43 protein-coding genes, 3 pseudogenes and 1 riboswitch (1 of these 47 only partly in view) are annotated in these 57,671 nt (G+C 56.8%); of the genes and pseudogenes, 23 read left to right on the forward strand and 23 right to left on the reverse strand.

The window, feature by feature from the left end; all coding sequences use genetic code 11:
• Positions 1-314: 314 nt before the first annotated feature.
• Complete coding sequence (locus tag THISIDRAFT_RS09615; RefSeq protein WP_006788822.1) at positions 315-2,264, forward strand: methyl-accepting chemotaxis protein; 1,950 nt, start codon at positions 315-317, stop codon at positions 2,262-2,264.
• A 77-nt stretch (positions 2,265-2,341) separates the two neighbouring features.
• Here the strand turns inward: THISIDRAFT_RS09615 and THISIDRAFT_RS09620 are convergent, their stop codons facing one another.
• On the reverse strand, positions 2,342-3,082 hold the full coding sequence (locus THISIDRAFT_RS09620) for a group II intron maturase-specific domain-containing protein (protein WP_221913993.1): 741 nt from the start codon (positions 3,080-3,082) through the stop codon (positions 2,342-2,344).
• Here THISIDRAFT_RS09620 and THISIDRAFT_RS09625 point away from each other — a divergent pair.
• Positions 3,041-3,979, forward strand: a complete 939-nt coding sequence (locus THISIDRAFT_RS09625) for a transposase (RefSeq protein ID WP_221913994.1) — start codon at positions 3,041-3,043, stop codon at positions 3,977-3,979. The two genes, THISIDRAFT_RS09620 and THISIDRAFT_RS09625, sit on opposite strands and share 42 nt — an antisense overlap.
• Positions 3,980-4,478: 499 nt before the next feature.
• Here THISIDRAFT_RS09625 and THISIDRAFT_RS09630 read toward each other — a convergent pair.
• Positions 4,479-4,649, reverse strand: a pseudogene (locus tag THISIDRAFT_RS09630) (transposase); the annotation flags it as partial.
• A 362-nt stretch (positions 4,650-5,011) separates the two neighbouring features.
• Here THISIDRAFT_RS09630 and THISIDRAFT_RS09635 point away from each other — a divergent pair.
• The 7 genes from THISIDRAFT_RS09635 to ispG all read left to right on the forward strand — a co-directional run bounded on the left by THISIDRAFT_RS09635 (position 5,012) and on the right by ispG (position 13,235).
• Positions 5,012-5,764, forward strand: coding sequence for an HAD-IA family hydrolase (locus THISIDRAFT_RS09635; RefSeq protein WP_336245414.1), 753 nt, complete (start codon positions 5,012-5,014; stop codon positions 5,762-5,764).
• Positions 5,765-5,952: 188 nt separating this feature from the next.
• Complete coding sequence (locus tag THISIDRAFT_RS09640; protein WP_006788312.1) at positions 5,953-7,203, forward strand: IS701 family transposase; 1,251 nt, start codon at positions 5,953-5,955, stop codon at positions 7,201-7,203.
• A 113-nt stretch (positions 7,204-7,316) separates the two neighbouring features.
• Positions 7,317-8,483 carry a cation diffusion facilitator family transporter gene (locus tag THISIDRAFT_RS09645; protein WP_006788313.1) on the forward strand — a complete coding sequence of 389 codons (1,167 nt, stop codon included), beginning with the start codon at positions 7,317-7,319 and terminating at the stop codon, positions 8,481-8,483.
• 305 nt (positions 8,484-8,788) lie between these two features.
• The gene (gene glnA / locus THISIDRAFT_RS09650) at positions 8,789-10,201 is read left to right on the forward strand and encodes a glutamate--ammonia ligase (protein WP_006788314.1); all 1,413 of its coding nucleotides are present in this window, start codon (positions 8,789-8,791) and stop codon (positions 10,199-10,201) included.
• 311 nt (positions 10,202-10,512) lie between these two features.
• A complete protein-coding gene (locus tag THISIDRAFT_RS09655) occupies positions 10,513-10,932 on the forward strand; it encodes a BLUF domain-containing protein (protein ID WP_006788315.1) in 420 nt (139 codons plus the stop codon).
• Positions 10,925-11,992 carry an agmatine deiminase family protein gene (locus THISIDRAFT_RS09660; protein WP_006788316.1) on the forward strand — a complete coding sequence of 356 codons (1,068 nt, stop codon included), beginning with the start codon at positions 10,925-10,927 and terminating at the stop codon, positions 11,990-11,992. The genes THISIDRAFT_RS09655 and THISIDRAFT_RS09660 overlap by 8 nt, the downstream gene beginning before the upstream one ends.
• Before the next feature lie 19 nt (positions 11,993-12,011).
• Positions 12,012-13,235 (forward strand): flavodoxin-dependent (E)-4-hydroxy-3-methylbut-2-enyl-diphosphate synthase, encoded by a 1,224-nt coding sequence (gene ispG / locus THISIDRAFT_RS09665; protein WP_006788317.1) that lies wholly within the window; start codon positions 12,012-12,014, stop codon positions 13,233-13,235.
• Between the two features lie 182 nt (positions 13,236-13,417).
• On the opposite strand, the gene THISIDRAFT_RS09670 is transcribed toward ispG, so the two are convergent.
• The gene (locus THISIDRAFT_RS09670; RefSeq protein WP_006788318.1) at positions 13,418-14,890 is read right to left on the reverse strand and encodes a RimK family protein; all 1,473 of its coding nucleotides are present in this window, start codon (positions 14,888-14,890) and stop codon (positions 13,418-13,420) included.
• A 398-nt stretch (positions 14,891-15,288) separates the two neighbouring features.
• Positions 15,289-15,505: riboswitch (cobalamin riboswitch) on the forward strand.
• A gap of 118 nt (positions 15,506-15,623) precedes the next feature.
• Between THISIDRAFT_RS09670 and btuB the strand changes: the two genes are divergently transcribed.
• From btuB to THISIDRAFT_RS15470, 4 genes and pseudogenes are all read left to right on the forward strand, one after another.
• Positions 15,624-17,450 (forward strand): TonB-dependent vitamin B12 receptor, encoded by a 1,827-nt coding sequence (gene btuB / locus THISIDRAFT_RS09675; protein WP_006788320.1) that lies wholly within the window; start codon positions 15,624-15,626, stop codon positions 17,448-17,450.
• Between the two features lie 10 nt (positions 17,451-17,460).
• On the forward strand, positions 17,461-18,243 hold the full coding sequence (locus THISIDRAFT_RS09680) for an adenosylcobinamide-GDP ribazoletransferase (RefSeq protein WP_006788321.1): 783 nt from the start codon (positions 17,461-17,463) through the stop codon (positions 18,241-18,243).
• A 49-nt stretch (positions 18,244-18,292) separates the two neighbouring features.
• Entirely contained in the window at positions 18,293-19,249 is a 957-nt protein-coding gene (locus THISIDRAFT_RS09685) for a FecCD family ABC transporter permease (RefSeq protein ID WP_040852973.1), read from the forward strand.
• Positions 19,250-19,260: 11 nt separating this feature from the next.
• Positions 19,261-19,758, forward strand: a pseudogene (locus THISIDRAFT_RS15470) (ABC transporter ATP-binding protein); the annotation flags it as partial.
• Positions 19,759-20,129: 371 nt separating this feature from the next.
• On the opposite strand, the gene THISIDRAFT_RS09695 reads toward THISIDRAFT_RS15470, so the two are convergent.
• From THISIDRAFT_RS09695 to purB, 7 genes are all read right to left on the reverse strand, one after another.
• Positions 20,130-22,901 carry a response regulator gene (locus tag THISIDRAFT_RS09695; RefSeq protein ID WP_159098536.1) on the reverse strand — a complete coding sequence of 924 codons (2,772 nt, stop codon included), beginning with the start codon at positions 22,899-22,901 and terminating at the stop codon, positions 20,130-20,132.
• Positions 22,902-23,222: 321 nt separating this feature from the next.
• Positions 23,223-26,351 carry an efflux RND transporter permease subunit gene (locus THISIDRAFT_RS09700; RefSeq protein ID WP_006788325.1) on the reverse strand — a complete coding sequence of 1,043 codons (3,129 nt, stop codon included), beginning with the start codon at positions 26,349-26,351 and terminating at the stop codon, positions 23,223-23,225.
• Positions 26,352-26,422: 71 nt separating this feature from the next.
• Positions 26,423-27,724, reverse strand: coding sequence for an ISNCY family transposase (locus THISIDRAFT_RS09705; protein WP_006786022.1), 1,302 nt, complete (start codon positions 27,722-27,724; stop codon positions 26,423-26,425).
• Between the two features lie 192 nt (positions 27,725-27,916).
• Positions 27,917-28,537, reverse strand: coding sequence for a DUF4124 domain-containing protein (locus THISIDRAFT_RS09710; protein WP_006788753.1), 621 nt, complete (start codon positions 28,535-28,537; stop codon positions 27,917-27,919).
• A gap of 60 nt (positions 28,538-28,597) precedes the next feature.
• Entirely contained in the window at positions 28,598-29,722 is a 1,125-nt protein-coding gene (locus THISIDRAFT_RS09715; RefSeq protein ID WP_006788752.1) for a hypothetical protein, read from the reverse strand.
• A 129-nt stretch (positions 29,723-29,851) separates the two neighbouring features.
• Complete coding sequence (locus tag THISIDRAFT_RS09720) at positions 29,852-31,012, reverse strand: trypsin-like peptidase domain-containing protein (protein WP_006788751.1); 1,161 nt, start codon at positions 31,010-31,012, stop codon at positions 29,852-29,854.
• Between the two features lie 122 nt (positions 31,013-31,134).
• The gene (gene purB, locus THISIDRAFT_RS09725; protein WP_006788750.1) at positions 31,135-32,508 is read right to left on the reverse strand and encodes an adenylosuccinate lyase; all 1,374 of its coding nucleotides are present in this window, start codon (positions 32,506-32,508) and stop codon (positions 31,135-31,137) included.
• A 353-nt stretch (positions 32,509-32,861) separates the two neighbouring features.
• Between purB and THISIDRAFT_RS09730 the strand changes: the two genes are divergently transcribed.
• A complete protein-coding gene (locus tag THISIDRAFT_RS09730; protein ID WP_006788749.1) occupies positions 32,862-33,401 on the forward strand; it encodes a hypothetical protein in 540 nt (179 codons plus the stop codon).
• 45 nt (positions 33,402-33,446) lie between these two features.
• Positions 33,447-34,248 (forward strand): IS5 family transposase gene (locus THISIDRAFT_RS09735; RefSeq protein WP_246585369.1). Its coding sequence is split into 2 segments (ribosomal slippage): positions 33,447-33,476 and positions 33,478-34,248, totalling 801 coding nucleotides; the frame shifts between segments, so codons are not numbered across the junction.
• A 202-nt stretch (positions 34,249-34,450) separates the two neighbouring features.
• On the opposite strand, the gene THISIDRAFT_RS09740 is transcribed toward THISIDRAFT_RS09735, so the two are convergent.
• The 4 genes from THISIDRAFT_RS09740 to THISIDRAFT_RS09755 form a co-directional block, all read right to left on the reverse strand.
• Positions 34,451-36,472: a site-specific recombinase gene (locus THISIDRAFT_RS09740; RefSeq protein ID WP_006787837.1), complete on the reverse strand. Its 2,022-nt coding sequence runs from the start codon at positions 36,470-36,472 to the stop codon at positions 34,451-34,453.
• Between the two features lie 144 nt (positions 36,473-36,616).
• Positions 36,617-37,618, reverse strand: a complete 1,002-nt coding sequence (locus THISIDRAFT_RS09745) for a GGDEF domain-containing protein (protein ID WP_006787838.1) — start codon at positions 37,616-37,618, stop codon at positions 36,617-36,619.
• 86 nt (positions 37,619-37,704) lie between these two features.
• Positions 37,705-39,102 (reverse strand): NADH-quinone oxidoreductase subunit N, encoded by a 1,398-nt coding sequence (locus THISIDRAFT_RS09750; RefSeq protein WP_006787839.1) that lies wholly within the window; start codon positions 39,100-39,102, stop codon positions 37,705-37,707.
• Positions 39,102-40,643, reverse strand: a complete 1,542-nt coding sequence (locus tag THISIDRAFT_RS09755) for a complex I subunit 4 family protein (RefSeq protein ID WP_006787840.1) — start codon at positions 40,641-40,643, stop codon at positions 39,102-39,104. The genes THISIDRAFT_RS09750 and THISIDRAFT_RS09755 overlap by 1 nt, the downstream gene beginning before the upstream one ends.
• A 209-nt stretch (positions 40,644-40,852) precedes the next feature.
• Here THISIDRAFT_RS09755 and THISIDRAFT_RS09760 point away from each other — a divergent pair.
• Both THISIDRAFT_RS09760 and THISIDRAFT_RS09765 read left to right on the forward strand, forming a co-directional pair.
• Positions 40,853-41,056 (forward strand): annotated as a pseudogene (locus THISIDRAFT_RS09760) (IS5/IS1182 family transposase); the annotation flags it as partial.
• 183 nt (positions 41,057-41,239) lie between these two features.
• Entirely contained in the window at positions 41,240-41,479 is a 240-nt protein-coding gene (locus THISIDRAFT_RS09765) for a PP0621 family protein (RefSeq protein ID WP_006787842.1), read from the forward strand.
• Here the strand turns inward: THISIDRAFT_RS09765 and dtd are convergent.
• Positions 41,470-41,928, reverse strand: a complete 459-nt coding sequence (dtd, locus tag THISIDRAFT_RS09770) for a D-aminoacyl-tRNA deacylase (RefSeq protein ID WP_006787843.1) — start codon at positions 41,926-41,928, stop codon at positions 41,470-41,472. The two genes, THISIDRAFT_RS09765 and dtd, sit on opposite strands and share 10 nt — an antisense overlap.
• The gene (locus tag THISIDRAFT_RS09775) at positions 41,925-42,854 is read right to left on the reverse strand and encodes a PP-loop family protein (RefSeq protein WP_006787844.1); all 930 of its coding nucleotides are present in this window, start codon (positions 42,852-42,854) and stop codon (positions 41,925-41,927) included. Before THISIDRAFT_RS09775 ends, dtd begins: the two co-directional genes overlap by 4 nt.
• Before the next feature lie 266 nt (positions 42,855-43,120).
• On the opposite strand from THISIDRAFT_RS09775, the gene THISIDRAFT_RS09780 reads away from it, so the two are divergent.
• The 3 genes from THISIDRAFT_RS09780 (at position 43,121) to THISIDRAFT_RS09790 (ending at position 48,240) form a co-directional block, all read left to right on the forward strand.
• A complete protein-coding gene (locus THISIDRAFT_RS09780; protein ID WP_006787845.1) occupies positions 43,121-44,350 on the forward strand; it encodes an HDOD domain-containing protein in 1,230 nt (409 codons plus the stop codon).
• Positions 44,343-45,584 carry an HDOD domain-containing protein gene (locus tag THISIDRAFT_RS09785; RefSeq protein ID WP_006787846.1) on the forward strand — a complete coding sequence of 414 codons (1,242 nt, stop codon included), beginning with the start codon at positions 44,343-44,345 and terminating at the stop codon, positions 45,582-45,584. Before THISIDRAFT_RS09780 ends, THISIDRAFT_RS09785 begins: the two co-directional genes overlap by 8 nt.
• Before the next feature lie 70 nt (positions 45,585-45,654).
• The gene (locus tag THISIDRAFT_RS09790; protein WP_006787847.1) at positions 45,655-48,240 is read left to right on the forward strand and encodes a circularly permuted type 2 ATP-grasp protein; all 2,586 of its coding nucleotides are present in this window, start codon (positions 45,655-45,657) and stop codon (positions 48,238-48,240) included.
• Positions 48,241-48,274: 34 nt separating this feature from the next.
• On the opposite strand, the gene THISIDRAFT_RS09795 is transcribed toward THISIDRAFT_RS09790, so the two are convergent.
• Together THISIDRAFT_RS09795 and THISIDRAFT_RS09800 are read right to left on the reverse strand one after the other, a co-directional pair.
• Positions 48,275-48,997, reverse strand: coding sequence for a response regulator (locus tag THISIDRAFT_RS09795; RefSeq protein WP_006787848.1), 723 nt, complete (start codon positions 48,995-48,997; stop codon positions 48,275-48,277).
• A 95-nt stretch (positions 48,998-49,092) separates the two neighbouring features.
• A complete protein-coding gene (locus tag THISIDRAFT_RS09800) occupies positions 49,093-49,569 on the reverse strand; it encodes a CYTH domain-containing protein (RefSeq protein WP_040852611.1) in 477 nt (158 codons plus the stop codon).
• Positions 49,570-49,842: 273 nt separating this feature from the next.
• Here THISIDRAFT_RS09800 and THISIDRAFT_RS09805 point away from each other — a divergent pair, with 273 nt between their 5' ends.
• A complete protein-coding gene (locus tag THISIDRAFT_RS09805) occupies positions 49,843-50,526 on the forward strand; it encodes a hypothetical protein (RefSeq protein WP_006787850.1) in 684 nt (227 codons plus the stop codon).
• Positions 50,527-50,676: 150 nt separating this feature from the next.
• Here the strand turns inward: THISIDRAFT_RS09805 and THISIDRAFT_RS09810 are convergent, their stop codons facing one another.
• The 5 genes from THISIDRAFT_RS09810 to ribF form a co-directional block, all read right to left on the reverse strand.
• On the reverse strand, positions 50,677-51,189 hold the full coding sequence (locus tag THISIDRAFT_RS09810; RefSeq protein WP_006787851.1) for a C40 family peptidase: 513 nt from the start codon (positions 51,187-51,189) through the stop codon (positions 50,677-50,679).
• Positions 51,190-51,195: 6 nt separating this feature from the next.
• Positions 51,196-52,254 (reverse strand): nickel/cobalt transporter, encoded by a 1,059-nt coding sequence (locus THISIDRAFT_RS09815; RefSeq protein WP_040852598.1) that lies wholly within the window; start codon positions 52,252-52,254, stop codon positions 51,196-51,198.
• On the reverse strand, positions 52,254-52,883 hold the full coding sequence (locus THISIDRAFT_RS09820) for a DUF1007 family protein (RefSeq protein ID WP_159098526.1): 630 nt from the start codon (positions 52,881-52,883) through the stop codon (positions 52,254-52,256). The genes THISIDRAFT_RS09815 and THISIDRAFT_RS09820 overlap by 1 nt, the downstream gene beginning before the upstream one ends.
• A gap of 74 nt (positions 52,884-52,957) precedes the next feature.
• Positions 52,958-53,518, reverse strand: a complete 561-nt coding sequence (locus tag THISIDRAFT_RS09825; protein WP_006787854.1) for an LbetaH domain-containing protein — start codon at positions 53,516-53,518, stop codon at positions 52,958-52,960.
• A 115-nt stretch (positions 53,519-53,633) separates the two neighbouring features.
• Entirely contained in the window at positions 53,634-54,596 is a 963-nt protein-coding gene (gene ribF, locus THISIDRAFT_RS09830) for a bifunctional riboflavin kinase/FAD synthetase (RefSeq protein WP_006787855.1), read from the reverse strand.
• Between the two features lie 253 nt (positions 54,597-54,849).
• Here ribF and fnr point away from each other — a divergent pair, with 253 nt between their 5' ends.
• Positions 54,850-55,644: a fumarate/nitrate reduction transcriptional regulator Fnr gene (gene fnr / locus THISIDRAFT_RS09835; RefSeq protein WP_006787856.1), complete on the forward strand. Its 795-nt coding sequence runs from the start codon at positions 54,850-54,852 to the stop codon at positions 55,642-55,644.
• Positions 55,645-55,713: 69 nt separating this feature from the next.
• On the forward strand, positions 55,714-57,671 hold the 5' portion of the coding sequence (locus THISIDRAFT_RS09840) for a Tex family protein (protein WP_006787857.1). It continues 223 nt past the right edge of the window; only the first 1,958 of its 2,181 coding nucleotides appear in the window; it begins with the start codon at positions 55,714-55,716; the stop codon falls past the right edge of the window.

Consider the following 57,671-nt stretch of genomic DNA (forward strand, 5'->3'; position numbering starts at 1 on the left):
CCAGCCCGCGCCGGAGTGCGAGTACGACCAGCGGGTGTCCTGGTAAAGCAGCTCCCTTGGGCTGCTAGCCCCGCCGTTGCCCGCTTTCCACAACCCAACCCATCGCCCACCGGAAAAACCGTCTCGCCACCCCTTGGCGGGCCGATTTCGGCTGTTTTCGGCCGGATCGGCTGCCGACGCGGCTCCGTCGGGGCTTCCGTCGGGACTTGACAGGCTCACGGATCGAAGGGATATTGCGGTGAAGGCGGTTAGATTTCCTATCCTTTTCCTTATCCTTCCTTAATCATGCAAAGCCATCACAAAAGGCACTTACCATGCTTAAAACGCTGACATTAAGAAATCGACTGATCCTGAACCTAAGCCTGACCGGCATCGTTTTTTTACTGATCAGTCTTGGGTATGTTGCCTATTTGCGCGAAGGACTGGTCACTCAGGCGATTGCTGAGCGCTCTGAAGCTCTGAACAGCGTATTTCAAGAGCGGCTCCAGGCAAAACAAGAGTTTGGGCTTGGGCTTGCAATGACCCTTGCGGGCAGCCCTCTCTACCAAAGCGCACTGCTGGATGGGGATCGCGAGTTGGCCTTCCGGCGTGCGAATGAATTGGGTGAGCGCTTTTATTCCGACCTGCAGGCTGGCACCGTGAACATGCACATTCATACCGCCGATGGCCGCACCTGGTTACGCAGCTGGTCTCGTGACTTCTTTGATGATGACATTACTTTCAGGCCCACAGTCACTCGCATGATGAGCGAGCGCAGACCCTTTTCTGATGCAACTGAGGTCGGTCGCTCTGGTTTAACCATTCGCGCGCTGGCACCCATGTTCAGGGATCGCCAGTACATTGGAGCTCTAGAGGTCGCCATGGGGTTTGATGGAATTCGACAAGGGTTTGAAGCAGACGGCCGCCGCTATGTGTTTCTTTTACCTGCCGATATCATTGATGTGGCACCCGGCGTAGCAAATAACACAAAAATCGGAGACTTTTTGGTTGCCAATGATCGCTGGTTTGGACAGGCAGAACTGGCCTTTGCTCGCAGCCTTGATCAAACCCGCATGATGGCTGACGGGTTCATCCTCAATGACCAGTGGTTTGCTTCAATTCAAGAAGTCAGAGATGACGCCGGTCGCCTGATTGGCGTTCATGTCTTCGGCGAACCGCCTGAGACCGTGCTGGCCAGTGTCCGTCAGATGACCCAGTTTATTGGCTTGCTGATCGGCTTACTGGTATTACTGGTTGTCGGTATGGGCATTGTTTTGGCGCTGATGGTACAGAAAAATATTGTGAGCCTGATTAGTCGCAATGTTGAGCAGCTGAATAAAAACAAAAATGATCTGACCCTGCTGCTTGATACAGGCAAAAACCAGGATGAATTATTTGCGCTTTTTTCTGCTTTCAATGATTACACCAACACGCTTAAACAGATTTTAGGTGAGGTGTCCCTGACTGCATCGGATTTGAAGGCAGCAACCACAGACCTGGTTCGCCAGGGCGAAGCCAGTCAGCGCATGGCCGTACAGCAAACAGAAGAGGTGAGTCAGGTCGCCTCTGCCAGTGCAGAAATGTCGGCTTCAGCCACTCAGGTGGCCGCACAAGCCGACTCGACTCAAGAAGCCGCCAATCAGGCTACGGCCCAAACGCATGAAGGTGTGCAGGTAGTGGGTGACACAGTCAGCGCCATTGATCAGCTGGCTAGCGAAATGGGCGAACTCCTGACAATCCTATCCCGCTTAGAGCAAGGCAGTGAAAAAATCGGTGATGTGATCAACACCATCGACACCATTGCAGAACAAACCAACCTGCTCGCATTGAATGCAGCGATCGAAGCAGCCAGAGCTGGTGAGCATGGCCGTGGCTTTGCCGTAGTCGCCGATGAAGTACGCCAACTGGCGAGTAGAACGCAAGGTGCCACTGGTGAAATACAAACCATCATTCACAGTGTTCAGGATGCAGCAGCGGACGTTTCAAAAGCAATTGAACGTGGTGCAGAAAAGGCAAACCACTGCGCCACTCAAGCTCAGCAAGCGGGTGCCGCTCTCAATGGAATTGATGCCAGTGTCAGTCAGGTCAACGAATGGGGGGCACAAATCGCGACAGCTGCCAGCGAACAAAGCCAGGTCGCAGAAGGGATCAGCTCCAGCCTTGCGCGTATCAATGATTTAGTTGCTGAGTCTTTGGATGAAATGCAAAAGAGCCAAGAGGTCACTAACAGGCTTGCTGAACGAGCCGACTCACTTAGCCAACTGATCAGCCGTTTTAAGATCTGAAAACGATCGAGTAGGAGGGGGAGTTACCTCCCCCGTCCTCTCACACCACCGGGCGTACGGTTCCGTACCACGGCGGTTCATAAAGTTCCTTTGAGCTGATGGTAACTATCCATCAACGATATCAATCCCAGTTTATCAAACAACTTCTTCGGCAACGCCTGATTTAAGTGTGACGCGCCTGCATTCCACCAAGCACCTCGGCCGTTGGTTGCGCTCAACCATGCTCTCTTTTCGTCCAGCCCCAGACGCATCAGCATTTTCATCCTTGTATTAGGACGTTTCCACTGTCTCCACAGTATTTTGCGAAGGTGTCGTCTGATCCAGCCGTCCAGTTCTTCAAAGACCTTCTTTACATCAGCATGGCGAAAATAATTCAGCCAGCCCCTGATTTTAGGTGCTAGTACTTGAACGGTTCGCTGGATGCTCCAGCCTTTGGCTGGACGCATCACTGCCTTGATGTTGCCTTTGAATCTTTGTACGGATTTCGTGGCCGGTTTCAGGCGAGGGTTGATTTTACGAGGGCAAACTGTATAACCCAGAAACGTTCGTTTCCACGGCCTGTCAACAGCGCTTTTCTCACGGTTAACCTTCAGCTTTAAGCGTTGCTCAAGGAAGATTGTGATTGAGGTTAGCACTCTTTCCCCTGCCTTTTGGCTTTTGACGTAGATGTTGCAGTCATCGGCATAGCGACAGAAGCTGTGCCCCCTTCGCGTTAACTCCTGATCCAGTTCGTCCAGCAGGATGTTGGACAGCAGCCCCAGGCACGCACCGGGGCCGTGGCCTACATCCACCGGTTCGGTTCCGCGCTGAATGAGCACACGCACTTCCATGTCGTCGTGATCGACGGCGTGTTCGAGCCCGACCCGGAGCGGGGTGTCCGGTTCATCGCGGCAGAGGCCATCGACGCCGACGCCGTGCGGGTCGTGCAAACGCAGGTGCGCCGCCGCATCCTGCGGGCATTCGTGCGCCGTGGGCGGATCGATACCCAGACCCGCAAAGAGATGGAAGCGTGGGACCACGGCGGCGGGTTCTCGCTGGATGCGAGCGTGCGCATCGAGGCCGACGACCGAAAGGGCCTGGAGCGTCTGCTGCGCTACTGCGCTCGTCCTCCCTTCGCCGCCGACCCGCTGGAGGAACTCGACCCGCAGCGGCTGATCTATCGCTTGCCCAAACCGGGTCCGGACGGGCGCACCCAGACCATCCTCTCGCCGCTGGAGCTGATCGGCCGCATCGCCGCACTGGTTCCGCCGCCCCGGCAGCATCGCCATCGGTACTATGGCGTACTCGCCCCAAACTCACCGCTGCGCCCCGCCGTCACCGCTCTGGCACCCGAGGCTGTAGTCCCGGCGCCGACATCCCACCGGGCGGTGAAAACTGCAGCGGAGGATCTGCCCGCGACCCTCTGGCGGTCTCCCGCCCGCTACCTCTGGGTGATGCTGCTGGCGCGTATCTACGAGGCGTTTCCGTTGACCTGCCCGCAGTGCGGCGCCCAGATGCGCATCATCGCCTTCATCACCGAGGCGGTGGACGTTCGGGCCATCCTGGAGCACATCGGCGAACCCGCCACTCCGCCCCGTATCGCCCAGGCGCGGGGTCCGCCGGAGTGGCACGAGGATGCCACGGAGCATGCCATCGCTGCTGAGGCAGGTTCCGCAGGTGATCCCTACGCCCAGCCCGCGCCGGAGTGCGAGTACGACCAGCGGGTGTCCTGGTAAAGCAGCCCAGCTGGGCTGCCAGCCCTGCCGTTGCCCGATTTCCGGAAACACACCTATCGCCCACCGGGAAATCTGTCTCGCCACCCCTCGGCAGACCGATTTCGGCTGTTTTCGGCCGGATCGGCTGCCGACGCGGCTCAGACGGGGCTTTCGTCGGGACTTGACAGGCTCCCGGATCGAAGGGTACATTGCGGTGAAGGCGGTTGGATCTCCTATCCTTTGGCAACTTCGGCAACAGACAGGTTCGAGGGAGGAAGTAACTTACTCAGAATCTGCTGTTTACGCTCTTCGCTGTAACGCGCCATGATCAAACCTTTGGCCCCAACTGGTTAAATTTTGATGATGACAACTATCCTGCCAGAGGGGGCTCGGCTAGTTTCAGGGCTTCCGCTTTAAATTCAGCGGTGTGAGTCTTGCGGGTCTTTTTGGTTGTAATATTCACCTCGTTAAGTCATTTTACTCACTTAGCTTGGTGTCCAAAAGTATTGGATCAGATCACTTTCAATCTGGCCATCATGGACGCATCCATGCCACAGAATTTGGCTCGCCACTTGTAGAAGGTAGCCGAACTCATGCCATGCTCACGACACAGCTCTGGAACGGGTGCACCGGCTTCGGCTTGCTTTAAGATTGCCAAGATTTGGCTGTCGCAAAATTTTGATGTTTTCATGCAGAATCTCCTGCGTTTATGTTACGAGAAAATTCTACTTTTGACGTCAGTTATTTTTAGGGTGTAATACCAAGATGGTGGCCAGTGGCAACAAGACCGTGCGTTTTTGTTTTTAGTTGGCAAAAGCTGGAAAGGTCGGAGGTAGAAAAGGTATGATTATGCACGTCGAGGGTCTTAGATTTTGTTTGTGTAGTGACTTAAATTTTCTAGGAACCCTCACACCTTTTCTAGACGCTCATTATTTTTTCTACACCCTCGAATGCGAAGAGCCAAAAAAATGCACAATGTAGATTCATATTATAATTTAAAAAAAAAGAATAGATGCCAAGATACTTGCGAAAAAACTTTGTGATTATGATGTAATTTCTTTCGATGTATTTGACACTTTAATTTTACGTCCTTTTTTTAGCCCAAGAGTCTTGTTTTCCATTATGGAACAAAGGCTAGGGATATATAAATTTGCCAAAATTAGAGTTGACTCTGAAAATGAAATTAGAAAATTAAAACAAGGAAATGAGAATCACGACAACATTACACTATCTGAAATTTATAACTTAGTACAAAATAAAACTAATTTAAATGCAAAAGAAACTGAAACTTTAGAATACCAACTAGAGCTAAATTATTGTTTTGCAAACCCATACTTCCAAGAAGTAATATCTATTTTGAAAAATAACAATAAAAAAATGATAGTTATTTCAGATATGTATTTATCTAAAGAGCAAATTAGTGGCATCCTAAAAACAGCAGGCTATGAATTTTTCGAAGATATATTTGTTTCTTCTGAACATAATAAGTCAAAGAAAAATGGAAATATATACGAATCAGTCAACGAAAAGTTTCAAAATAAAAAAATTATTCATATTGGAGACAACTTTTTATCTGATATTGAAAATGCAAGAAAATTCGGCCTAGATGCATATTACTACCCAAATATTAATGAAATTTCTAGCAAGACACGAATTTCAGGCATGTCATACATTACTGGTAGAGTTTATTCAGCAGTCATTAATAATCATTTATATAATGGCCCTGAAAATTATAGCGACCCATACAAACTTGGTTTTATTTATGGTGGAATTTACATACTAAAGTTTCCTAATTCCAGTATATAAATATACAATCAATTGCTTATACGCGCCCGCAAATATTAGCTTATCATTAAGCTATAATATACTAATTTAATGTCTTGATGCAAAAATAATTCATAATAAACAACAAAATAGAGTGAATGCGGATAACTTTTGAGCTATAATCATAAGCACTAACCCAATGATTAATAGCATAAAAGGATCCGCATCCAATGACTATCCTACAGCGACTTGGTCATCAAATCCAGCACCTTTTTCCAGCAAACGAACACGGCCAGGAAAGAGCCCACTGGTTCCTTCTGACACTGCAGTCTATCCTGATCCCCATCACTGCATCTAGGACATCTAACCTGCTCCGTACCATCGCCACTGTATTCGGGTGCGTGATCCCTCAAAGCCGGTTTTACACGTTTATGGCTTCGAGCAAACTTCCATGGGACCGGATCTGGACTCTGCTATGGAAAGCCATTCCTGATCCCCTGACTGATGGGCGCTTACTCCTGGCACTGGATGATTCCCTCAACCCAAAGACGGGCAAAAAGATCTTTGCTTGCGAACGCACCTTCGATCATGCGGCAAAAACTAACCAAGCCCAATACCCCTGGGCTCAAACCTTGGTCACCATCGGTCTACTCCGGATCATCCACGACCGCTGGGCCTGTCTGCCCCTCGCTTTCGCATTCTATATGCGAGCCATCACGGTCAAACAGGAGAAACGCACGGTACAAGGCAAATCGCCGACCTTTGCCACCAAATTCGAACAAGCCGTTGACCATATTAAGCGCATAGCCACTGTGTTTGTCGAATGCCCCGTGCTTGTCATCGCCGATAGCTGGTTTGGCAACAATGGTTTATGGCAACCTTTGCGCTCAGCTTTAGGGTCACGAGCGCAAATCCTGAGTCGTTTGCGGGTCAACAATATTCTTCATGATCTGCCGCCACCTCATTCCCCCGGCTCTCCGGGACGCCCTCGCAAGTACGGCGAGCGCATCGGCAGTGTGACCATTCAGGCAATCTACCGCAAGAAGGACGCTAAAACCTATACCGTGCATCTCTACGGCAAACACCGTGAGGTTCAAGCAGCCAGCCAGGTTGTGGTGCTACGCTCGTTACACACTCGAGTGCGTGTCGTTTGGATCTATCGAAAAACTCAATGGCTCGCCTTGTTCACCACGGATCTTGATCTGACCATTCCCCAGATCATTGAATACTATGGCGCTCGCTGGAAGATCGAAGCCGGCTTTCGCGAAATCAAGCAAGAGATCGGTAGCGCTCAGACCCAGACTCGCAACCCCGATGCTGTCAATAATCACTTGCATTTTTGCATGATTGCCACCACCATCACCTGGATTTATGGTGCCTCTCGCCTCAAGGCACCGCCGCGACGTTATGCGACCAACCAGCGCACTGAATATGCATTCGCTGACGTACGTCGGGCCCTCGCCCATGAATTTTCAGACTAGGGTTTTGGGGCAGTTTGCCCAGAATCCAACAAATCCAGGGAAAATCCTCTGATCGCAACTCTCCTGGACTTGGTTGCATGAGAAAAATAGGAAACTTCAGTTAAAAAAGAATAATGAAACCGCATACTGCAACGCTTGAACAAAATGCCTTGGAGCCGCGCTATCGTGAGATGCGGCGCGTGACGCTGGTGGGGGTGGCCACGAATCTGAGCCTGTCGGCCACGCAGATTGTCGGCGGGGTATTGAGCCAGTCTCAGGCCTTGATGGCTGATGGGCTGCATACCCTCTCGGATCTGTTTAGCGATATGGTGGTCTTGCTGGCGGCCCGTCATGCCAATATGGAGGCCGATGAAAATCATCCCTATGGGCACGGGCGCATTGAGACCCTGGGCACGGTGATTGTCGGGCTGGCCTTGATGGGCGCGGGGCTGGGGATTGGGCTTGATGCCGGGCTGCGTTTGTTCAATCCGGAGACCTTGCTGGCACCGGCGCCCATTGCGTTGTTTATCGCCTGCCTGGGGATTGTGGCCAAAGAGGGGCTGTATCATTACACCATGCGAGAGGCCAAACGGCTTAATTCCAATATGCTCAAGGCCAATGCCTGGCATCATCGCTCGGATGTGATTTCCTCGCTGGTGGTGCTGGTGGGTATCGGCGGTACGCTGGCGGGTTTGCCCTATCTGGATGCGGTGGCGGCGGTGTTTGTGGCGGCATTGATTGGCGTGATGGGTGGGCGGTTGATCTGGGGCAGTGTCAGCGAGTTGATTGATACCGCGCTGCAGCCTGAAACGGTTGAGCAGATGCGCCGCCATATTCTGGCGGTTGAGGGTGTCAAGGGTCTGCACCAGTTGCGCACCCGCCGCTCGGGCGGTTCGGTATTTGCGGATGTACACCTGCAAATCCCGGCGCGCATCAGTGTCTCTGAGGGTCATTTGATTGCGGATCGGGTGCTGGTCACTTTGCGCAAGGCTTACCCGGAACTGAGCGATATCACGGTACATATTGACCCGGAGGATGATCAACGCGACACCCCGTGCCGCTCGCTGCCCTTGCGCAGTGAGTTAATCCGCCAGCTGCGTACCCACTGGGCGCAGATTCCCCAAAGCGAAAAACTCGAAAACGTGATTTTGCACTATCTGGGCGGACGGGTGCATCTGGAGCTCTATCTGCCATTGAGCTGTATCAGCGAGATTGCCGAGGCCAAAGCCTTGGCTCAACAGCTCAGCGAGGCCAGTAAGCAGGTGCCAGAGATTGATGCGGTGACGGTGTTTTTTCGCTAAGGCTTGCACCATGATTGTGCAATAGCCGTGGATATGATCAAGGGCAGTGCAACACGCGCTATCCTTCCCCGCGATGGCTTGGGAGGCAACATCCCGCTACAGGTGGCGAAAATAGCCGTATCCGCGATATGCCGCGCCATCGCTGCAGCGGTTTAATGTAGGCTGGCACGCTTAGTGCTAATTCTGTCCCAGAACGTTGATGCTGCTCTGGCCTTGCGGCCTGATCATTGACCCACAAGGCTTGAGCAGATATTGATTTGGTATAACGTTTGTGTCTAACCATCCCTTGAAGGAGCCTCTCCATCATGTCGTCCCCAGCAGATATTTTGAAACAGATTGAAGAACATGGCGTTAAGTTTGTGGATTATCGCTTTACCGATAGCCGTGGCAAGGAGCAGCATGTCACCGTGCCGGCCAGCACCCTGGATGATGAAGTCTTTGAAAACGGCAAGATGTTTGATGGTTCAAGTATCGCAGGCTGGAAGGGCATCAACGAGTCCGATATGATCCTGATGCCGGATGCCAAGAGTGCGGTGATGGACCCCTTCTATGAAGAATTGACGATGGTGTTGCGCTGCAACGTGGTTGAGCCTAGCACCATGCAAGGCTACGACCGTTGTCCGCGCTCCCTGGCGGAACGCGCCGAGGCCTACATGAAATCCACCGGGATTGCGGATTCCTGCCTGTTTGGCCCGGAAAACGAATTCTTTGTCTTTGATGATGTGAAATGGGGCAGCTCCATCGGCAGCGCCTTTTACAAGGTTGATTCCGATGAGGCCTCCTGGAACTCAGAAAAGGTCTTTGAAACCGGCAACATCGGCCATCGCCCCACCGTCAAGGGCGGCTACTTCCCCGTGCCGCCGGTCGATTCCCTGCAGGATCTGCGCTCGGCCATGTGTCTGGTGTTAAACGAGATGGGATTGGTGACCGAGGTGCATCACCATGAAGTCGCCACCGCCGGTCAATGCGAAATCGGCGTGGGTGCAGCCTCGCTGACCCGCAAGGCCGACGAGGTACAAATCCTTAAATATGTGATCCAGAACGTCGCCCACAGCTACGGCAAGACCGCGACCTTCATGCCCAAGCCGCTGGTTGGTGATAACGGCAACGGTATGCATGTGCATCAATCGCTGGCCAAAAATGGCCAGAATCTGTTCAGCGGTGACAAATACGGCGGGCTTTCCGACGCCGCGCTGTATTACATCGGCGGCATCATCAAACATGCCCGCGCCCTGAATGCCTTCACCAACCCCTCCACCAACAGCTACAAGCGCCTGGTGCCGGGGTTTGAAGCCCCGGTGATGCTGGCTTATTCCGCCCGCAACCGCTCGGCCTCGATCCGCATTCCTTTTGTCTTCAGCCCCAAGGCACGCCGCATTGAGGTGCGTTTCCCGGATTCCACCGCCAACCCTTACCTGGCCTTTGCTGCCATGCTGATGGCTGGCCTTGACGGGATTCAAAACAAGATCCACCCCGGTGAGGCGATGGACAAAAACCTCTATGACCTGCCGCCGGAAGAAGAGAAAAACATCCCGCAGGTCTGCCACGGTCTGGATCAGGCATTAAATGCCCTGAATCAGGATCGCGCCTTCTTGACCGCCGGTGGCGTGTTCTCTGACGAAATGATCGACGCCTACATTGACCTGAAAATGGAAGATGTACAGCGCCTGCGCATGACCACCCATCCGGTGGAATTTGATATGTACTACAGCCTCTAAGGCGTCTCCTTGCAGGGTGGCGGCGCGGATTTACCGCCACCCTGTTTTCTACCTCCGCCTGCTCCTCAGACCTGTCCCAGCCCCGCTGCAACACCGCTTAAACATCGCGCCAGAGCACAGCTATCCCGGTGCCGTGTCATCTTATGCACCCCACGCTAAAGCCGGGGGTTTATCACATCAATTTGGTGCTTTTCAGGCATTTGCTATAGTATTGGCGAAAATGGCTAAAAGCCGACTGTGCGCCGTGCGTGGCTTATCTGCATGGGCCACGGTCAATCATCCTGACTCTCCACACACCTCTGGGATAACTGATGATTTATCAGCTTGTTTATGTCAGTGAATACACAGGCGACTCGCCTGAGAGCGATTTGCACGACATTCTGGCGGCATCTCGGCGTTTTAATCCACAACACGGCATCACTGGATTGTTGCTATTTGTGGGCGGCAGCTTCATCCAGGTCTTGGAGGGTGACGACGAGGCCAAGGTGCGGGCGCTGTATGAACGTATTGCGCTGGATCCGCGTCATGCCCGCCTGGATGTTTTGCTCGATTACACGCTCCCCAAGCGGCTTTTTCCTGACTGGAGCATGGCGTGGATGCCAATTTCTGAGACGGAGTTTTGCGCCCTGGCACATATTCAGCGCTGTGATTTTGCAACGCTGTCACAGCTGGATAACAATATTGTCAGTAATATATTGCTCAATTTTGCAGAGGCAAAGCTGGATGGCTGAGCGTGTCTTACCCGCCGAATGGGCCCCGCAAACAGCGGTGCTGTTGACCTGGCCTCATGAGGATTCTGACTGGGCCTTTATTTTGCCGCAGGCCGAGACCACCTTTACCGCCATTGTGCAGGCTATTACCACCCAGCAAACGGCGCTGGTGGTCTGTCAACACGCGGCGCATCGTGCCCGCCTGGCCGAGCAGCTCGCTCAGGCGGGTGTGCCTGCCGAGCGCCTGCAGCTGGTGATGGCCCCGGCAGAAGATACCTGGGCGCGGGATCATGGTCCACTCACCGTGCTGGATCAAGGCCAGCCGCTGCTTTTGGATTTTATTTTCAATGGCTGGGGCAATAAATATCCCGCGCTTAAGGATAATCTGATCACCCAGCGCCTGCATGCCCAAGGGGTGTTTGCCGATACCCGGCTGGAATCCATCCCGCTGGTTTTGGAAGGTGGCTCGCTGGAATCCGATGGCCTGGGTACGCTATTAACCACGGAATCATGCCTGTTATCGCCGGAGCGCAATCCGGCATACGGACGCGAGCAGATTGAGGCGGCCCTGCAGCAGCATCTGGGCGCACAGCGGGTGTTATGGTTACGTCACGGGCATCTGCACGGGGATGATACCGACGGGCATATTGATACCCTGGCGCGCTTTTGTACGCCTGACACCATTGCCTATGTCTGCTGTGAAGACCCCGAGGATCCCCATTATGATGACCTGCAGGCCATGCAGGCCGAGCTTGGTGCCTTGCGTCAGGCCAATGGGCAGGCGTATCGGCTGATTGCATTGCCGCTGCCGCGTGCGCAGTACAACGCCGAGGGTAAACGCCTGCCGGCCACCCATGCCAATTTTTTGATCATCAACGGGGCTGTCCTGGTGCCGACCTACAATGACCCCACGGATGCCATCGCCTGCCAACGCCTGGCTGAGGTTTTTCCCGGACGCCAGATCATCGGCATTGACTGCCGTGCCTTGATTGAACAATACGGTAGTTTGCATTGTGTCACCATGCAGCTGCCCGCCCCGTTGCCGCTGTCTCAGGCGGACCGGCCTTCCTCCATGACTTAAATAACAGAATATTCCCGTGATGACTTCTTTGCTTGTTTCTCGCCGTGCCTGCGTGAGTGTGCAGGTCGGTTCCGTGCATATCGGCGGCCAGGCCCCGGTCGCCGTACAGTCCATGACCAACACCGACACCGCCGATATTGCGGGCACCGTACAACAGGTGGTTGAGCTGGCGCAGGCCGGTTCTGAACTGGTGCGCCTGACCGTCAATAACGAAGAATCCGCCGCCGCCATTCCGCATATCCGCGAACGGCTGGATGCGCTGAATATTGCCGTGCCGCTGGTCGGGGATTTTCATTTCAACGGCCATAAACTGCTCACCCAAAGCCCGGCCTGTGCCGAGGCGCTGGCCAAGCTGCGCATCAATCCGGGCAATGTCGGCAAGGGTGCCAAGCGCGATACCCAGTTTGCGCAGATGATTGAACTGGCCTGCACTTACCAAAAACCGGTGCGCATCGGCGTTAACTGGGGCAGCCTGGATCAGGAATTACTCAGCCAGATGATGGATGACAACGCCTCCGCTGCCCAGCCGTTGAGCACCGAGGCGCTGATGCAAGAGGCCATGATTCAGTCTGCGCTTAGCAGTGCCACGCGGGCCGAGGCGCTTGGTCTGCGCCATGACCAGATCATTTTGTCCTGCAAGGTCAGCGGAGTACAGCCGCTCATTGCGGTCTATCGCGAACTGGCCCGGCGCTGCGACTACCCCTTGCATCTGGGGCTGACCGAGGCGGGCATGGGCATCAAAGGCACGGTGGCCTCTGCGGCTGCCCTGGCGATTTTATTGCAGGAAGGCATCGGCGATACCATCCGCGTTTCCCTCACCCCGGAACCGGGCGCCAGCCGTACCCAAGAGGTCATGGTGGCCCAGGAAATCCTGCAAAGCCTCGGCCTGCGCTCCTTTGCCCCTTCCGTCATTGCCTGCCCCGGCTGCGGGCGCACCTCCAGCGACATCTTCCAGCACCTGGCCCGCGATATCCAGGACTATATCCGCCAGCGGATGCCCGAATGGCGGGCGCGCTATCCGGGGGTTGAAAATATGTCGGTCGCCGTCATGGGCTGTGTGGTCAACGGCCCCGGTGAAAGCAAACACGCCGACATTGGCATCTCCCTGCCCGGCAATGGCGAAAGCCCCGCCGCCCCGGTCTATGAAGACGGCGAACGCAAAACCACACTCAAAGGTGAGCAGATCTCCCAGGAATTTCAGGCCCTCGTGGAAGATTACGTCAGCCGCCGCTATGGCCAGTAAATCCTGACTTATCAATAGGCGTTACGCAGTTAGCGTCTAGCGGATTGATGTTGCCAGTATATTCTTCGCGGCTTCGCGTGAGATCAGCCCTTTAGGGGCGGCTGCGCCAAAGTTTTCAGTGTTGAGTCTTTAATGCGTCACGCGAAGCCGCGAAGGGCGCAAAGAAGGCGCCGCTACGAGGTTTAACGGCGTTTCAGGTGGTCAAGGCGGCGGACAAAATCACTCAGGATGCGTCGGTACAATTCTTCCTTGAGAATGCTGTCTTCCACCCCGGCATCGAGGTTGGGATTGTCGTTGACCTCAATCACGACAATCCCCTTGGGGGTTTGTTTAAGATCCACGCCATACAGGCCATCGCCGATGAGGTTCGCGGCGCGCAAGGCGGTTTTCACCACCACCGGGGGCACATCTTCAATCGCGAAGGTTTTGAATCCCCCCTGACGATCATCCCCTTTGGCCTGATGGTTGACGATTTGCCAGTGCTGCTTGGACATCAGGTATTGGCAGGCGTACAAGGGCTGTTTATTGAGAATCCCCACCCGCCAGTCAAATTCGGTATAGACAAATTCCTGGGCCAGAATCAGATCAGATTCCTTAAACAGGCGTTTGGCGATATCCAGCAGTTCCTGGCGGTTTTCTGCCTTGAAAACCCCGCGTGAGAATGAGCCGTCCGGAATCTTGAGCACCACCGGATAGCCGATCCATTCCTCGGCATTGAGCAGATTGTCTTTGCTCAGGACCAGGGTCTTGGGCGTGGGGATCTTGTGTGAGGCCAGCAATTCCGCCAGATACACCTTGTTGGTGCATTTGAGGATGGAATCCGGATCATCAATGACCACCATCCCCTCGCTGACAGCCTTGCGGGCAAAACGATAGGTGTAATGATCAATGCGGGTGGTCTCGCGGATCAGCAGCGCATCGTATTCTGCCAGGCGTCCAAAATCGCGCCGGTCGATCAGATCCACCTCAATACCCAGCGCTCGCCCGGCCTTGACAAACTGATTGAGCGCGCCTTTATTGGACGGGGGCAAGTCCTCTTGCGGATTATGCAAAATCGCCAGATCGTAGCGGTAATTGCGGGCGCCACGCGGCTTGCGCCAAGGGCGTTTGAGATAAACCTCAAGGGCCTGGAAAAAATCGTTTTCCTGTTCCGGGGTCAGGGCATTAAGCGACAGCGGCTTGAGGGCGTTAATGCGCCATTGGTCGCCGCGCTTGAACTCCACCTTAAACAGGGGTGCCCGAAAGGACGCAAATAACTGCTGGGCGATTTCCTGCATTTCTTTGGGCGCACATTGCCCAAAAAACACCGTCATTTCCAGCATGGTCGGTTGCAGACCCGCCTTCTTGCGCCCCAGGATTTTGGCAACCTTGCGGTCAATGTCCTCGGTATCCAGGCTATAAATAGACTTGCGCGACAAATCCTGCAGGGTGCGCACACTGGGGATGACTTTATGGCTGCGCGCCTCGGCCAGCAGCGAGCAATAATACCCCTCGCTGAGGTAGCGCATACTGCGACACAGGTTAATCACGCGTAGCATGGTGTGGCTGGAGTATTCAGGCTGCGTCAGATAATCGCGGGCCACCACCACCGGATAACGTGGGAAATGTGGTTTCCAGTCTTCAGCTTGCTCAATGAGCAGAATATGATCAGACAATGCGGCTGTTCCTAAATTTTTTGCGCGTACATAAAAGTTAATGAATATGTGCGCTGCACGGCGACACGGTGTGACCGTGACTCCTGCGGCTATGGTGTCTTTTGTTTGTCGTGCTTATTGAGGTCAGGCGCGCAACGCCGTCGTTACAGCGTGCGCTCCCCTTTATGCTTGCTCATGATCGATGCGAATGTTTCATAAGTATAGCCCAAGCGCTGCGTGATCGCGGATCAGTGTGCATTGTTCAGCAGCACGCCCAAATGCAAACCCAAACAACCCGTTTTTAAAGTCGCGCAGGCATTGCGGTGAGCCTGTTTGAATGTCTTTCGGCACTGCCCTTTCATGGCGCGATGGCCCTGTTCGCAGCGGGCCTTCGCTTGCACCTGTCTGATGAATCCTCTACCATTGCGCGGCCTTTTGGTGCCTTGGGGTGCATTTTTTGCCTCCGAGGTAAACGGGAAGCCGGTATGCATAGCATGCTCAAGCCGGCGCTGCCCCCGCAACGGTAGGCGAGTTAACGCAAGGCAATAGACCACTGTGCATCCGCATGGGAAGGTGTCTTGACGGGGAATGATTCCGCTCGCAAGCCCGGAGACCGGCCAAAGGTCACAACCCGATATTGCGGCGGGCGATGCGGCGGTATGGTCATGTTTTTCCACGCCTATCCCTCCTTTCCCCCCTGCAAGCCATTCTTAAATTTTAGATCCGTGCGGGCGGCACGGAGGATAGCTTAATCATGCCTGGCGTATTTTTACTTCTCCCCTTGGTGGTGTTTCTCCCTGCGGCGCTGTATGCGCAAACCCCGGCACTGGATACTGTTGTGGTAACGGCCAGCCGGGTGGCGCAAACCACCGATGAAACCCTGGCCTCGGTAACTGTCATTACCCGTGAAGACATTGAACGCTGGCAGGCGCCATCCGTTCCCGATATTTTGCGCCGTCAACCCGGTTTGCAGGTTCACAGCGCTGGCGGACGTGGCAAAAGCACCTCGGTGTTCATGCGCGGCACCAATTCCGACCATGTGCTGGTGCTGATTGATGGTATCAAGGTGGGCTCGGCGACGCTGGGCACCACAGCCTTGCAGGATCTCCCGGTTGAAGCTATTGAGCGCATTGAGATTGTGCGCGGGCCGCGTTCCAGTCTGTATGGCTCGGAGGCCCTGGGCGGGGTGATTCAGATTTTTACCCGTAAAGGCGGCGGCGCCTTGCGCCCGTATGTCAGTCTGGGTGGGGGCAGTTATCGCACCGTGGAAGGGGCTGCGGGCTTAAGCGGCGGCGGGGATCAGGGCTGGTTTAATCTGGGTGTCAACGGCGTTGATACGCAAGGCTTTGATGCCTGTCGCGGCGAGGCCGCCACGGCCTTTGCCGGATGCTTTGCCGATGAGCCGGATCGGGATGGTTATACCCAGCTTTCCGGTTCGCTGCGCGCAGGCTACCACGTCTCGGATGCACTCTCGCTGGAGGCTTTCAGTCTGGTGACCCGCTCGGAGAATGAATTTGATGGCAGTTTTCAGAATGAGTCTGCAGACCGCCAGCAGATTTATGGCACGGTGGTGCGCTATGCGCCATTGAGTCTGTGGCAGATGACCCTGAGCCTCGGACACAGCCTGGATGCCTCAAAAAATTTCAAGGACGGGGTGTTTTCCAGCCGCTTTGAAACCCGCCGCGACACCCTTTCCTGGCAAAACGATCTGGAAGTAGGCAGTGCCACGCTGCTGACGCTGGGCGCCGATTATCTCAATGACCGGATTAGCGGCTCCACCGAGTATGCCCACACTTCCCGCGATAATCTCGGCCTGTTTGCCCAATATCTGGGCTACTGGGAGCGCGTGGATCTGCAAGTAGCGCTGCGCCATGATGATAACCAGCAATTTGGACATGAAAATACCGGTAGCCTGGCGCTGGGCTATGCACTCACTGACACGCTGCGAGCGATCGGCTCCTATGGCACGGCCTTCAAGGCCCCCAGTTTTAATGCCCTGTATTTTCCCGGCTATGGTAATCCCGATCTTAAACCGGAAAGCTCGCGTACCCTGGAGGCCGGGCTTCGTGGCCCCTTGGCCGGAGGGCAGTGGTCGGTGAGTCTGTATGAGAGCCGCATTGATGATCTGATTGCCCATGATGCCGCACGCAGTTTGCCCGCCAATATTCACGAAGCGGTGATTCGCGGTGCCGAGCTGGATTGGCAGGGGACGCTGGAGGCCTGGCAGGTCTACGCCGGGGTGAGTCTGCTTGATCCACAAAATCGCGCCCAGCCGCATCGTGGCAATTTACTGCCGCGCCGTGCCGAGCACAGCCTGAACATGGACGTGGAGCGCGCCTATGGGCCGTATCTTCTGGGTGCGAGTGTGCTGGCCCAAGGGCGGCGCTTTGATGATGTCGCCAACAGTCGCCGCCTGGATGCCTTTGTCACGATGGATCTGCGCGCTGAATACCGGATCAGCCCCGATCTGCGCCTGCAACTGCGGCTGGAAAACCTCTTTGATGAAGACTACGAAACCGCCAGCTTTTATAACCAGCCCGGACGCAGCGCCTACCTGAGTCTGCGTTATCAGCCGCAGTAGGGTGCCTGCGGTGAGGTGGTTACGCCATCAGCTGGAGCTGTTTTTCACAGCGCTGGGCTTTTTTACCCGCATTCCGGTGCCGCGCTGGGTTCCCTGGTCAATGGCGCGGCTCAATCAGTCCACCCGCTATTTTGCCCTGATCGGCTGGGTGGTGGGGGCGGTGGGGGCTCTGAGCTATCTTGTGGCGGCGTGGCTGTTGCCGGTCAGTGTGGCGGTGGTGCTGTCGATGCTGCTGACCATCTATCTGACCGGTGCCTTTCATGAAGACGGGCTGGCCGATAGCTGCGACGGGCTGGGCGGTGGTCAGGATCGGGCGCACGCGCTGCAGATCATGAAGGATTCGCGCATCGGCACTTATGGCACGGTGGCGCTGGTGCTGGCGCTGTTACTCAAGGCGCTGATGCTGATAGCCCTGGCTGAATATGATCACTGGCTGCCCGCGCTGGCGCTGTTAGTCGCCCATCCGCTGTCGCGGCTGGCTGCCAGCACGCTGATTTACCGGCTGGATTATGTACGCGAAGACACGCAGGCCAAAGCCAAACCGGTTGCCGAACAGCTCAGCACACGCGGGCTGCTGATCGCTGTGGTGTCGGGCCTGTTACCGTTGGCCCTGCTGCCGCTACCCAGTGCGCTGGCGGTGTTGCTGATGACCCTGCTGCTCACCATCTATGCGGGCTATTATCTCCACCGCCGTCTGGGGGGTTATACCGGGGATTGCCTTGGGGCAACCCAGCAAGTCACCGAACTGGGCTGCTATCTGGCCTTATTGGTGGCGGTGAAGCTCAGCATATGAATGCCGCCTGCCAGCCGTGGATAGCCCCGTGAGTGCCTCCTTAGCGCGCATGTTGCTGATCTTGCTGCCCGTTTCCGTGCTGGCCATGCTTCTGGCCCTGACTCAGGGCAGTATCCAGATTCCGTTGAAAGACATCTGGGCCGTGATGCGCGGTCAGGGCGAGCCGCTGTATGCCCTGCTTTTGCTGGATCTGCGTCTGCCCCGAGTGCTCAACGCCTTTGCCACCGGCGGCCTGCTGGCGGTGGCCGGGGCCTTGATGCAAGTCCTGCTGCGTAATCCCTTGGCTGATCCTTATGTGCTGGGGCTTTCCGGGGGTGCGGCGGTTGGCGCTTTACTGGCCATGCTGGCCGGGCTGGGGGCGGCGCTGATCTCCGGGGCCGCCTTTGCCGGAGCCTTGATCTCGACCCTGCTGGTATTTGGCCTGGCCCACGGCACCGGCAGCTGGGTACCTACCCGGCTGTTATTGACCGGCGTGGTGGTGGCGGCGGGCTGGGGCGCCTTGATCAGTTTTTTGCTGGCGGTCAGCCCCTCGCATGAACTGCCGGGGATGCTGTATTGGCTGATGGGGGATTTATCCTATGCCGGGCATCCGCTGTTGCCGTGGTCTGCGCTGGTGGTAGCGATGCTGCTGACCTTTCCTCTGGGGCGTACCCTCAATGTGCTGGCGCGTGGCCCATTACAGGCCGCCGCCCTGGGGGTCTCCGTGCGGCGCATGGAAATGCTGGTCTATGTGCTGGCGGCGTTTATCACCGCCATTGCCGTGCTCACTGCTGGCAGTATCGGCTTTGTCGGGCTGATTGTCCCGCATATTCTGCGCCTGATCTTTGGCTTTGATCAGCGCATCCTGTTACCCGCCAGCGCGCTGGCCGGCGGGATTCTTCTGGTCTTGGCCGATACCCTGGCGCGCACCCTGATTGCCCCGGAGCAGTTACCCGTCGGGGTGATTACCGCCCTGCTCGGGGTGCCGACCTTTCTTTATCTACTCTATCGGAGTCGGCAGCGATGAGCCTGCTCTATATGGACCAGCTGGTGCTGGATATTCCTGGGCGTGAGTTCCTGCAGCCCTTGCACTGTCAGATTGAGCCCGGTCAGTGCTGGGGCATTCTCGGCCCCAATGGCTGTGGCAAAACCACCCTGCTGCATACCCTTGCCGGTCTGCGTCCGCCGCGTAGCGGACAGATTCTGCTGGAACAGATCCCGATAGACCAGATCCCCAGACGCCGACTGGCGCAGCAAATGGGCATGGTCTTTCAACAGCAGCACGATGAATTCCCCGCCACCGTCCTGGAGACCGCCTTGATTGGCCGCCATCCCTACCTGCGCTTTTGGGAGATGGAATCGGGCGAGGATCATCAAAAGGCCTGGCAGGCACTGGGACGCATGCAACTTGCCGAATTAGCGCAACGTCCGGTGCAAACCCTCTCCGGGGGCGAACGCCAGCGCCTTGCCCTGTGTACTGTGCTGGCACAAGCGCCTCGCCTGCTGTTGCTGGATGAGCCGACCAATCATCTCGATCTGCATCATCAAATCGACGTACTCAGCCTGATCCGCCATGACATCGGAAGCCAGCGTGCCGCCCTCATGAGCCTGCATGATATCAACCTCGCCGCCCGCTTCTGCACCCACCTGCTGCTGTTATTCAAAGACGGCCACGCCGTCTGGGGGGGGCGTGAACACATGCTGCAAACACAACTCTTGGAACGACTCTACCAGCAACGCCTGATCAGCACCCATCTGCAAGGCCAGACCATCTTCATCCCCGACCCTGACAGCAACGCCAGCGTGCATCGCTATTTGCCTGAAAGCATTGAGCGATCTTCGTCGTTCAAGCAAACCGCCTAAACGTCCGTGACTACCCGGCGTTCCTGGCGCGGGTCGTCGCCTTCTCAGACAGGCTCCCCCGCAGGGACAGGGCGTAGATCGTCCAGCCATCGCGTTAATACCGTCGTCAACTGCGCCAAAGACAGCGGTTTACTGACATAATCATTCATTCCGGCGGCAAGGCAGGCCTCTTTATCGCTTGGCATGGCGTGGGCGGTCATTGCAATGATCGGGATGCGCGGATCAAAGGCATCGCCTGACGCGGCACGGATGCGCTGCGTGGCGGTGATGCCATCCATGACCGGCATCTGCACATCCATCAGGATCAGATCATAGTCCGCCTGGCTCAGGTGATCCAAGGCCGCCTGCCCATGATTGACTGCCGTGGCCTGCAGACCGAGTTTGCGCAACATCCCCAAGGCGACTTGCTGATTAACCACATTATCCTCAACCAAAAGAATGCGCACCTGGGCGTGTGCAAAATTCACCGCGTGCGATGACTGGACGGGTTGCACTGTATGCGGGGTGATCATGCGGTGTTGATCGAAGGAAGGCGCAAACAGTTGTTGCAATACGTGCAAAAGCGCCGTTTGACGGATGGGCTTGGGCAGGCAGGCATGAAAACCGGCCTGTTGATAGCGCTGCGGGTCTTCGGCACGCACGACGCTGGGCAAAATAACCCGCAACAGCCCCTGCATCTGCGGATCGGCAGATAAGGTGCGCCCCAGGGTTTCACCATCCATCACCGGCATCTGCAGATTAATCAACACCGCCTGATACGGCTCATGTTCCTCCTTGTGAGCCTGATACAGCAGACGCAGGGCCTCAACCCCATCAGCGGCACCCGCTGCCCGCATCCCCCATTGACCCAGGCGCTGCGTCAACAGCGTGCGCTGCGTGGCGTTATCATCCACGACCAGGATGCGCCGCTGTTGCAAATTCTCGGTGGCATGCGCCGCGTGCGGACGTGGTACGTCGATATTAAGCGTCAAGGGAACGCTAAACCAGAATACCGATCCCTGGCCTTCCTGACTTTGCACCCCAATGGTGCCGCCCATCAGCTCAACCAATTGCTTGCAAATCGCCAGCCCCAGACCGGTACCGCCATAACGGCGGGTGGTCGAGGCATCCACCTGGGAGAATTTTTCAAAAAGCAGCGGCACCTTGTCAGCGGCAATGCCAATGCCGGTATCACAGACCTCAAAGCGTAGGCGGGCCGTTGCGGCACGTTTTTCGAGTAATTGCACACGCACTACCACCTCGCCGCGTTCGGAAAACTTGATCGCATTGCCGACCAGATTGTTGAGAATTTGCCGCAGACGCCCCGGATCACCGCTAAGCGCCAGCGACAACACATCATCATCCAGCACGCACAACAGTTCGAGGTTTTTTTCGTAGGCACGCACGGCCTGAGCACTGATCACCTCATCGACCAGCGTTGCTATATCCAGCTCAAGGTGTTCCAGATCGAGTTTGCCGGCCTCAACCTTGGAAAAGTCCAGAATATCGTTTAACAGGCCCAGCAGCGACTCGGCACTTTTTTTCACCGTATCGGCGTAGTGGCGCTGCGTGGCATCCAGGGCGGTATCCAGCAACAAGGTGGTCATGCCGATGACGCCGTTCATCGGGGTACGGATTTCATGGCTCATATTGGCCAAAAATTCACTCTTGGCGGCATTGGCGCGCTCGGCTTGCAAGGTCAGATCTTCTGCCTGCTTGATCGCCGCCTGCAGGCGCCGGTTGGCATCGCGCAGGGCCAGTTCTGCGTGTTTGCGGCGGGTGATGTCGGTGGTATGGGCATCCATGCGCAGGATGTGCCCCTGCCGGTCGCGGATCAAGCGGTATTCATCCAAAAGCCAGGCGGTGCTGCCATCGGCGCGCACAATCCGGTATTCTCCCTCGACCGCATCGTTTGCCGCCAAGGTGTCCAGCATCCGCGCAATCAAGGCACGATCCTCGGGGTGGATCAGGCGTTGGCGCAATTGCGGGTCCTGCTCAAACTGGGCCTGTGGATAGCCATAGATGCGCTGTGCTGAGGGGGTAATGAACATCGTATCTTGCTGCGGCCAGGTCGCCGACCAGACCACACCGCTCATATTGTCCAAAATGCTGGCCAGCTTGTTTTCGCTATCATGCAGGCGCCGATAGCCCCGCGTAAGCACCTCATACATCACGAGAATAAAGATCACCCCCAACAAAGCAATCGCGGCATGAGAAAAGGCCAGCGGACGCCAGGGAATGGGGAGCACCTCGGGCAAGATGACACTAATGCCGCCGCGAATATCACCCTCCTCATAGCCCTGCTTGGCATGACAGGTCAGGCAGGGTTTTTCCGTGACTAATGGCGCCATGTAGCGAAAGCCCTGCTGCTGCCCGACGGTGGTAAACTCACCGTGCTCCTTGACACCCTGCTCAAAAGCCTGCAAAGCCTCAGCCTCCCACGGTTGCGGGGTGTTTTGCGGGCGAATGGGGTTTAGGCTAGTAATGCGAAAACGCACGCTGTTGGTATGCTCGGCCAGTTCCGAGAGCTGGCGGGTCATGTAGGCAGGATTGACCTTGGTCAGGGTCAAATGCTCATGGATGAACAAATCCCGGTCATCAATTTCCGTCAGATAGGGATTAGGCTGGGTATGCTCAGAAACTGGCGCATAAATCCCGGCATGCATCGCATTCCATCGGCGCATCAACACCACCTGCTCAAAAAACGCCTTGGCCGTTGCAAAAGCCACCTCCGTGCGCGCCAGATTCGCCTGATGAAGATTCCAGCCCAGAGACAGGCCCACCATCAACAGCCAAAACAACACCGCAAGCACGGTGCCCATCTTAAAAAGATACAAAGGGGGATCTTGTTGCATACCAAAAAATACACGGTCCTTGGGCCACTAGGCAGCCGCATCTCATCAAAACCCAGACCATAGCAACACCTTGCGGCGTCCGTGGCACGCAATGCCAAGCTTGCCAAGCTGGCTATCTTGCCGGTATTGATCCAGGACACCAATCAGGGAGGGAATACAAGCGCGCAGACACGCATCTTGCGCTGATCGGATCAAGGCTAACACTGCCCGCTGCACGGGGCAAGCGAAGCAAAGAAAATGGCTTTACATTGAATACGATATGGGCTTTGCGATAGTCCTTAATGGGCGGCGTCGCGGCAAAGATTAGGGCGCCTCCGTCTGCAGCCTGGCATTTCCGGTGGCCTGCCAGCGGCGGATGGCGCGTTCATAGATGGCCAGCAGGGCAGGGATGACGACGAGGACCAGGACCGTGGCCACGCCCAGGCCAAAGACGATGGAGATGGCCATGGGAATGAGGAATTGGGCCTGTACGGAGCGCTCAAACAGCAAGGGAATCAGGCCGGCAATGGTGGTAAAAGAGGTCAGTAACACGGCGCGCAGGCGCTGGCAGGCGGCTTCGACAATGGCCAGTTCCATGGCCTTGCCTTCCTCCAGCAGGGATTGATAAAAACTCACCAGGATGATGGCGTTGTTGACCACAATGCCGGTGAGGCCAAACAGCCCAAACAAAGACAGCAAGGTCAGATTAACGCCCAGCAGCCAGTGTCCCACCAAGGCCCCGAGAATCCCGAAGGGGATAATCGCCATGACAATCAGCGGCCAGCCGTATGAGCCAAACACCCAGGCCAGCACGATGTAAATCATGGCCAGCGCAAACAGCAAGCCCATGCGCATATCGGCCAGGGTTTCGGCCTGATCCGCCGCCCGCCCCTCAAATGACCAGCGAATCCCATAGCGCTCGACCAGTTCCGGCAAGATGGTAGTGCGCAGTTGTTCGCGCACCTGTCCGGCATTGTTGAGGTGTCGATCGACCTCTGCCGAGATCTGCACCGCAAGATGGCCGTTGGCGCGGCGCAAGGTTTCAAAGCCCTGGCGAGGACTGAGGGTGGCTACGCTATCCAGCGGGACATGGCGCCCATCCGGGAGAATAATGGCCAGACGCTCCAGAGTTGCGGCGCGGTGGCGTTCCTCTGCAGGCAGACGAACCCGCACCTCCAACTCATCCAGACCTTCCTGATAAATCTGCACCAGATAGCCATCAAAGGCGGCGCGCAGTTGCCGTCCCAGTGATTCGGTGGTCAGGCCCAAGGCCAGCCCTTCGGGCTTGAGTCTATAGATCAACTGTTCGCGCCCAAAGGGCATGTTGTCTTCGATGCCATAGACGCCGGGGTAATCGCTCATGCTTTCGGCCAGTTCCAGAGCGGCGTTTTTCAGGGCGACGGGATCATCGCCCACCAGGCGAATATCCAGATCGCGCCCTGGTGGCCCCGCCATACGCTCGGCAATGGTGAAGGTTTCAATCCCCGGCGGCAGGTTGATGCGCTGCTGCCAATGCTGAATCACCTCGCGGTTGCGCACGCTGCGCTGATCTGGTGAAACCAGCTCCACCGCAATGGCACCGAATTGATCCCCGTTGGCGACCACCGCCCCGCCGCCTTGCGCCATGCCGCGCCCCAGATAAACCACGACATTACGGATGACGGCTTCTCCCAGTTCAGCCTCAGTGGCATAGAGCTGAGTTTCAACTTCGCGCAGGAATTGCTCAACCCGCTGCGGCGGGGTTCCGGCCACAAAGCTGGCCCCGGCATTGATCACCGTGCCTTCCGGGGCGGGAAAGAAGCTAAAGCCGATGCGCCCACCAAATAACAGACCCAGGGCGATGATAAAGGCCGCCAGTGCTACGCTGAGGGTCAATCCGGCGTGTTGGGTGGCCGCCGAGACCAGACGGCGAAAATGCTGATCACGCACCTGCTCAAAGCGGGCATCAAAGCGGGCGCGCCAGGAGCCGGGCGGTGCGGGCGTGATCCGGCTCATGCTGTTTTTCAGATGCGTGGGCAGGATCAGGAAGGTGATGATCACCGTGGCCATGATCACACAGACCACCACCAGCGGAATATCAAACAGGATATTGCCCATGATGCCACCGATCAGCATCAGGGGCAAAAAGGCGGCGACGGTGGTGAGCGAGGCGGCAATCACCGGCCCCAGCATCCGGCGCGCCCCGTATTCCGCCGCTTGTGATGGGGTCATGCCCTGCTGATACTTGGTGTAGGCATGTTCACTGACCACAATGGCGTTATCCACGATGATCCCCAGCGACATGATAAAGCCAAACAGCGAGATCATATTGATGCTGCCGCCGAAGATATACAGCGCCAGAAAGGCACTGGTAAAGGCCACGGGAATACCGATAGCTACGCGCAGCGCCAGATGTCCATTTAAAAATAAAAACAATATCCCCAAGACTAGCACCAGTCCGCCTACACCGTTTTTGAGCAACAGCAAAATGCGCTCCAATAACGGCTCAGAGGTCCGATCATAAAAATGCAGCTGCACCCCTTCGGGCAGTTGCGGCGTGATGTCCTCAATCCACTGCTCCAGAATCCTGGCCGATTGCAGGGCATCGGTTTTCTCGGCACGTTGCAGGCGCATCTCCACGGCAGGCATTCCCTGATAACGCACCCGGATCTGATTATCGCGGGGCTGGCGGTTGATCTGCGCCACATCCATCAGACGAATCAGACCCTGGGTGTCACTGCGCAAGGGAAAGGCCGCAAAATCATCCAGCGCGCGCCCCTGTTCCAGGCTGCGCAGTTGGCGGGCGGTGTCATCGCGTCCCACCATCCCGGCGGGCAGATCCTGACTCAAGGCGCGCAGTCGCTGGCCAACGGCATCAATGCTCATGCCCAGATCCAGAAGCTGCGCCAGCGGAATCTCGATGGCAATTTCCTCATCCGGCAGGCCGTTAAAATCAATACGGGCAATCCCGCGATCCAGAAGCTGGCGCTCAAAATCACGCACCACTGCGCGCAGTTCACGCAGATCCGTAGGCCCGGTCACCAACATGCTGGAAATCGGCTCATAACGAATGATGCGCGTAATCACCGGGGTTTGTGCCGAGTCGGGCAGATTGCGCTGCTGGCTGACCCGATCCTTGACCTGATCCAGGGCCAGGGTCATATCCGTACCCGCACGAAATTCCAGCGTGAGCGAGGCGATCCCCAACGCCGAGGTCGCCGTCAGATTGCGCAGATTGTCCACCGTGCGCAATTCCTGCTCCAGCGGGATGATGATGCCGCTTTCCACATCCTCCGCACTGGCCCCCGTCCACACCACCTGCACCGAGACAAAATCCAGGGCAAAATGCGGAAAAAACTGGGTATTGAGTTTTAACAAGGCCCAACTGCCGGATAACAGCATCAACGCCATCAGCAGATTAGCCGCCAGCCGATGACGTAAAAACAAACGGATCAAACCACGCGAATGCGCCATAAATTTTGTCAACCCAATTCAGAAAAGTCCCCTTTTGTGCAAAGCAGAAGTGTCCCCCGTAGAATGCGTGGTTATGGTGTTTGGGCTGGTGCCGGAGTGATGTTGCCCCGACCTCTCCAAGGGTGGTCCGGCGCCGGTTTGTAGGTTGGCTTGGCGGTCTGTTTTGCCTTGGCCTGGTCGACGCTGTGGTGGACACTTTTTTCATCATCCAGCGGTGTGGGCGGTTCGCCCTCAGCCAACAGACGGTAAGGCATGATGTGCCCCTGGTGCAGGAGGGTGATGGTGCCGTCGAAGGCCTCGCAGACGGTGAGGGTGGCACCCCGCAGGCGGTAGCCCTTGCCCTGTCCCTGAAGCTGATATTCCCGGTTCTTGAACTGGAAGCAAAGGTTCTTGGAGAGCTTACGGGTATGGTGCAGGCAAAGGATGAGGGCCTGCTCCTCGGGGCTGTGCAGCACCGGTCGGTGGGCATCCTGGGGGCTTTGTGGCTCGACGGCGAAGCGGGCGTTGAAGTCGGCCATGAAGGTGGGGAGGAAGGCGTTGGCGGCGTCGATGTCCGAGATCTCACGCAGGCGCAGCTCCTTGACCAAACGGTCTTGCAGGGTCTGGTTGGCCCGCTCCACCCGCCCCTTGGCCTGAGGCGTGTTGGCATGAATGGCGGCGATGTCGAGGGTCTTGAGGGCGCGGGAAAACTGGGTCAGCTCCCCGTCGTGCTCAGGATGATTGACACGGAAGATGCTGTGTTTGTCTGAGTAGAGGGCCACCGGACGTCCGTGCTGATCCAGGTATTGCTGTAGGGTCTCCATGTAGGCCTGGGTGGTCTCGGCGGGCACGAAGCGCAGGGCCATCAGGCGCCCTGTGGCGTCGTCGATGAACACAATCAGGGTACAGCGCGGGCCGCGCACCTCAAACCAGTCATGGGGCGAGCCGTCGATTTGAATGAGCTCCCCCAGGCAGGGGCGGCGTGGACGGCGCTGATGAATGCGGGCTTGCTTGCGTTGCTTGGGCTGCCATAGCCCATCGGCCACCATCCACTGGCGCAGGGTCTCGACCGAGAGATGATGACCATGGCGCTCGGCCAGCTTTTCGCAGGCCAGGGTGGGGCCAAAGTCGGTGTAGTGCGTCTTGACCAAGGCGAGCACCTCCTGGCGTACTGTCTCGGCAATGGCGTTATTGGGACGTCGGCCACGGTGGCCACTGCGTAGCCCTGTCGCCCCATGCTCACGATAGCGGCGAACCAGGCGCTTGACCTGGCGCACGCTCAACCCCAGGCGCTGGGCCGCCTCGGCCTGCCGCAGATGCTTGTTCGCCACCGCCTGAATCATCTCTAGTCGGTCAATTTCTTTGTGACTCATCGTAATGTGCTCCTTCGTCATGCGTGCCCCTCCCGCTTAAATATAAAGGGGACATTTTAGAATTGGACGAAGGGGACATTACTGCTTTGGGCTAACAAATGCGCCATAAATTTTATGCTTCCTGATGGGTATTCTTATAGAGCCGCACCACGGTGCTTGAAGGCGTCGAGCCTGGGAACGCAGAGCTAAAGCTCCGCACTTGTGAGAAGGAGTTTAGGGACGCTGCGCCCGCAGTTCGCGAAAACGTTGCAGGTCGGCGTCAAATTGTGCCTGGATATTATCGCGTTCGCGGGCACGGCTGTTGCGATACTGCTCATGTTCAGCAATTTGACGCTGCAAGGATGTCCCTTCCTCGCGCCAGTCATCGGGCACCTGTTGACCGCTGTTTTCATAGGCTTCAATGCGGCGTTTGTGCTGTGCCCATTGCGCATGCAGTGAGCTGAGTTTTTCATCGGTGATCTGGATGTTGGTTTCGACAATACTTAAGCGGTCGGCGCGGGCTATTTCGATATCGCGCTCGGTGTCAAACATTTTGAGCAAGATGGCATCCTGGCGGCGTTGTTCGACACGTTCCTGTTCACGACGGCGTTGCTCTTCGGTGATGCGCCGTTCGTGGCGAATTTCCTCCGGCGTCTTGGCGCGTTCAATGCTTTGTCTGATTATGCCCTGTTGATCCAATAAATGGCGCTCATAGCCCACAGCATCCGGCGGGGGGGTATCTGCATAATGGGTGCGTCCCTGGGCATCCACCCAGCGGTGCATCTGCGCGGATACGCTGGTGTGCAAATCAGACACTAACAACAGTGCCAAGCCGATATATATTGAGCATTTCATTTTATATCCGCTCCTCAGGCAGATGTATCACCGTGTACAGCCAGGCCATTTGAGGTGACTTTATGGCTCACCCATCACGCGAGCGGGGACAAAATCACGCGATGGGGTGGCCTGCGTGATCTCAAACAGATGGGCAAAGCCCCGGCGTAATTCGGCAAAGCTTGCGCGTAGTGCATCATCATATTGCATTTGCAAGCGCGCATGTAACTGGGCAAGCTCGGTCGTCAAGGCTGCGCTGATATCGGCCTCCAGGGCCTCGCGCCCAAAAAATTCCTGGGCCTCCAGGACGGCGGCATCCACTGCAACCCAGGTGCCAAGCCCGACGACCACACCCCCGACGGCGGCACAGGCCGGCGCCAGTGGCGCGGCAATGATGGTGCTACCACAGAGTAAAGCACCGCCGGTAGCCCCGGTTCCGGCACCCGCCATAGCGCTGCCAGCGGCTTTGACCCCGGCCTTGCCCGCCGCCCCGGCCAGCAAGCTGACCATGCCTTTACCGGCAACTCCGGCAGCCACCGCAGCGACACTCTGGCGGGCAATATCGTCGGTATTGAGATTCACATACGAGGCAATCTGCTGAGCCAGGCGATCCCCATCGCTTAAGACCGCCTGCATCGCCTGATCTGGTTCGCCCTCCTTATTGAGGCTGATCTGCTGGCTTTGCACTAAACGGGTGATCAAACGATCGGCGGCACGAAAGGTGTCTTGCACTTCTTCCAGCAACAGAGCCTCAGTTTCATGCCCCAACTGCGCCACTTGCTGCTGTAGCGCTGCCGGTTCGAGGACATGGCGGATCATCTGTTGGGCGATCAAGTCCGGCAAATCGCCAAAGGCCGCATGAAAAAAGCGCAGATACTCCCCGCGCAGCGAATAGTACCAATCCGCAAACTGCGGCACATAAGCGAGACTGTGCGCTAACAACTGCGCATGACGCGCCTCCAGCGTGGCCTCTAAACGCGCTTGAGCTTGTTGTTCACGCACGTCGATCAAGGCCAAAGTGCGCTCATACAGCGCGGGCATGGCCAACTCACGCGACATGGTGCGCTCGCCTTTGAGCGTGATCTGCAACATCTCCGACCACATCGTCGGCTGCTCCAGCGACTGCTCCAACTTCACGGAAGCCCACTGACTCGCCCCGCGAATCGCCGCAAATACAACCAGTAATACCGCCGAGATCAACACCACAAAAAAGCTGATCCAGAAGATGCGCCGGACAAGGGATATTGACGGCCGGGCGGGTGAATGAAGGTGAGGTGTCGGCGTGTCCACAAAAAGAGCAAAAAACAAATTGGTGTTGTTGTGTGAGTGCTGCTGTCAACGCCCCGGCGTGGGGCGTTGACCAACCTTGGCATGGGCCAGAAACGGTTTACCGGCGCGTACCCCTTTGACAAACAAGGTTTCACCGGGTTGCCGGCGCGCAATAAAATTCAAGGCATCCTGGGCATCGTTGACCGGATCGCCGTCCATTTCGGTGATCACATCCCCCGGTTGAATGCCCGCCTTGGCCGCTGGGCTGCCGCGCAAGACACTGCCAATGAGTACCCCGCGTGGGCTGTTTAAGCCCAGCGATTCGGCACGCTGCGGGCTGATGTCTTGCACCTCAATCCCCAACCAGCCACGAATGACCTCGCCCTGTTCAAGAATCTGCGTCATCACATCACGCGCCAGATCTACCGGAATGGCAAAGCCTATGCCCTGCGAGCCGCCGGACCGGGTGAAAATGGCGGTATTGATGCCCACCAGTTCGCCGTAGGCATTGACCAGGGCGCCCCCGGAATTGCCCGGATTGATCGCTGCATCGGTTTGAATGAAATCCTCATAGGTATTGATGCCCAGCCGCGAGCGGCCGGTGGCACTGACAATGCCCAGGGTGACGGTTTGACCCACGCCGTAGGGATTGCCGATGGCCAGCACCACATCCCCCACGCGCAGATTCGCTGAACCGCCGATAACAATGCTTTGCAGGGCCGGGATGGTGTCGCGAATCTGCAAAACGGCCAGATCGGTATCCGGATCGGTGCCAACCACGCGCAGATTGACGCTGCGGCCATCATTTAGGCGGGCCTCGATTTCATCGGCATCTTGTACGACATGATTATTGGTGAGCACATAGCCCTGCGGGCTGATGATCACGCCCGAGCCCAGATTGGTGCGCGGCGGTGGCTCTTGCGGGTTTTCAAGGGAAGGCACGCCGAAAAAGTGGCGGAAAAAGGGCTCATCCAGAAAAGGATGTACGCGCGCGGTTGCATTTTTGCGCGTGTGAATATTCACCACCGCTGGCGCAGCTTTGGAGACCGCATCGGCATAAGACACCGGGCCTTGACTGCGCTCGGTCAAACCCACCCGGTCGCTTTGCCAGACCTCGACCACCTGGCGCGGGGTATACAGCAATTCAGGGAAAAACAGGGTAACCAGCATCGCAGCCGCGATGCCTACCGCTATGACTTGAATAAAGAAACGAGACGCAGTGACCATAAGATAAAGATACCATGATCAAGGTCGAGTTGCTGCTGTTTGTCGGCGAAAACCAGGCCCGCTGCCGGGATGCGCGGGCTGCCGTTCAACTGCCACGACAGCCCGCCATATGGCCTGAGCGCTTAGTCTTTAAGCGCCTGAGTCAGGGCCACGGCATCACCGATATAGCTGGCGGGGGTGAGTGCCTGCAAGCGCGCTTTTTCCGCCTCGGGAATGGGCAATTGCTGGATAAATACCTGCAAGCGCGCAGCATCCACCCGCTGTCCTCGGGTCAGCTCCTTGAGCTGTTCATAGGGATTGGCGATACCATAACGCCGCATCACCGTTTGAATCGGCTCGGCCAGCACCTCCCAGTTGGCATTCAAATCATCCTGCAGGCGCTGCGTATCCACCTCCAGCTTACTCAGGCCCTTTTGCGCTGACTGATAGGCAATCATCGACCACGCAAAGCCCAGACCGATATTGCGCAGCACGGTGGAATCGGTCAGATCACGCTGAAAGCGCGATTGCGGCAACTTGCTTGCCAGATGCTCAAACAGGGCATTGGCCAGCCCCAGATTGCCCTCCGCATTCTCAAAATCAATGGGGTTCACCTTATGCGGCATAGTCGAAGATCCAATCTCACCGGCAACCACCTTCTGCGTGAAATAGCCCAGCGAGATATAGCCCCAAAGATCGCGGCAACTATCAAGCACAATGGTATTAAAGCGCAGCAGTGCATGAAACAGCTCGGCCATGCTGTCGTGCGGCTCAATCTGAATGGTATAAGGATTAAAGCCCAGCCCCAGACCCTCCACAAAGTGCTGGGCAAAGGCCGGCCAGTCCAACTGCGGATAAGCCGCCAGATGCGCATTATAATTACCCACCGCGCCGTTGATTTTGCCCAGCAAGAAAATCCTGGCCACCTGCGCCCGCTGACGCTCCAGACGCTTGAAAATATTCGCCAACTCCTTGCCCAGCGTGGTTGGGGAGGCAGGTTGGCCGTGGGTGCGCGACAACATCGGCACCTCGGCATAGCGCAGCGCCAGCGTCTTGATATCCGCCATCAGGCCATCCATCAGCGGCAGCAACACCTGATCACGCCCATCGCGCAGCATCAAGGCATAGGCCAGATTATTGATGTCCTCAGAGGTGCAGGCGAAATGCAAAAACTCGCTGACCGCCGCTAATTCCGCATGACCCGCGATACGCTCCTTGAGAAAATACTCCACCGCCTTGACATCATGATTCGTCGTCGCCTCAATGGCCTTGATGCGCTGCGCATCCGCCTCACTGAAATCGGCAACGATGCCATCCAGCGTGGTTTGCGCCGCCACACTCAGCGCGCTGACTTCCTTGATCTGCGGCTCAGCAGCCAACGCCTTAAGCCACTCCACCTCAACCAGCACACGGTAGCGCATCAGGCCATATTCACTAAACATCGGGCGTAAAGCCGCCGTCTTACTGGCATAACGTCCATCAATAGGACTTACAGCCGTCAAGGCAGAAAGATTCATCAGGCACATATTCCTCTAGCAAACGAGTCGGGATTCAACCCGCAAAAAGTCCCAAATGATACCCCGACAACCGCCGCGTGTCCCTGTTATTTTTAGCCATTTATTGCCCCTCACCGTCACGTCACGGCGACTATAAAGCTCGTATATCGCACCCCGTCGATGCGACCCATGATGGCCACACCGCATTCAAAATAAAACGATTGCCTGCCATTTTATTTTCAATTATGTTCCCCTTTTCAGGAAGATATTTGCTCATGCAATATCGCCCGACATACCCCAAATGAAAGTGGTCACCTTGCTGGCGGCGTATTCCCCACGAGCCTTAAACGCTCAGGTTTATCACGGAGAAACGGATGAACCCTATTCGCTTGTGTATCGGTCGTGTGTGGTTTGCGATACTGCTGGTCTTTTCGCTGCCGTTGCCACTTTTCGCCGCCCCTACCACGCCACCCCACCCCGCAACCCCCACTGCCGACACACCCGCGTTTAGCACCCCTTCTGCCCACATCGAACACATCACCCAGGCGCTGCATGGCGCGGAGCCTTTAAGCCAAATCCGTTTATTATTACAGCGTGGCGAGGCCTGGCGGACATTGTGGATGCACCACAATGCCCATGCCGATTTCAGCCAGGCACGCGCCTTAGCCCACACGCTCAGTCCCGCTGAGCTGCTGCTGGAAATCACCGCCCTGCATGGCATGGCCGCCATTGAGCTGCTGATGCAACAGTCTGAACAGGCTCAGACACATCTACAGATGGCCTTGGCCCTGCTTCAGGCACCCTTGCCGCAAGACCATCCTGCAGCCAGCGCCCTGGCGGTGAAGCTCATGACCCATCTGGGCAATGCCCTCGCCGCCCAGGCGCGCCATACTGAGAGGCTGTTTGGAAATTAATCGCGTAATGGCTTAACCTACGATTTTTTCTAGGAAGTGGCCCACATGCCCCAGAAATGCAGCAAGAAGATTCGCAAAAAAACGCTACCCGAGTCACCTCAGCGACGGCGCCTGGAAGGCGATCAAGCCGCTGTTGCCGGGCGCCCCGGTCGGGCGCCCTCGTAAGCTCAGCATGCGCCAAGTCATCAATGCGATCATCTATGTCCTGCAGACGGGCTGCCAGTGGCGTCAGCTGCCGCGCGACTTTCCTGCCTGGTCGGCAGTGTACTATGACTTCAATCGCTGGCGGCGCGATGGAACCTGGCAGCGTCTTCATGACAGGCTACGCGCTCGGCTACGGCAACGCCACGGGCGTCACAAGCATCCAAGCGCCGGGTGTCTGGACAGCCAAAGCGTCAAGACCACGGCGATCCCTGGTGAGCGCGGCTATGACGCCGGCAAGAAGATCAAGGGCCGCAAACGCCATCTTCTGGTCGATACCCTGGGGCTGGTGCTGGCCGTCGTTGTCACCGCCGCCAGCGTGCAAGACCGTGATGGGGCGCGCCAACTCCTGTGCCATCTCCCCGGTCATTGCAAAAAGCTGCGCAAAATCTGGGTTGACGGCGGCTACCGTGGACGCCTGGTTGACTGGGTTGCCCAGCGCTTTCGTTTCGTCTTGACGGGGGTCTTGCGTCCCAAGGAGCGCCGAGGGTTTGTTTTGTTGCCGCGACGCTGGGTTGTTGAGCGGACCTTTGGCTGGCTGAACCACTCACGCCGTCTGAGCAAGGACTACGAGCGCTTGATGTCGAGCAGCGAAGCCTGGATTTATCTCGCAATGAGTCGACTGATGGCTAACCGCTTGGCTTGAGGCGGTAGTTTCCAAACAGCTTCTAAGACCCCGGAGAGCCGCAATCCTTAATTCAGACCTCAGCAATTCCCGCTTACCACTTAACCCAATGAATACAAAATATATTTTCTCGATTTTTTCGTAATTTTTAGAATTTGATGTCTTTAAAATCAGTAATTTAATTCAGCCAAGACCGAGAATCGCTGTCCAGATCTGACGTTATTTAAGCTGCTTTGTCGGTGTCCTTGGCTGGCGGGGTGGCTGGGGGAAAGATCAGGCCCGTAGGGTGTTGTTTGAGCTGTTGTCCGTAGGCCCATAGCAGGCGGCTGAGTTTGCCCACGCGCACTCCGCGTGCTTTAAGGGCGACATAAAAGGCCAGGGCGAAGCTGACCCAGAGGTTGACCGCGCCAATTAGCAGCACAAAGACAAAATATTGCAAAAACTCAACAGCACCGGGGGTGTAGACCGATACCACATAGCCTAGATTGGCCGATGAAAAGGCAATGTGACGAATATCCAGCGGCAGGCCGAGCCACAGCCCCAGCAGGCCAGTGGTGCCCAGCAAGACACCGAACAAAAAATTACCCGCCAAGGCGCCGTAATTATCCTTAAGATAGTCGGCCATGCCGTGACGCAGGCGCTTGGGGAGGATTTTTTTAAGGTGCGGATTTGCGCGCAGCCGTTCAGCGAGATTGAGATACGCACAGCGATTATCAAAAAAGCCGGCAATCAGTCCCGCCACAAACAGCCAGACCCCGGCAATCGCAGCATGAAACAGCGCAAGCCCTGCCAAGGGCGTGAGTTCATGCAGGTGATAACTGACCGCATCCGCGCTCAGGATGCCTTCCCCAAACACAGACAGATAGGCCCAGCCAACCAGAAAGGCCACCGGCAGGGCCAGCAATACATTTCCCAACACAGCGGCAAACTGCGAACGCCCGACCTGAATCAGCAACTGCGCCAGCTTGGCCTCATTGGCCGTGCCTTTTTCACTGGCTTCAATCGCGGCAGCAAAGTGGGCGGCTGTCATGGCGGGTTGTTTGGTGGCCACGGTGCAATGCAGGATATGTATGAGCACAAAGCCCAGGCCATAGTTAAGACTGACCCACAGGGTTTCCATGCCGATGCTCAAGCCAAGCCCCATGATGTAGATTTTGATGAGGGCCATGAAGGCGATGATGAAACCGGCCCCGGCGGCCGCGCCAAACATCTGCGCATATTCGCGCCGGGTGCTGGTGATGTAATGTTCCCCGGTCTGGCTGGCTTGTTCGGTAACGCTGCGCGACAGCAAGGTGAGGTTGTCCTGCCATAAGGCCGACAGGCTGTGGCGTTGCGTATTTTGTTTTAATAACGCCTTAAACAGGGCAACGGCGCGACTGCGCTGGCGATGGATGTCGCCGGGTTCCAGAATGTCCAGCAGCTGATAAATGCGCTGCAGGGTTTGATCCAGACGGTGTAAAAGATGTGTCAAGGAAAGGCTGCTGCCCTTATCCACCGCCACGGCCCGCCGCCGAAAGCGGGCAATCTGTTCACGGCATTGATCAAGCAAAACCCGGGCGTGTTTATCGTCATAAAATTCCTCCTGCGGGTTTCGCATCCAGGCCGCATACTGCCGGGCAAAGGCCGATAATTCACGCTGCTGCGCCACAAAGGGAGAGTCGCGCTCGGCAATGCTGGGGTCAAGCCGCAATAGTTCCGGCTCAAGCTCTTCAGCGGCGACCCACAGCGAGAGCATCTCGGTGGCATATAACAACTCATCTAACGCCTTGTAGCGCAGTGGCTGCTCTGCGCCTGCAAACAGCCCCAGGGCTGTCAATAAGCGCAACCAGGCATCGTCAGGCAAGGCATTGACCCAGAGCGGGTCGTGCGGATGACGAAAGATGATCGACAGCGCATCCTTGAGCTGCTGACGGTCCCACGGTCTGGGATTGATACGCTCATACAGCCGGTGCGCAAATTCTCTAAAAAATCCATGCCGCGAAAACAATCCCGTGTCAGTGTACACGGTCAAATGACGTGCCTTGAGCAGCCCCTCGCGCAAGCGCTGCGCCAAAGCCTCACGCAGCTCGGGGCGTTCATCCAGGGCCACCATCAAGGCTTCAATCTTTTGAATCACCGGAGCAATCTGGGTGGGCTTGTGCGGCCTGAGCCAGTCGATGAACTGGCGCAGAATCTCTACCGCATCCAGGGTGTCATCGTGTGCAAAGGTCGCTAAAACAGCGGGTAAATCAGCAGAATGATTCATTGATCGATCGGTTCTCTCTGGATTTTTGCTTGAGCCATAAACGTCAGCGCCTTGCTGTTCGTCCTAATGCGCGAAGAGCGCCCCAAACACGCCAGCATGAAGCAGTATGTTTATGGTACTTGGAAATCATCAAGCAAACACACCTCAGAGCAGCGTCACGCGATTGCGTCCGCTTTGTTTGGATTGGTACAGCGCGCGATCAGCGCGGGCGATGATGGCGTCTGCGGTGTCATCTGGGATATAGAGGGTGACACCAAAGCTGGCGGTGGCGTGCTTGATCTCACCGAAGCGGTGATTGGCGATTTTCTGCCGCAAGTCCTCAGCTAACCGGCGGGCGTTATCGGCATCGGTGTCCTGACACAACAAGATGAATTCTTCGCCACCCCAGCGACCGAAGATATCCGATTGACGTATCCGTTGGGCAACGAGATTGGTAAATTCTTGCAGCACGCGATCACCCGTCAGATGACCAAAACCATCATTGACACGCTTAAAGTGATCAATATCAAACAAAATCAGCGCGAAGCGGGATTGATACCGTGCAGCGCGATGCAATTCATGCTCAAGCACCTCATCGATTTTTGAACGGTTGGCGATGCCGGTCAATTTGTCGGTAGTAGCCAGATAGGTAATCTTTTGCATCGCCGTCTGCAGTTCCTGGGTGCGTTGTTCGACCAGTCGTTGCAATACCTGATTGCGCGCTTCAAGTTCCTTGATGGGGTAGGATTCGTCGGCGCCATGGGCGGTCGATGGAAAGGACAGGTGCACATATTCAATCAGCCAGCGTGTGCCGTGTTTGGCAAAAACCAGTGAAATACGCAGATGATTGAGCGTAAGCGCCTGGTCTGCGATGGTTGTGCGCAAGCTCAGCGCGCAGGTAACGATACCGACAGATGCGGAGATAACCGCAATATGAGATGCGCGGATTTGGTACTCGATCGGGTTGGGTGCCTGCTCGAAATCCCGGGCATAGATGCGGCGAAAATCATCTTCTTTACATGCAAACTCATCTAATCCCGTCCCCACCCCCTGCACGGATGGGCTGAGAAAAGAACACGCCCGCACGTGGTCGCGTTGCAAGAAATGGGTATCGAAATACTCAGCGGTCGTCTCCCATAATTGCTGTTCAATGGTTTTGTCGGTCATCAGAGTGGCACGTTCCTTAGTTCCAGTTCATCCGCCTTGAGTAACTGATACATGAGCGCTGCCAAGTGCCTCCCTGATGTATCGAGTTAAATATTTAGCCAGCTCATGACAAAACCTGGGAGGAGCATGACGCAGATCAGGGCCGTCAGGCTGAGTGCGGCGGCGAGCTGCTGTGTGGGGTAGGCACGGCGCAAGGGGGGGGCTTGCGGGTCGTGCGGGTGCATAAACAGGTATTGAATGACGCGCAGGTAAAAATACAGCCCCAGGTAGCTTAGGCCCAGGCCAAGGACGGCGTACAACACCCAGCCTTGGGCGATGAGTTGCTGGAAGATGTAAAACTTGGCCACAAAGCCGGGCAGTGGCGGTAATCCGGCGAGCGAGAGCATGGCTACGCCGATGAGTACCGCCGCCCAGGGGCGTTGATAAAACAGCCCCTGCAGGGCGTCCAGGCGGTCAAGCAGCGGGCCGTCTTTACGTTGCGGCAGGCAGGCAAAGGCGAGCACGGTGGCAATGCCATAGACCAGCAGGTAAAAGGCGATGACCCCGTACCACTGTTCTCCGACGGCCAGTAAGACCAGTAGCAGATAGCCGGCATGGGCGATGGAGGAATAGGCAATGATGCGCTTGAAACTGGTCTGACGCATGGCGGTGAGGTTGCCCCAGGCCATGGATAACAGCGCCAGCAGCACGATCAGCGACACCCACTGGCCAGGCAGGGCGTATTGGTCAAACAGGCGCACGATGAAGAAAAACAGCGCGGCCTTGATCACGGTGGCCATGTAAGCCGTGAGCGGGGCGCTGGCCGCTTCATAGGCATCCGGTGCCCAGGTGTGAAAAGGAACCAGGGCGGCCTTGAGCAACAGGCCGAGCAAGACCAGCAGTGCCGCCGTCTGGGCGGGCAGGCTGTCCATGTTTAGCGCCTGTGTAAAGGCGCTTAATGAGAGGCTGCCGGTGGTGCCCAACAGCCAGGCAATGCCCAGCAGCAGGCTGGCGGTGCCGACACTGCCCAAAATCAGATATTTCAGCGCGGCTTGGGCACGATGCACATGGGTTGAGCCGTAGACAATCAGGGCATACAGCGGCAATGACATCAGTTCCAGGCTGATAAACAGCATGATCAGGCTGTCTGCCGATAGCAGCAGGCTGGCACCGTATAAAGACGACAGTAATAAAGCGGCCAGGCGATAATCCAGCCCCTGCCCGCGCAGACTGAGAATCACGGGCAGGCTGAGCCCCAGCAGGATCGCTTTGGCGATGAGGGCCGCTGGATCAACGCTAAATTCCCCGGCAAAGGGGGTGGCGCTATAGCCTTGCAGCGCCAGCCACAGGCTCACCCCCAAAGCCAGACCGACCGTGCCCAGGGTCAACAGCAGCGGCTCACGGCGCTGCCGGGTGAGCATTTCCAGAATCAATAACAGCAACAGACCGGCCAGCAGGATATGTTCTACCAACATGCCGGTGAGCATGGGATGGAGCTGCGTCATCACAGGCCCTCCTGTGCAGGGGTCGGTTCAAGCAGCAGACGTTGATAGTCCAGCGCCGCCTGTTCGGTTTTGTGTAAAAAGGGTTTGGGGTAAATGCCTAAGGTGAAAATGGCGAGCACCAGCGTGGCGAGAATCATGCGCTCGCGGCGGCTGAGATCGGCCGGTTGTCCGCCGGGGGCCTGGGCGGGCCCAAAGAGTAAACGACGCACCAGACGCAGCATATATAAGGCGCCCAGAATCACCCCCAGCACCGCAAGGCTTGCCAGAATCAGCGCATAGTGGCTTTCACCCTGGACAAAGGCAGGCCAGGCGCCATAAAAAGCCCCCAGTAACACCAGAAACTCTCCGGTAAAGCCGCTGGTGGTGGGCAGGCCGACCGAGGCCAAAGCCAGCAGCATGAAAAACAGGGCATAGACGGGCATCCACTTGGCCAGACCGCCGAAAACCGCCAGCTCGCGGTGATGCGTGCGCTCATAAAGCATCCCTACCATGAAAAATAGCCCCGCTGAAATCAGGCCGTGGCTAACCATCTGCATGATCGCCCCCTGAATCCCCAGCAGTTCGTAGCTGAGCAGACCGAGCATCACATAACCCATGTGGCTGATGGAGGAATAGGCGACGATTTTTTTGATGTCATCTTGCACCCAGGCCAGCAAGGCACCGTAAATAATGCTGGCCACTGCCAGGCTCATCAATACCGGCGTAAAAAGCTTTGCCGCCTCCGGCAGCATGGGCAGGCCGAGTTTCAAAAAGCCATAGGCGCCCATTTTCAGCAACACCCCGGCCAGCATCACCGAGCCCGGCGAGGGGGCCTCAACGTGCGCATCGGGTAACCAGGTATGCAGGGGAATGGAGGGAATCTTGATCAAAAAGGCCAGGGTAAAGGCCAGTAACAGCAGCGTTTGCACCGGCAAGGCCAATTCCAGGGCATACAGATCGCTAAAGGCAAAAGAAGGCGCGCCCTGGGCCGCGTGGGCCGCCAACCCCAGATAGATCACAGCGACCAGCATAAAGATACTGCCAAAGGCGGTATAAAGGACAAATTTCACCGTCGCATAAATCCGCCGCTCACCGCCCCAGATGCCGATGATTAAAAACATCGGAATCAGCATCGCCTCCCAGAACAGATAAAACAAAAACAGATTCTGCGCCAGAAAGGTGCCCAGCATCGCAAATTGCAACACCAGCAGCATGGCATAAAACAGCTTCACGCTGTGCGTAATGGTACGCACCGCCCCGGCAACCACCAAAGGGCCAAGCAGCGCGGTCAACAGCACCAGCAACAGATTCAGCCCATCCAGGCCAATGTGATACGCCACGCCCCACGCTGCAATCCAGGGAATCTGCGTGGCAAACTGCAGGCCGCTGACCCCGCTTTCAAAGCGTACAAACAGCCAGATCACCAGCAAAAGCTGCACCAGCATGACCGCAAAGGCCAGGGTATACACCGGCGCATCACGCTCACGCGGTAACAAAGGGATCAACAGTGCCCCAACAACGGGCAGCCATAACACAAGATTCAAGACAACAGCTTCAGACACGGTGCGTGACCTTTCTTAAATATTGGAAAATCCTGTCGGCGGGTTCTTACCTGCCTGCAGCGACGCACGCGGCGCAGGCAGGTCAGCGGTGGTGCGCACAACATAACACAGACGCACAGGCAAGACGATACTGCCCGCACAGGTGCCGGAACGCCGGGCAACAGCCCGGCCCTGGGAGTGCGGAGCACGCTGCACTTATTCTGCTTACGGCGGACTGCACACAGGCCGCAACCTTGATCGAAGGCGTGAATGCTGAACACCTGCTGGCCGAGCGTGGCGATGACAGCGATGCCATTCAGCGCATCATTCTCCCGCGCAAGCACCGCCCGTTGTCTCGAGCCTATGATGCCCAGCTTTACCGTCACCAGCATTGGGTTGAGAATGCCTTCTTGCATCTTAAAAAAGCAGGCGGGGGTTGCCACCCGCTTTGCTTTGATGTTGCGGGGATTTGTTGATTGTGGGCCATGCTCAGGGCATTTTGTCGGGTGCGTCCAGCGTGTCAGGGGTGTATGCTGGTGTAATATTGCGGTTATTTAACCCCCAGCCGGGCGTGAGCCGGGCTGCCGATGCCCGCAAAAACTCAATGTGAGGTTCGTATGCGTATCTTGTTACTGGTTGTGGCCATTGTTCTGGTTTTTTTGATTGTGCGCACCCTGCTGCTCACGCCGCCGCGCTCCCGTCCGCCGCTGCCCAAAGATGAACAGCCCCACAGGGCTGTGGCGCAAGACATGGTGCGCTGTCACCGCTGTGGTTTGCATATCCCGGTACAGGAGGCGATGGTGCGGGCGGATCGCTATTATTGCTCCGCAGAGCATTGCGAGCGGGATCAGCCTTGAGTGTCGCGGGCCTGGACCTGAAGCCAGAAGGTGACCGGGCCGTCGTTGATCAGATGAACCTGCATATCTGCACCAAATACCCCGCTGACAACCGGCTGATGCTGTGCCTGGGCGGTGTGCAGGAGGTGGGTAAACAGGGCCTGGCCCTGTTCGGACGGGGCTGCCGGGGTAAAGCTTGGGCGATGGCCTTTGCGGGTATCGGCGGCAAGGGTAAATTGCGGCACCAGCATCAGCCCGGCGTTAAGATCATGCAGGCTCAGATTCATGCGCTCCTGGGCATCGGCAAACAGTCTATAGGCCAGGATGCGCTGCGCCAGACGTTCAGCCTGCTGAGCCGTGTCGGTACGCTCAACCCCGATCAGGGCCACCACCCCGCGTTCAATCGCGCAATGGGTCTGTCCGGCAATGCACAGCTGCGCCTGGCTTACACGTTGCAGCAAGGCAATCATTCAGGCTGTTCCGCCACTGCGGTGACGTCCGCTAAACCGGCAGACATCAGCGGGCGCAAGGTAGTCAGCAGGGTGCGAAACAGCCGGGGGTTTTGCTGCTCTTCCTGGGCCAACAGGGTTTTCATGTGCTGGCGCTGGGTGGGTTTGGCAAAACAGGCCGGGCAGTTTTCATAAATCACCGGCAAGCCGACCGCCTGCGCAAAGGCCGCTGTCTGGCGTTCGCGCACATAAACGAGTGGGCGGATCACGCGCAGATCCCCGGCATCAATCTGATAATGGGCCTTCATGGTTTGCAGGCGTCCGCCGTGAAAGGCGCTCATCATAAAGCTTTCGGCCAGATCATCCAGATGTTGACCCAGGGCTAAGACCTGATAGCCGTGCTCGCGGGCGGTGCGATACATCAGACCACGACGCATGCGCGAGCAAAAGGCACAAAAGGAGTCATTGTCCATGTGTTTATGCGCCAATTCGACAATCGGCTCGCGCACATAGTGATAGCGAATCCCCAAGGATTCCACATAGGGAACCAATACTGAGGGATCAAAGCCCTCGGCCTGCGGATCAATGGTGACCACGCCCAGTTCAAAATGAATCGGGGCACGCTGACGCAAATCGCGCAGAATGTGCAGCAGGCTCAGCGAGTCCTTACCGCCGGACAGTCCCAGCAGGATACGATCACCGGCACGGATCATGGCAAAATCGCCAATCGCCTGACCCGCCAGGCGGCGCAAGGAGCGCGGAGAAAGGGGCTGTGTTTTGGGGCTCAAGGTCGTTAACGCACAATCTTTGATAAAGTCGCTGATTCTACGCCAAACGGGCCCAAAGATAAAAAGACCCCGGCCAGGGCGGCCGGGGTAGAGCCTTCCTGGCGACCTTAGGTGATAGACCATGTTGCTGCACAGGCGACTGCAGCATGGCAAATCCACGCTATATGATTCCACAAAACTTATGCGGTTACACCCCGCTTTGGAGTCATAAACCAGGGTATTTGCACGCAAATTGTGTAGGAAAATTCTTACATGGACTGATCCGGTTAAAGTGAATGCGATTCATTCTCAAAAATCCATCTCATGGCCTCTGGAGGCGAGCTTTTAAGCCTTGGGCTTGGTGCGACTGCGCGCCAAACTTACGCAGGCCGGGCAAAAAGATGTAAAATTTCAGCGATCCCTCAAGAAATTAGGTTTTAGGAACCATGCCTGTTGAACATATTGATGCGCTGATTCATGCCAATCTCTCACCGTTAGTGGAAATCAGTGAGCCGAAGCGGCGCAGACTGCTTGAGGTGGCCGCGCATGTAGACGCCTTGGTCCCCGGTGATAAGCTTGATGCCAGTGATTGGAAGGAGTGGTTTTTATATCTGATCGAAGGACGGGTGGCCTTGGTGTCTCGCGGTGTGGCTGAAAATATCAAAAGCGCCGAGCCGCGTGCCTTGACGCCGCTGTTTGGCGAACGTCTGGCGGGCGAGTTTGTGGTGGCGGAAAGCCCGTGCAAGGTGCTTAAAGTGGATCGCCGGGCCTGCAATGCCTTGTTAAATCAGGAGCGCACCGCAGGCTTTAAGGTGCAGGATGTGGAGGCAAATATTGAGGAAACCAGTGTCTTTGAAGAGGTGCTTAAGGCGGCCCGTGCCAAGCGCCTGGATCTGCCTTCCATGCCGGAGGTGGCGGTGCGTATCCAGCAGATGACCCAGGATGACGAGGTGGGTATCCGCGAGCTGGTGCAGGTGATTCAGATGGATCCGGCGATTGCCGGGGCCTTGATTCATGCCACTAACAGCCCGCTGTATCGCGGCACCAAGAAGATTGACAATATTCGCGATGCGGTTTTGCGCATCGGTTTGAACACCACCCGCAAGCTGGCCAGTAATATCGCCCTGCGCCACTGCTTTAAGACCAGTTCTGCGACCGTGCGTGAACGGATGCATACGCTCTGGACGCAAAGCATCAATGTCTCGTCGATTTGTTTTGTGTTGGCCCGCCGCATCCCCGGTTTTGAACCGGAGCGCGCCCTGCTGGCCGGGCTGATTCATCAGATTGGGGTGATTCCGATTCTTAACTACATTGCCAAACATCAGGCGAATCTGGAAGCCGCCGTGCTGGAAAAAACCATCAACAAGTTGCACCTCATGACCGGGGTGATGGTGGCCAATTATTGGGGGCTGGATGCTGAATTGGTCGCGGTGGTGGAACAAAGCCACGATTGGCAGCGCGATAAAGACACCCCGCCGGATTACTGTGATCTGGTCATCATAGCGCGCCTGCTCAACCTGCAGGAGAGTGAACACGCCACCCCATTGCCACGTCCTGATGAAATACCTGCCTTCCAGAAATTTAACTTGGGTATGATGGACGAAAACTGTAACTTGCGGCTGCTCAAAGAAGCCGAGCATGAACTTAATGCCATTAAACAGGTGCTTAATGTCTGATCAACGTCTCCAAGGATTGCTTGAAACACTGTCGCCGGTGGAAGAACTGACTCCGGAAAACCGCGAACGCCTTGCACAAAAAGCCCAGTATCTTCCGCTAAAAGCCGGGGAAAAACTTAATGCGGCACAGGAACATCGCTGGCTGTTGTATCTGATTGAGGGGACGCTGGGGGTCTTGTCCAATGGCAAAACCGAGACTTTCCAGGCCGGCTCAGCCCGCGCCCGCCAGCCGATTTTTTCAGATACCCAGCTTAAAGATCAGGCCGTTGCCGGGTCCAGCGGGCGCTTGTTGCGTCTGGATCGTAATCTCTACGACACCTTAAAACAGCATCAGAACAAGGCCGGCTATGAACTTGAAGATGTCGAGCTCAGTGACACGGAAAATGAGATTTTTTTGCAGATTTATCAGGCCTGCCTGAGCAAAACGCTTACACTTCCCGTGCTGCCTGAAGTGGCGGTGAAGGTGCAGGGGACCGTCAATGACCCGAATGTAGATGTCACCCAGCTGGCGCGTATCGTGCAAATGGATCTGGGCATTACTGCCGGTCTTTTGCAGGCGGCCAACAGCGCTTTGTACGCCGGGAGCCAATCGGTGGCGCATGTGCGCGATGCGATTGTGCGCCTGGGCCTCGATGCCACGCGCAAGCTGGTATTAAGCATTGCCCTTAAGCAGGTCTTTCAGAGCCAATCGCCGGTGTTGCGCGACTATATGCATGAACTCTGGGAGCGCAGCGTACATGTCTCGGCACTGAGTTATGCCATTGCTAGCTACAGCAAACGCCCCGGCATAGACCCGGAACATGCCATGCTGGCCGGGCTTTTGTGTGATATCGGCGAGGTCCCGGTGCTCAATTACCTGCAACAGCAGGGTCTCAACCCAAGTCATAGCGAGATCGTCAAGATCACCACTAAATTGCATGATATGGTGGGCGAGATGGTGGTCAACTCCTGGGGCATGGGGCCGGATATCAGTCAGGTGGCGCGCGAATCACGCGACTGGCAACGTAAGACCACGCAGAACAAACCGGATTATTGCGATGTTGTGATTGTTGCCAGGCTCTACCGTGAGTTGCAAAAATTCGGTGAAACCGGCCTGCCGCGCTACGATCAGGTACCCGCCTTCACCCGGCTGGGCCTGCCCCCGCCCTTGCCCGAGACACCGCTGGAGTGCAAGGCAGTGACTGACTCACTCGCTGAAATCAACGCCATTCTGACGCTTTTCCAGGCCAAGTAACGCGATTCCCGCCGCTTTGATCAGACTCTGGCCACTGTTGTGTCTGCGACACTGACCCGGAACGACGCTGATGCACGGTGAGATTGACGCGCAGACGGCGCCGCTTCATGCCTACTCGGTGTCTGCGCAACGCTACGATGCCTTGTATGCGTCCACCGCTCAGCTACGCCCGCCGTGGCAACATCTGCTGGCCGCCCTGCATGAACTGGGGCCAGAGCAGCTGTGTGAACGCCAGCGCACCACCCGCCGCCTGCTGCGCGAAAGCGGGGTCACTTATCATGTCTATTCCGACCCGCAAGGTAATGAACGCCCCTGGCCGCTGGATCTGATTCCACTGCTGATTGACAGCAGCGAGTGGGCCGAGATTGAGGCCGGACTGATTCAGCGCGCCGAGCTGTTTAATCTGATTTTGCAGGATCTGTATGGCCCGCGCAGTCTCCTGCGTCTGGGGTTGTTACCGCCGGAGGTCGTACTGGGGCATCCGGGATTTTTGCGCCCCTGTGATGGGACCTTTAACAGCCCGCATGCGCTGACGCTGTATGCCGCCGATCTGGTGCGCACCGCCGATGGCCAGATCTGGATCAATGCCGATCATACCCAGGCGCCCTCTGGGGCCGGTTATGCCCTGGAAAATCGCGTGATTTTATCGCGGGTATTGCCCAGCTTGTATCGTGATTCCCAGGTCCATCGCCTGGCCTTTTTCTTTCAAAGCCTGCGCACGACATTAAGCCGCCTGGCCCGCCCTATGCAGCGTGAGCCACGGGTGGTGTTACTCTCTCCCGGTCCCTGGAATGAGGCCTGGTTTGAACACGGCTATCTCGCCAATTATCTGGGCTATACCTTGGTGCAAGGGGAGGATTTGCTGGTCTCTGATGCACGGGTATGGCTGAAAACCCTGCAGGGGCTGGAACCGGTGGATGTGATCTTGCGACGCGTGGATGACAGCTACTGCGATCCTCTCGAACTGCGCCCGGATTCCCGTCTGGGCGTGGCCGGTCTGGTGCAGGCGGTGCGTGAAGGGAATGTGGCCATTGCCAATCCGCTGGGCAGTGGCATTCTGGAATCCCCGGCACTGCTGGCCTTCCTGCCCCGCCTGGCGCGCCACTTTCTTGGTCATGAGCTGCGTCTGCCCAGTGTGGCTACTTGGTGGTGCGGGGAGAAAACCGCCTGTCACTATGTCCTGAGTCATTTGCGCGAGCTGGTGGTGTATGCCCTGGAACGCTACGACGCCGCCCTGCACGCGATTTATCCGGCCAAGCTGAATCAGGCAAATTACCGGCAGCTCATCGCCCGGATTAAACACAACCCCGCAGGCTTTGCCGCCCAAGAAATCCTCCCTCTGGCGGCCCTGCCTACCCTGAATGAGGCCGGACACCTGGAGCCGCGTCAGGGCCTGTTGCGGGCCTTTTTATGTGCGCGGGAGGACGACTATGTGGTGATGCCCGGCGGTCTGACCCGTGTGGCCGGACAGCCCGACAGCGCGCAGGTCTCCAATCAGCAGGGCGGCATCAGCAAAGACACCTGGGTCCTGGCCTCTGAGCCGGAAAAACAGCACAGCCCGCAAAGCCCCCGGCATAGCCCCGCAAGCGCAGGACACTACACCCCGCTGCCGGGCCGGGTGGCAGAAAATCTCTTCTGGCTGGGACGTTATGCCGAGCGCGGCGAAGCCACGCCGAGGTTGTTGCGGGTGATTTTCAAGCGTCGCCGCCTGGCCCTGGAAAGCGCCACCACCTACGATCAGGGAGCCTTGGAATGTCTGCTGCAGGCGCTGACCCATGTGACCACCACCTATCCCGGCTTCATTCCCCCGGATAATGCCAGTTTTAGCGCCCCGGAGGCGGAGCTGGCCGACCTGGTATTCAATGTCCAGCGCCCCGGCACGGTCAGTTTTACCCTGAACGCCTTGATTCGCTCGGCTTACGCGCTGCGTGATCGCATCTCCAGCGATAGCTGGCGGGTGCTGGCAGACCTGCGCGAGCAGCTAAAAAGCCTGGAGCAGACCCACACCCAAGACTTAGAACAGCTGCGCGCCAGCCTTGATCAACTATTAACCCGACTGCTGGCCCTAGCCGGCCTGGCACAGGAAAATACCCCGCACACCCTGGAATGGGCCTTTCTCGATGCTGGGCGGCGACTGGAGCGCGGCTGGCTGTTGTGCGCCCTGCTGCGCGCCACCTTGATCAATCTGCGCAGCACCGAAACCATCACAGAAGCAACCAGCTTGGCCGATTCAGACCCCACCGAAATGCTTTTGCTGGAGGCGATTCTGGAATATACCGACAGCCTGTCGGCCTATCGCACCACCCATCAGAAAACCACCCCCGAGGTGTGCCGCGTGCTGGATCTGATCCTGCTGGATGAACGCAACCCGCGTTCCTTGCTGTTTCAGCTGGAACGCCTGGAGCAGCACGCCAAAACCATGCCGCATCATCACCCCGGCCCACGCCTTACCGCTGTGGAACACCCGCTAATTGAGGCCCGCACCGCACTGCGCCTGGCCGACATTGCCAAACTGGCCTGTGCCGATCGCGAATTGGCACAACGCCACGCACTTGATCAACTCCTCGCCTATCAGCAAGATCGCCTGACGCAAGCGGCCTTAGCCCTCTTTGAAACCTACTTCGCGTTTGGCCACAGCCAGCATCGTCTGGCCTGAACCGCAATGGCCATATTGCCAAATATCGCCATTGCTATTCAGCCTGATGCGGGCTGTGCGTGGCGGGATCGGTCGCACACTGGGTCAGGCCGGTTTGCACCGCCAGGCGAAACAGATCCATCTCCGTGCGACAGTCCAGCTTCTCCAGCAGACGCTGCTTATAGGTGCTGATGGTCTTCTGGCTCAGATTGAGCCGCCGGGAGATGACGCTGGCCTTATGCCCTTCTACCAGCATCACCAGCACCTGACGCTCCCGCGCCGAAAGCTCGCACAGCACCGCGCTGCTTTGCATGGGGAGGGCACGGCGTAGCGCCAGCCGGGCGGCAATCGGCGGGCTGAGATAGCGCTCCCCCTGCATGGCCATGTGAATCGCCTGGACAAGCTCTTCGAGATCACAGCCCTTGGACAAATAGCCGCTGGCACCGCTGTCAAGCAACCAGTTTGGATACGGGCCATCCTCAAGCACCGTCAACATAATCACCTTAACCCCCGGCAGGACCTTAAGGGCCCGGCGCGTGGCCTCCATCCCCCCCATACCCGGCATATTGATATCCATAATCACCACATCAGGGCGCAGCTGCGGAAGCTTTTTCAAGGCTTCTTCGCCAGTAGCGGCGCTCCCCACCACGCGAATGCCGGTATCCTTAGCATGTTCCTCCAGTAAACGCTGCAACATAAGCCGAATCATACTGTGATCATCGACCAGTAAAACATCAATCCGTTGCCATTCGTTTTCCCAAAGAGGTGTGATTGTCATGCCAAAATACTCGTGTCTTTGAGGTGCGCATAGGAAAAGCATCCTAACCCTACCAAGCGCGAGATTAAGAAAGCAGGCCGATCTTTCCTGCTTCGCTATGGGCGAACCCAATCTTTATAGGGATACTTGACCAGGCTGACATTATAATAACGCGGGTCATGCGAAACTTCCTCACCCACCCACGGCGGCAGCGCAATGGTCTCATCGACGCACGCCAGCTCAATCTCAGCCACAATCAGGCCCGCATTGTCCCCGGCAAATACATCAATCTCCCAACGCTTTTCTTGATAATCAACATAATAGCGCGTTTTTTCAATCAAGGGCTGCTCGCACAGGCAATCAAGCAGGGTATGCGCATCCTCAAGCGGCAGCGGATAATCATATTCCTGGCGCTCAATCCCCAGGGTTGCACTTTTGATATTCAGACGCGCCTCCTGATCCGACACACGGATGCGCACAGAACTGCGCTGATTGCCACACAGATAGCCCTGGCGATACACCACATGCGCCACCACGGCATCCCGCCACTGCTCGGATACCACCAAAAATTTACGCTCTATTTCCTGTCCCACAGCCACAACCACCCTTGCTTTTTCAAAAATGAAGGGCAGCGATTGTAGCACAGGCCCTGTTACAGACGGCCTGCAGGCTGCTGTTTGTAGATCAGGCGACCAGGAGCAAGGAGCAGGTCAAAAATTTGACGCCTCAGCGGGCAGCTTGCTGGCCTAGTTCAGCCCATATTTTCGGTATAATCCTTGCAAGTTTTGTGATAATCCGCTGCCTTTACAACCATTATTGCCAATAACCAAACTGCGCTCCTCGGCGAGCGCCGGGTTCTGATTACCATGGATACCTCGGAGCATACGCAACACCGACAATCCCCGCTGATTGTGCGTGATCAGCAGCTGATCACCGCATGTGCGCTGGACATCATTCGTACCGTGGAACAACAACGCGGCCAGCCGCTACAGCCGCGTGATCGCATGGCACTCAAACTGCTGACGCCTAAAAATTCCGCCCTGCTGGTCAAAAATCAACACCGCCATCTGGGCTGCAAACAGGTCAGCTTTGAGATTCTCACCGATGATATCGGCCTGGGCGCGTATCGCTTAACCCCTAAAGGGGTGCATGTGCTCAATCAGGAGAGCGGCTGGTGGAGTGACCAGTACGGCATCGGTCGCTTTTTGTGGAATCTGTATCTCAAGGAAGACCCCGATCAAGGGATGCAGCGGGTGCTAGAGCAGCTGTTCAAGATGGAAACGGCGGGCTTTCTGGGCAATATGAAAACCCAAATTCACGTCAAACCCAAAGAACACACCATACGCGGCGATCTGCGCCCGGATCTGAATCTGTATATCCGCCGCCATGAAGGCACAGTGGAAACCACCCTGCGCCGTTTGCACAAAGCCAAAGCTTTGTTCAAAGCCAAAGAACTGGGACTGGAAAGCCATGGCCCCGGCGGGCGTTTGGTGCTGCTCTTTGGCAAAAACAAACGCTACGCCATCAGTTTTGCCGTAGAGCGGCTTTGAACCAGGTTTTGTCTGGATTTTTAAGTCCGGCACAGCGCCGACGGCGGGAGTTGTGAGAAAGTGCCTGAGAGAAAGGCCATTGGCTAAGATTATCTCAGGCACGGATACGCGATGTTTCCGGCATAGCGCCGCTGCGTAGGGATGTGACGGTTAATGCACCCGACGTACATCAATCAGGCGCTGGTGCCAATAGGGATTGAGGAGCATGTCCTCGCGCACGGTGCTGCCGGGGCGGGGGCTGTGGATGAAGCTGCCATCCCCGGTGGCAATGCCCACATGCAAGCTGGGGCGGTTACGCTGGATGATATTGAAAAATACCAGATCGCCCGCCTGAGGTTGTTTATCTGCAACAGCCTGTCCTTCATTGATCAGATCCTGGGTGGTTCGCGGGAGTGCCAGCCCATATTGCCCGTATACCCAGTTCACCAGCCCCGAACAATCAAAGCCCTCGGCGGGGTGTTGTCCACCCCAGGCGTAGGGCGTGCCAAGTTGTGCCCGGGCGGCTTCAACCAGTGCCTCACTGACGCTGGGGATAGTGAATGCTGGCGGCGGCATCGCGGTTTTTTCCGGACGCGGCGGCGTTGAAGTACAGGCGCTTATCAATAAAAGCGGCACCAAAAGCCAAGCAAGTCGTTTCAGCGGTAATCGTTCCGTTGTATGCATGATAGTTTATAACTTGAATGGGTGAGTGGGAGGAGGCGGCATGACGGTACTGCCATAAAGCAGGGCCAGGCCGATGAATAAAATCAACAGGCCACCCGCCAACGCGGCGAAATGACCCAGCAGTGGCCAGCGTGAATGCTCGCCACCGACCAAACGGCTCGCCAGATGGCGCGCCTTGACCGCAATCACGGCCAGCAGCGAGACCGTGATTGCGGTACCCAGGGACATGGCCAGTACGGCCATGACCCCGGCAAGCCATAAATTCAATAGATGCGCAACCGCCAGCACCACCAGCGCTCCGGTACACGGACGCATACCAACCGCCAGCACCACCAGTAGCATGGTTTTGCGATCGGCTTTATCCAGGGTGCGCGGATCAATATGATGTGCATTGCCACAGCCGCAGTGTGCGCTATGCGTAGGTGTGGGAGTGGCTTGCTGGGGGGCTGCCTGGATGGGGATAACCCGCGCAGATGCGGGTGCAGGTGGGGGCGTGCTGGGTGTCGGTTTTGGTCGGCGCAGATGGGCCCACAGAGGCTTGCCGCCGCGCCACACCAGCCAAAGCCCCAGCAGGCTGACCAGGATAAAACTAAAGCGCTCAACTGTATCGGCTTGCGCCAAGGCATCACGGGTCAGCCAACCAAACAGTTTGACCAGGACGAAGACCAGCACAATCGCGCTGACTCCCTGGACGATGGCCGACAGAAAAGACAGCCAGACCCCGCGCCGGAGCTGCTGATGGTGGGTGAGCAGGTAGGTGGTGATTACCGCCTTGCCATGCCCAGGGCCTGCGGCGTGAAAAATGCCGTAAAAAAAGCTGATTAAAATCAGCGTAGTGATGGTGGCAAGCTCGGGCGCCTCGCGCACCGCCTGCATGGCGGTGGAGAGTTCGCGGTGTAACTCGCGCTGCTTGGCCAATACCCATTGGGTGGCCTGTTCCCACACGCTCAGATCATCAGCCTGTGGTGCATATCCGGTAGGGCTATCGTTGGCCCCCGTCATCAAGGGAATAAAGAGGAGTGCAATCGCCACGAGCACGCACAGCCGCTTTATCCATGTACGCATTATTCGCATCGCAGCTCCACGAATTCGGCAAAATGCTTGCCCAGATCGGGGTCGCTGATTTCGTTGATATCAAGTGCCGCAGCCCGCGCCACCAAAGCAGGGGAGGGGTTGGGCGGCTTGATCTGTAGCTGACAATGCAAGCGTGCACTGTCCCAGGAGACGGCATCGGTATCCGCTTCATGCAGGATTTCGATGTAATAGGTGGGGTCATAGATTTGATAATGCAGCGGTGCCTGCGCTGTAGGGGTCACAGGTTGTGCCAGCAACAGATCAAAGCCCAGCTGCAAGCGCGAACGCTCAATGTTCAAACGATGATTGTCAATACCACGAACGGCCAGCGGTTTGCCATTGAGCGCCATCTCGGTGAAATAGGCGTAGTCCTTGAGATTGCGGATCATCCGCCCGCCGATGTCATTGAGTTTTTCCTGCAAGGTATCGCCGTGCGCATCCTCGCGCATTTCTTCGAGCAAAATCATGCTATACAGCGGATCGAGCAGCCAATACTGACGCAAACCGGTGACCTGTCCCTGGGCATCACTGAGCACCCGCACCTGCAGATCAATCCAGGCATGAGGATGGGCCCTGGCAGGATGGAGCATAAGCAGCCAGCACAGCAGACCCAGTAACATCCACAGGCGCCCGGCTTTGGCCTTCGCAAAGCGCCGCTGCGCTGCGTGCCCCTTATCTAGCCTGCCTGCACGCCTCATAGTTCGTTTTGGATACGCTTATAGCGGCGCGCCAGATCAATATTGGTCTGGGCGACATCTTCAGAGAAATTGGCGGCATCGGGAGTAATGCGATCAATCAGTTCAAGATCTGCATTGGATTGAATATGGGTTGCCGAGGGCACATAAAAATGTGCCGGGATGGTGCATCCCTCGACCACAGAATTATGGCGAATCATCGCCCCTTCGCCCACCGTGCAATTAAACAGCACGGTATTAAAGCCAATAAACACGCGGTTTCCCACCTGACACGGGCCATGCACAATGGAACGATGCGCAATCGAACTCTGACAGCCGATCTCTACCCGCGCCCCGGATTTGGAATGAATCACCACGCCATCCTGGATATTGGAATTATCCCCGATAATAATCGGCTCCATCCCGCCTTCCGGATTTAACTCATCGGCGCGGATCACCGCATACGGGCCGATAAACACATTCTCGCCGACAATCACTTTGCCGCACAAAATTGCGGTCGGATCGACAAAGGCCGACTCCGCGACGACCGGCAAATCGCCGCTTGGATTTTTACGGATCATGAATTCCCCTTACGCTTGAGTGGCAACCGTTGGCTATCGCGTGTCTGCGCGCCACTCGAAAAATTAAATGATGTTATTTCTAGCTTTTACATTAAAGTTATTGTATTTGCAAGTTTTAAGTGCTTAAGCCTAGCGGCGCACTGGCACCATTCCGGTCGGCAAAAAAGCGGCGTGCCGCCAGGCAATCGTGCCCGATTTGCTGTTGCAGGACGCTTTGGTTCTCAAAATGGCGCTCCGGGCGAAGCCGCGCCAGCAGCTCCACATGCACCTGCCGCCCATACAGATCTCCTGAAAAATCCAGCAGGTGAACCTCCAGGCGACTTTGCAGACCATCCACCGTCGGACGATTACCGAGATTGGCAACCCCCGGCAGCGGGTACGCCGCGACACCGTGTACCTCAACCGCATAAACCCCTTGCGCCGCAAGCTTTTGTGGCCCCAGACGCAGATTCAGCGTCGGAAAACCGAGCAAACGCCCACGCTTGTCACCATGAATCACCCGCCCACTGAGGCGATAAGGACGCCCCAACAAACGCTGCGCCATGTGCATATCGCCTTGCAACAAAGCCTCGCGCAGGCGGGTACTGCTGGCGCGGCTACCCGCCACATCAAAATGGGGCATCGCCTGGGTCCCAAAACCATAGCGTTGCCCCGCCTCGCTTAAGGTCTGCAGATTGCCCTGGCGATGCCGTCCAAAATGAAAATCATCGCCCACCACCAGATAGCGCACCCCCAGCGCCTCGACCAACAGCGTCTCGATGAAATCCAGCGCCTGCATCTGGGCCAGCCTTTGGTTGAAAGGCAGGCACAGTAAACGATCCACCGCCCACTGCTGCAGCGTTAGCACCTTGTCACGAAAACGGCTTAAGCGTACCGGCGCCTGCGCACCCAGAAAAAACTCCCGAGGCAGCGGCTCAAAAGAAATCACCAGCACCGGCAGATCCAGCGCCTGCCCGTGTCGTTTGAGCAGATCCAGCACCGCCCGATGCCCTAGATGCAGGCCATCAAAATTGCCAATGCTCGCCACACAGCCACGATGGCGAGGACGTATATTATGCGCGCCGCGAATCAGTTCCATGGGAATCAGCCAGCCAAAATGACGCCATTGTAACCGGATTATCCGACAGGCGTTAAGACCCGCAAATCAGGGTGCTATATTTCGCTGCATGCCACGGTGCAAACGGACGTGGCGTATAAATTCAGGCGTGTAGTCCATGGTCCTTGGCGGAAAGTGCGGGAATGCTTGTATCCTTGTACCGCAATCAGGTATCTTGCAGCCAAAAGACTGATGCCCGCGTTCGCTGTCCACTTTAGGTGACCGTCACGCTCTTATGAATAATAGTCCGAATGTTGTAGACCTGAAGGTTCTCAAGCAAGCCTGCAAGAATTGCGGTTTGTCTGATCTGTGCTTGCCGCTTGGCGTAAGCGCCGAGGAGCTTGAAGCGCTGGAGCGCATCATTGACCGTAAACGCCCCCTGCAGCGCAATGAGCACCTGTATGTGGCGGGGGATCGCATGACCTCGCTGTATGCCGTGCGTTCCGGTTCGGTGAAGACGTATACCGTCACCAATGATGGACAGGAGCAGATCACCGGCTTTCATCTGCCGGGGGAATTGCTGGGCCTGGATGCCATCAATGGGGGGCTGCATCCGTGTTCGGCCAAGGCGCTGGAAACCACGAGCATTTGCGAGATGCCCTTTGAGGCCCTGGAAGAGGTGTCGCAGCGCATTCCCGCCTTGCAGCATCAATTGTTTCGGATCATGAGTCGCGAGATTCAAGCCGATGAGCATTTCATGATGCTGTTGGGGAAAAAATCCTCCGATGCCCGTCTGGCCTTTTTCCTGTTGAGCCTGTCAACCCGCCTGGGGGCGCGGGGCTTTTCTCACAAGGAGTTTTATCTCACCATGTCGCGCAACGATATTGCCAACTATCTGGGGCTTGCGGTGGAAACTGTCAGCCGCTTGTTTACCCGCTTTCAGAACGCGGGCATTGTGCATGTGCGACGCAAATTGGTCACCATTGAACGGCTTGAGCCTTTACGCCAGATTGCCGGGGTGCATCGCATCCAGGAACGCTGTCAACCTGAGAACCAGGATCTTCCGCCGCTGCAGCCACCCTTGATCTGATACCCTGATGTGCTGTCTTGTGCCAGACAAGATGGCATGAAAAACCTTAATCATTTGCCATAGATCCGCATGTTAGCCCCGATTGAACACCGTATTGCTGAGGAATTAGGCGCGGGAGCGCATCAGGTTGCCGCTGCTGTCACACTGTTAGACGAAGGCGCGACGGTGCCGTTTATTGCCCGCTATCGCAAGGAGGCTACGGGCGGTCTGGATGATGCGCAGCTGCGCGTATTGGCAGAACGCCTGAGTTATCTGCGTGAACTGGAAAAGCGCCGCGAGGCCATTTTGGCCAGTATCGAGGAGCAGGGGAAGCTGTCTGATGTCTTGCGTGAGGCACTTGAAAACGCCGCCACCAAGCAGCATCTGGAGGACCTGTATCTGCCTTACAAGCCCAAGCGGCGCACCAAGGCACAGATTGCCCGCGAGGCGGGTATTGAGCCGCTGGCGCTGGCGCTGTGTGAGGATCCTCACCAGGATCCGCAGCAATGCGCCCAGGCGTATTTAAATCCCGAGGCCGGTTTTGCTGATGTCAAGGCGGTGCTTGACGGGGCGCGGCAGATTCTCATGGAACGCTTTGCCCAGGATGCCGCCTTGCTGGCGCAGTTGCGTGAGTATTTGCAGGGGCATGGGGTGATGGTGTCTAGCGTGATCGAGGGACAGGAAGAGGCCGGGGCTAAATTTCGCGATTGGTTCAATTTTCGCGAGGCCCTGGAAAAAATCCCCTCACACCGTGCCCTGGCGCTGTTTCGCGGGCGTAACGAGGGCTTTTTGCGGCTGAGTCTGGGTCTGGATGATGATCCGGTCGATGGTAGTGTGCGCACCACGGCGCACCCCTGTGAGCGGCGCATTGCGGCGCATTTCAAGGTGCAGGATCAGGGGCGGGCGGCTGATGCCTGGCTCCTGGAAACGGTGCGCTGGGCCTGGAGTGTCAAGATTGCCTTGCAGCTTGAGCTGGAATTGATGAATGCGGTGCGTGAGCGCGCCGAGGAAGAAGCGATTCGGGTTTTTGCCCGCAATCTGCACGATCTGCTCTTGGCGGCCCCCGCCGGTGCGCGTCCCACCTTGGGGCTTGATCCGGGGATTCGCACCGGAGTGAAGGTGGCGGTCATTGATCCCACGGGGCAGGTGGTGGATACCGCGACCGTGTATCCCTTTGAGCCGCGCCGGGATGTGGAAGGGACGCTGAATACCTTGCTACAACTGATTCAAAAGCATGGGGTTGAGCTGATTGCCATTGGCAACGGCACCGCCAGCCGTGAAACCGATCGCTTAGCCGATGAACTGCTCAAGCGGGCGCGTCTGCCGCGTCTGGTGAAAATCATGGTATCCGAGGCCGGGGCCTCGGTGTATTCGGCCTCAGAAATCGCCTCGGCAGAGCTTCCGCAGCTGGATGTGTCTTTGCGCGGTGCCGTTTCCATTGCCCGCCGTCTGCAAGACCCGCTGGCCGAACTGGTCAAGATTGACCCCAAATCCATCGGCGTGGGGCAGTATCAGCATGATGTCAATCAAAGCCGGCTGATGAAAAGCCTTGATGATGTGGTCGAAGATTGCGTCAATGCCGTGGGGGTGGATGTAAACACCGCCTCCCCGGCGCTATTGGCGCGTATTTCCGGCCTGAATACGAGCTTATCGGCCAATATTGTCGCATATCGCAATGCCAACGGGCCGTATCCTAACCGTGAGGCGCTGAAAAAAGTGCCGCGCCTGGGTCCCAAGGCCTTTGAACAATCGGCAGGCTTTTTGCGCATTCAGACCGGCGATAATCCGCTGGATGCCTCAGCGGTGCATCCCGAGGCCTATCCGGTGGTGGCGCGGATGGCGCAAGACATCGGCAAAACGGTGCGCGAGATGATCGGCAATACAGCCTTACTCAAGCGACTCAAACCCGAAAAATATACTGATGAACGCTTCGGTGTGCCGACGGTGCGTGATATTTTCAGCGAGCTGGAAAAACCCGGCCGCGACCCCCGCCCGGAATTTCGCACCGCCCGCTTTGCCGAAGGCGTTGAGGCACTCAAGGATTTACA

It is taken from the genome of Thiorhodospira sibirica ATCC 700588, assembly GCF_000227725.2.
In the GTDB taxonomy this organism is placed as follows: domain Bacteria; phylum Pseudomonadota; class Gammaproteobacteria; order Ectothiorhodospirales; family Ectothiorhodospiraceae; genus Thiorhodospira; species Thiorhodospira sibirica.

What these genes read in the sequence shown, in the direction of transcription:
- THISIDRAFT_RS09615 (WP_006788822.1), top strand. Translation starts at nt 315, where the DNA reads ATGCTTAAAACGCTGACATTAAGAAATCGACTGATCCTGAACCTAAGC.
- THISIDRAFT_RS09640 (WP_006788312.1), top strand. Translation starts at nt 5,953, where the DNA reads ATGACTATCCTACAGCGACTTGGTCATCAAATCCAGCACCTTTTTCCA.
- THISIDRAFT_RS09645 (WP_006788313.1), top strand. Translation starts at nt 7,317, where the DNA reads ATGAAACCGCATACTGCAACGCTTGAACAAAATGCCTTGGAGCCGCGC.
- glnA (WP_006788314.1), top strand. Translation starts at nt 8,789, where the DNA reads ATGTCGTCCCCAGCAGATATTTTGAAACAGATTGAAGAACATGGCGTT.
- THISIDRAFT_RS09655 (WP_006788315.1), top strand. Translation starts at nt 10,513, where the DNA reads ATGATTTATCAGCTTGTTTATGTCAGTGAATACACAGGCGACTCGCCT.
- THISIDRAFT_RS09660 (WP_006788316.1), top strand. Translation starts at nt 10,925, where the DNA reads ATGGCTGAGCGTGTCTTACCCGCCGAATGGGCCCCGCAAACAGCGGTG.
- ispG (WP_006788317.1), top strand. Translation starts at nt 12,012, where the DNA reads ATGACTTCTTTGCTTGTTTCTCGCCGTGCCTGCGTGAGTGTGCAGGTC.
- btuB (WP_006788320.1), top strand. Translation starts at nt 15,624, where the DNA reads ATGCCTGGCGTATTTTTACTTCTCCCCTTGGTGGTGTTTCTCCCTGCG.
- THISIDRAFT_RS09685 (WP_040852973.1), top strand. Translation starts at nt 18,293, where the DNA reads ATGTTGCTGATCTTGCTGCCCGTTTCCGTGCTGGCCATGCTTCTGGCC.
- THISIDRAFT_RS09700 (WP_006788325.1), bottom strand. Translation starts at nt 26,351, where the DNA reads ATGGCGCATTCGCGTGGTTTGATCCGTTTGTTTTTACGTCATCGGCTG.
- THISIDRAFT_RS09705 (WP_006786022.1), bottom strand. Translation starts at nt 27,724, where the DNA reads ATGACGAAGGAGCACATTACGATGAGTCACAAAGAAATTGACCGACTA.
- THISIDRAFT_RS09710 (WP_006788753.1), bottom strand. Translation starts at nt 28,537, where the DNA reads ATGAAATGCTCAATATATATCGGCTTGGCACTGTTGTTAGTGTCTGAT.
- THISIDRAFT_RS09720 (WP_006788751.1), bottom strand. Translation starts at nt 31,012, where the DNA reads ATGGTCACTGCGTCTCGTTTCTTTATTCAAGTCATAGCGGTAGGCATC.
- purB (WP_006788750.1), bottom strand. Translation starts at nt 32,508, where the DNA reads ATGAATCTTTCTGCCTTGACGGCTGTAAGTCCTATTGATGGACGTTAT.
- THISIDRAFT_RS09730 (WP_006788749.1), top strand. Translation starts at nt 32,862, where the DNA reads ATGAACCCTATTCGCTTGTGTATCGGTCGTGTGTGGTTTGCGATACTG.
- THISIDRAFT_RS09740 (WP_006787837.1), bottom strand. Translation starts at nt 36,472, where the DNA reads ATGAATCATTCTGCTGATTTACCCGCTGTTTTAGCGACCTTTGCACAC.
- THISIDRAFT_RS09745 (WP_006787838.1), bottom strand. Translation starts at nt 37,618, where the DNA reads ATGACCGACAAAACCATTGAACAGCAATTATGGGAGACGACCGCTGAG.
- THISIDRAFT_RS09750 (WP_006787839.1), bottom strand. Translation starts at nt 39,102, where the DNA reads ATGACGCAGCTCCATCCCATGCTCACCGGCATGTTGGTAGAACATATC.
- THISIDRAFT_RS09765 (WP_006787842.1), top strand. Translation starts at nt 41,240, where the DNA reads ATGCGTATCTTGTTACTGGTTGTGGCCATTGTTCTGGTTTTTTTGATT.
- dtd (WP_006787843.1), bottom strand. Translation starts at nt 41,928, where the DNA reads ATGATTGCCTTGCTGCAACGTGTAAGCCAGGCGCAGCTGTGCATTGCC.
- THISIDRAFT_RS09780 (WP_006787845.1), top strand. Translation starts at nt 43,121, where the DNA reads ATGCCTGTTGAACATATTGATGCGCTGATTCATGCCAATCTCTCACCG.
- THISIDRAFT_RS09785 (WP_006787846.1), top strand. Translation starts at nt 44,343, where the DNA reads ATGTCTGATCAACGTCTCCAAGGATTGCTTGAAACACTGTCGCCGGTG.
- THISIDRAFT_RS09790 (WP_006787847.1), top strand. Translation starts at nt 45,655, where the DNA reads ATGCACGGTGAGATTGACGCGCAGACGGCGCCGCTTCATGCCTACTCG.
- THISIDRAFT_RS09795 (WP_006787848.1), bottom strand. Translation starts at nt 48,997, where the DNA reads ATGACAATCACACCTCTTTGGGAAAACGAATGGCAACGGATTGATGTT.
- THISIDRAFT_RS09805 (WP_006787850.1), top strand. Translation starts at nt 49,843, where the DNA reads ATGGATACCTCGGAGCATACGCAACACCGACAATCCCCGCTGATTGTG.
- THISIDRAFT_RS09810 (WP_006787851.1), bottom strand. Translation starts at nt 51,189, where the DNA reads ATGCATACAACGGAACGATTACCGCTGAAACGACTTGCTTGGCTTTTG.
- THISIDRAFT_RS09815 (WP_040852598.1), bottom strand. Translation starts at nt 52,254, where the DNA reads ATGCGTACATGGATAAAGCGGCTGTGCGTGCTCGTGGCGATTGCACTC.
- THISIDRAFT_RS09820 (WP_159098526.1), bottom strand. Translation starts at nt 52,883, where the DNA reads ATGTTACTGGGTCTGCTGTGCTGGCTGCTTATGCTCCATCCTGCCAGG.
- THISIDRAFT_RS09825 (WP_006787854.1), bottom strand. Translation starts at nt 53,518, where the DNA reads ATGATCCGTAAAAATCCAAGCGGCGATTTGCCGGTCGTCGCGGAGTCG.
- ribF (WP_006787855.1), bottom strand. Translation starts at nt 54,596, where the DNA reads ATGGAACTGATTCGCGGCGCGCATAATATACGTCCTCGCCATCGTGGC.
- fnr (WP_006787856.1), top strand. Translation starts at nt 54,850, where the DNA reads ATGAATAATAGTCCGAATGTTGTAGACCTGAAGGTTCTCAAGCAAGCC.